The sequence below is a fragment of the Rothia sp. HMSC065G12 genome, from assembly GCF_001811455.1.
Lineage (GTDB): Bacteria > Actinomycetota > Actinomycetes > Actinomycetales > Micrococcaceae > Rothia > Rothia dentocariosa.
Window position 1 is genome coordinate 267,263 of the sequence record NZ_KV804815.1, and the last position, 57,671, is coordinate 324,933.

General features: G+C 50.7%; 41 protein-coding genes and 1 riboswitch (2 of these 42 running past the window's edge). Of the genes, 22 read left to right on the forward strand and 19 right to left on the reverse strand.

Annotated elements, in window-relative coordinates; all coding sequences use genetic code 11:
* Both HMPREF2804_RS10785 and HMPREF2804_RS06465 read left to right on the forward strand, forming a co-directional pair.
* On the forward strand, positions 1 to 614 hold the 3' portion of the coding sequence (locus HMPREF2804_RS10785; protein WP_246824199.1) for a transcriptional initiation protein Tat. Its footprint begins 31 nt before the window's first position; only the last 614 of its 645 coding nucleotides appear in the window; its start codon lies off the left edge, out of view; its stop codon occupies positions 612 to 614.
* Between the two features lie 154 nt (positions 615 to 768).
* Positions 769 to 1,464, forward strand: a complete 696-nt coding sequence (locus HMPREF2804_RS06465) for a hypothetical protein (protein WP_048752307.1) — start codon at positions 769 to 771, stop codon at positions 1,462 to 1,464.
* A gap of 21 nt (positions 1,465 to 1,485) precedes the next feature.
* Here the strand turns inward: HMPREF2804_RS06465 and HMPREF2804_RS06470 are convergent, their stop codons facing one another.
* A complete protein-coding gene (locus tag HMPREF2804_RS06470; RefSeq protein ID WP_048752271.1) occupies positions 1,486 to 1,884 on the reverse strand; it encodes a winged helix-turn-helix transcriptional regulator in 399 nt (132 codons plus the stop codon).
* Between the two features lie 155 nt (positions 1,885 to 2,039).
* On the opposite strand from HMPREF2804_RS06470, the gene HMPREF2804_RS06475 reads away from it, so the two are divergent.
* A complete protein-coding gene (locus tag HMPREF2804_RS06475; RefSeq protein ID WP_048752269.1) occupies positions 2,040 to 2,642 on the forward strand; it encodes an NAD(P)-dependent oxidoreductase in 603 nt (200 codons plus the stop codon).
* A 76-nt stretch (positions 2,643 to 2,718) separates the two neighbouring features.
* Here the strand turns inward: HMPREF2804_RS06475 and HMPREF2804_RS06480 are convergent, their stop codons facing one another.
* From HMPREF2804_RS06480 to HMPREF2804_RS06500, 5 genes are all read right to left on the reverse strand, one after another.
* On the reverse strand, positions 2,719 to 4,170 hold the full coding sequence (locus tag HMPREF2804_RS06480; RefSeq protein WP_048754323.1) for an alpha/beta fold hydrolase: 1,452 nt from the start codon (positions 4,168 to 4,170) through the stop codon (positions 2,719 to 2,721).
* 114 nt (positions 4,171 to 4,284) lie between these two features.
* Positions 4,285 to 5,601: a hypothetical protein gene (locus HMPREF2804_RS06485; RefSeq protein ID WP_070448653.1), complete on the reverse strand. Its 1,317-nt coding sequence runs from the start codon at positions 5,599 to 5,601 to the stop codon at positions 4,285 to 4,287.
* A 154-nt stretch (positions 5,602 to 5,755) separates the two neighbouring features.
* Positions 5,756 to 7,096, reverse strand: a complete 1,341-nt coding sequence (locus HMPREF2804_RS06490) for a hypothetical protein (protein WP_239661842.1) — start codon at positions 7,094 to 7,096, stop codon at positions 5,756 to 5,758.
* A 694-nt stretch (positions 7,097 to 7,790) separates the two neighbouring features.
* Positions 7,791 to 9,155, reverse strand: a complete 1,365-nt coding sequence (locus HMPREF2804_RS06495) for a hypothetical protein (protein ID WP_048754325.1) — start codon at positions 9,153 to 9,155, stop codon at positions 7,791 to 7,793.
* A gap of 685 nt (positions 9,156 to 9,840) precedes the next feature.
* Positions 9,841 to 12,447: a DEAD/DEAH box helicase gene (locus tag HMPREF2804_RS06500; protein ID WP_070448654.1), complete on the reverse strand. Its 2,607-nt coding sequence runs from the start codon at positions 12,445 to 12,447 to the stop codon at positions 9,841 to 9,843.
* A gap of 1,186 nt (positions 12,448 to 13,633) precedes the next feature.
* Between HMPREF2804_RS06500 and HMPREF2804_RS06505 the strand changes: the two genes are divergently transcribed.
* Positions 13,634 to 15,460, forward strand: coding sequence for an ABC transporter transmembrane domain-containing protein (locus HMPREF2804_RS06505; RefSeq protein ID WP_246822568.1), 1,827 nt, complete (start codon positions 13,634 to 13,636; stop codon positions 15,458 to 15,460).
* Positions 15,453 to 17,186, forward strand: coding sequence for an ABC transporter ATP-binding protein (locus HMPREF2804_RS06510; RefSeq protein WP_070448658.1), 1,734 nt, complete (start codon positions 15,453 to 15,455; stop codon positions 17,184 to 17,186). Before HMPREF2804_RS06505 ends, HMPREF2804_RS06510 begins: the two co-directional genes overlap by 8 nt.
* 112 nt (positions 17,187 to 17,298) lie before the next feature.
* Here the strand turns inward: HMPREF2804_RS06510 and HMPREF2804_RS06515 are convergent, their stop codons facing one another.
* On the reverse strand, positions 17,299 to 18,093 hold the full coding sequence (locus HMPREF2804_RS06515) for a hypothetical protein (protein ID WP_246824200.1): 795 nt from the start codon (positions 18,091 to 18,093) through the stop codon (positions 17,299 to 17,301).
* Between the two features lie 340 nt (positions 18,094 to 18,433).
* The gene (locus HMPREF2804_RS06520) at positions 18,434 to 19,198 is read right to left on the reverse strand and encodes a DUF6318 family protein (protein ID WP_070448660.1); all 765 of its coding nucleotides are present in this window, start codon (positions 19,196 to 19,198) and stop codon (positions 18,434 to 18,436) included.
* Between the two features lie 198 nt (positions 19,199 to 19,396).
* Positions 19,397 to 19,521: riboswitch (TPP riboswitch) on the forward strand.
* A gap of 100 nt (positions 19,522 to 19,621) precedes the next feature.
* On the opposite strand from HMPREF2804_RS06520, the gene HMPREF2804_RS06525 reads away from it, so the two are divergent.
* Positions 19,622 to 21,265 (forward strand): bifunctional hydroxymethylpyrimidine kinase/phosphomethylpyrimidine kinase, encoded by a 1,644-nt coding sequence (locus tag HMPREF2804_RS06525; RefSeq protein ID WP_070627783.1) that lies wholly within the window; start codon positions 19,622 to 19,624, stop codon positions 21,263 to 21,265.
* 113 nt (positions 21,266 to 21,378) lie between these two features.
* Here the strand turns inward: HMPREF2804_RS06525 and HMPREF2804_RS06530 are convergent, their stop codons facing one another.
* The 5 genes from HMPREF2804_RS06530 to HMPREF2804_RS06550 all read right to left on the reverse strand — a co-directional run bounded on the left by HMPREF2804_RS06530 (position 21,379) and on the right by HMPREF2804_RS06550 (position 27,106).
* On the reverse strand, positions 21,379 to 21,927 hold the full coding sequence (locus HMPREF2804_RS06530) for an NAD(P)H-dependent oxidoreductase (RefSeq protein WP_004004591.1): 549 nt from the start codon (positions 21,925 to 21,927) through the stop codon (positions 21,379 to 21,381).
* 253 nt (positions 21,928 to 22,180) lie between these two features.
* Complete coding sequence (locus tag HMPREF2804_RS06535) at positions 22,181 to 22,729, reverse strand: NAD(P)H-dependent oxidoreductase (protein WP_048754078.1); 549 nt, start codon at positions 22,727 to 22,729, stop codon at positions 22,181 to 22,183.
* 209 nt (positions 22,730 to 22,938) lie between these two features.
* Positions 22,939 to 23,721, reverse strand: a complete 783-nt coding sequence (locus tag HMPREF2804_RS06540) for a slipin family protein (RefSeq protein ID WP_041321775.1) — start codon at positions 23,719 to 23,721, stop codon at positions 22,939 to 22,941.
* 158 nt (positions 23,722 to 23,879) lie between these two features.
* Positions 23,880 to 24,689, reverse strand: a complete 810-nt coding sequence (locus HMPREF2804_RS06545; RefSeq protein ID WP_048754077.1) for a transposase — start codon at positions 24,687 to 24,689, stop codon at positions 23,880 to 23,882.
* 5 nt (positions 24,690 to 24,694) lie between these two features.
* Positions 24,695 to 27,106, reverse strand: coding sequence for a nitric-oxide reductase large subunit (locus HMPREF2804_RS06550; RefSeq protein WP_048754076.1), 2,412 nt, complete (start codon positions 27,104 to 27,106; stop codon positions 24,695 to 24,697).
* Positions 27,107 to 27,566: 460 nt separating this feature from the next.
* Between HMPREF2804_RS06550 and HMPREF2804_RS06555 the strand changes: the two genes are divergently transcribed.
* The 16 genes from HMPREF2804_RS06555 (at position 27,567) to HMPREF2804_RS06630 (ending at position 49,326) form a co-directional block, all read left to right on the forward strand.
* A complete protein-coding gene (locus HMPREF2804_RS06555; RefSeq protein ID WP_004004596.1) occupies positions 27,567 to 28,247 on the forward strand; it encodes a lysophospholipid acyltransferase family protein in 681 nt (226 codons plus the stop codon).
* 91 nt (positions 28,248 to 28,338) lie between these two features.
* Entirely contained in the window at positions 28,339 to 30,312 is a 1,974-nt protein-coding gene (gene uvrC / locus HMPREF2804_RS06560; protein ID WP_048754075.1) for an excinuclease ABC subunit UvrC, read from the forward strand.
* Positions 30,313 to 30,415: 103 nt separating this feature from the next.
* Complete coding sequence (gene rapZ, locus HMPREF2804_RS06565) at positions 30,416 to 31,306, forward strand: RNase adapter RapZ (protein WP_048754074.1); 891 nt, start codon at positions 30,416 to 30,418, stop codon at positions 31,304 to 31,306.
* The gene (gene yvcK / locus HMPREF2804_RS06570) at positions 31,306 to 32,376 is read left to right on the forward strand and encodes a gluconeogenesis factor YvcK family protein (RefSeq protein ID WP_048754073.1); all 1,071 of its coding nucleotides are present in this window, start codon (positions 31,306 to 31,308) and stop codon (positions 32,374 to 32,376) included. Before rapZ ends, yvcK begins: the two co-directional genes overlap by 1 nt.
* A gap of 136 nt (positions 32,377 to 32,512) precedes the next feature.
* Entirely contained in the window at positions 32,513 to 33,478 is a 966-nt protein-coding gene (gene whiA / locus HMPREF2804_RS06575) for a DNA-binding protein WhiA (protein WP_048752241.1), read from the forward strand.
* A 470-nt stretch (positions 33,479 to 33,948) separates the two neighbouring features.
* Entirely contained in the window at positions 33,949 to 34,953 is a 1,005-nt protein-coding gene (gene gap, locus HMPREF2804_RS06580) for a type I glyceraldehyde-3-phosphate dehydrogenase (RefSeq protein ID WP_048754072.1), read from the forward strand.
* Positions 34,954 to 35,224: 271 nt separating this feature from the next.
* Positions 35,225 to 36,451, forward strand: coding sequence for a phosphoglycerate kinase (gene pgk / locus HMPREF2804_RS06585; protein ID WP_070627785.1), 1,227 nt, complete (start codon positions 35,225 to 35,227; stop codon positions 36,449 to 36,451).
* 118 nt (positions 36,452 to 36,569) lie between these two features.
* Complete coding sequence (locus HMPREF2804_RS06590; protein ID WP_070627787.1) at positions 36,570 to 38,027, forward strand: hypothetical protein; 1,458 nt, start codon at positions 36,570 to 36,572, stop codon at positions 38,025 to 38,027.
* Positions 38,028 to 38,168: 141 nt separating this feature from the next.
* A complete protein-coding gene (gene tpiA / locus HMPREF2804_RS06595; RefSeq protein ID WP_048752234.1) occupies positions 38,169 to 38,945 on the forward strand; it encodes a triose-phosphate isomerase in 777 nt (258 codons plus the stop codon).
* Between the two features lie 128 nt (positions 38,946 to 39,073).
* The gene (locus HMPREF2804_RS06600) at positions 39,074 to 39,421 is read left to right on the forward strand and encodes a DUF6176 family protein (RefSeq protein WP_070448673.1); all 348 of its coding nucleotides are present in this window, start codon (positions 39,074 to 39,076) and stop codon (positions 39,419 to 39,421) included.
* Positions 39,422 to 39,710: 289 nt separating this feature from the next.
* On the forward strand, positions 39,711 to 41,336 hold the full coding sequence (locus tag HMPREF2804_RS06605) for a BCCT family transporter (protein ID WP_048752230.1): 1,626 nt from the start codon (positions 39,711 to 39,713) through the stop codon (positions 41,334 to 41,336).
* A 144-nt stretch (positions 41,337 to 41,480) separates the two neighbouring features.
* Positions 41,481 to 41,891 carry a hypothetical protein gene (locus HMPREF2804_RS06610; RefSeq protein WP_048752228.1) on the forward strand — a complete coding sequence of 137 codons (411 nt, stop codon included), beginning with the start codon at positions 41,481 to 41,483 and terminating at the stop codon, positions 41,889 to 41,891.
* A gap of 122 nt (positions 41,892 to 42,013) precedes the next feature.
* Positions 42,014 to 42,271 carry a preprotein translocase subunit SecG gene (secG, locus tag HMPREF2804_RS06615; protein ID WP_172461380.1) on the forward strand — a complete coding sequence of 86 codons (258 nt, stop codon included), beginning with the start codon at positions 42,014 to 42,016 and terminating at the stop codon, positions 42,269 to 42,271.
* Positions 42,272 to 42,518: 247 nt separating this feature from the next.
* Positions 42,519 to 43,898, forward strand: a complete 1,380-nt coding sequence (locus HMPREF2804_RS06620) for an SWIM zinc finger family protein (RefSeq protein WP_070627788.1) — start codon at positions 42,519 to 42,521, stop codon at positions 43,896 to 43,898.
* Positions 43,899 to 43,964: 66 nt separating this feature from the next.
* On the forward strand, positions 43,965 to 46,619 hold the full coding sequence (locus HMPREF2804_RS06625; RefSeq protein WP_048754066.1) for a DUF6493 family protein: 2,655 nt from the start codon (positions 43,965 to 43,967) through the stop codon (positions 46,617 to 46,619).
* Between the two features lie 22 nt (positions 46,620 to 46,641).
* On the forward strand, positions 46,642 to 49,326 hold the full coding sequence (locus HMPREF2804_RS06630) for a DUF6493 family protein (RefSeq protein ID WP_246824202.1): 2,685 nt from the start codon (positions 46,642 to 46,644) through the stop codon (positions 49,324 to 49,326).
* A gap of 54 nt (positions 49,327 to 49,380) precedes the next feature.
* On the opposite strand, the gene HMPREF2804_RS06635 is transcribed toward HMPREF2804_RS06630, so the two are convergent.
* The 6 genes from HMPREF2804_RS06635 to HMPREF2804_RS06660 all read right to left on the reverse strand — a co-directional run.
* Positions 49,381 to 50,346 (reverse strand): 6-phosphogluconolactonase, encoded by a 966-nt coding sequence (locus HMPREF2804_RS06635; RefSeq protein WP_070450178.1) that lies wholly within the window; start codon positions 50,344 to 50,346, stop codon positions 49,381 to 49,383.
* Positions 50,339 to 51,325, reverse strand: coding sequence for a glucose-6-phosphate dehydrogenase assembly protein OpcA (locus HMPREF2804_RS06640; RefSeq protein WP_070450181.1), 987 nt, complete (start codon positions 51,323 to 51,325; stop codon positions 50,339 to 50,341). The genes HMPREF2804_RS06635 and HMPREF2804_RS06640 overlap by 8 nt, the downstream gene beginning before the upstream one ends.
* Positions 51,322 to 52,869 carry a glucose-6-phosphate dehydrogenase gene (zwf, locus tag HMPREF2804_RS06645; protein ID WP_048752215.1) on the reverse strand — a complete coding sequence of 516 codons (1,548 nt, stop codon included), beginning with the start codon at positions 52,867 to 52,869 and terminating at the stop codon, positions 51,322 to 51,324. The genes HMPREF2804_RS06640 and zwf overlap by 4 nt, the downstream gene beginning before the upstream one ends.
* 211 nt (positions 52,870 to 53,080) lie before the next feature.
* Positions 53,081 to 54,187 carry a transaldolase gene (gene tal, locus HMPREF2804_RS06650; protein WP_070450184.1) on the reverse strand — a complete coding sequence of 369 codons (1,107 nt, stop codon included), beginning with the start codon at positions 54,185 to 54,187 and terminating at the stop codon, positions 53,081 to 53,083.
* A 109-nt stretch (positions 54,188 to 54,296) separates the two neighbouring features.
* Complete coding sequence (tkt, locus tag HMPREF2804_RS06655; RefSeq protein WP_083297370.1) at positions 54,297 to 56,438, reverse strand: transketolase; 2,142 nt, start codon at positions 56,436 to 56,438, stop codon at positions 54,297 to 54,299.
* Between the two features lie 324 nt (positions 56,439 to 56,762).
* Positions 56,763 to 57,671: the 3' portion of a heme o synthase gene (locus HMPREF2804_RS06660; RefSeq protein ID WP_048752300.1), read on the reverse strand. It continues 3 nt past the right edge of the window; only the last 909 of its 912 coding nucleotides appear in the window; its start codon lies off the right edge, out of view; its stop codon occupies positions 56,763 to 56,765.

Consider the following 57,671-nt stretch of genomic DNA (forward strand, 5'->3'; position numbering starts at 1 on the left):
TAGTGGTCGCTTCTACAGCGGTTCCCGCAGTTGCTGCATCCCGATGTGATCCTAAGAGCGCCCCTGGATTTCGCCAGGCGGGTTCGTGGGCCATTAAGAATCCAGACAGAGGAAAACTCAAGTCCGCTGGATCTAATCGTCCGAGCACGTTTCATGGAAAAGAATATTGGATTTCAAATACAACTGCTTTAGGCGAAGAACCCGCTACTATTAGGATTACTGCGGGGTTTGAATCAGGAACTGATGACAGCAGTATTTTAAATACTGAATGTGGTATGTATCGTGTACGTATCTATATGACGGCTATAGAAACACGAGCAGCTTCTGGAGAATACCGCGGTAATCCTAAAGTAACTATTACCCTGAGAGATCCTCGAGGAAAACTTATTAACGGAAAAACTCTTCGATATACCACTGACCCCGCTGGACAACCTGGGGGGTTTCTTTCAGTTCCCTTAGGTGAAGATATACAGGCACAAGAATGGACTCTCAAAGCAATTCCTGGAGTCTATAGGTTTGAGGCTGTCTTTGACGTTCCTGCCGAGGGCCTGGAGTCTCGTCGAGTCCAGAATCGTGGTCTTGGCTTTACTGTGCCAATTTTTGAGCCAATGTAAAGTAGATTATTTTGCATAACCTTGTACATGCACAGAAAGATAATAATGTCGTAGTGCATATGCATAGATTTACACGTATATCTACACTCCGGATGTGTTCTTGTTCCATAAGGGTTTAGGTGGTCATCAAAACTTGAAAGAAGGAACAATACCTGTGCGAACCGGTGCGTCGCAGAGCTGCGATTACAGGGCAAGTCGCCGCACTGTTACTAAAGGTATAGCCTGGGCGGTACCTGCAGTGCTGTCAGCAGCGACAGTACCAGCTTTTGCAGCTTCCGGCTGTGAAGATGTACCTGGGCCCAGTTTTGCCCAGCTGGAGCGGTGGTCTATCTCCAATCCTGCATCCGGGGAACTGATATCGCCTGCCTCGAATGGGATAAAAATTATTGGTGGGCAGGAATACTGGATGTCGGAAAGCACCGCAGTAGGCAATGAAAAAGCGAGTATTGTTTTGCGCACTGCATACCGTGCTGGCTACGATTCAGAAGCTCAGCTACGACCAGGATGTCGGTATTCTTTTAAATACTCTGTAGCGGCACATGATGCAGACCATGGTAGGCGTAAAGGCAAAGGTGACGTCAAGTTAGATGTTTACCTCTATGACCCTGATGGGGTCCAGGTGCGTAACAGTGGGCATACCTATACGACAAAGCCGAGGCAGAACACTAACAAATCAACCTCTGTTCCTCTTGGCGGGCAGGTGTCTGCGCATGAGGTTTATGTAACTGCTCAGGAAGGGCTTTACCGCCTCGAAACTGTTATTACTGTTGCCGCGGAAGAAAAACGGCGCGATAAAGTCGTAGCCCGAGCAATCGGAATTACCTCACCCTGCTTTGAATTTGCGGGGTAGATGCTTCCTGCCTAGGGAAAACTATGAGGCAACAACGTTCTGATCGTAACGTTCGCGGGCGGCGAGAACTGCATCCATATTAGTTTCTGCCCACTGGCGTAAAGCATTCATCGGGGCAATAAGTGTATTACCAAGTGGAGTTAATGAATAATCTACACGTGGTGGCATAGAAGCCGTGACCGCGCGGGTGAGCAGGCCATCGCGCTCCATGGAGCGCAAAGTCTGGGTAAGAACTTTGGGGGATAACCCTTCGATATGATCCTTAATCTCCCCAAAACGAGCACTTGGCTGATCGGCAAGAACAGCAACAATCATAGGAGTCCAGCGGTCCGTAAGATGTCGCAATACAGTACGTGAAGGACACGCGCTAGCCAGAATATTGGCGGGGGCTCCATTACGTGATGTTAGAGTTGCAGCCATAACTACTTTCCAGTCCAAAAATTGAGAAAGTTTCTATAGTTACCTTGAGGTATCTGGTTACTAAAGGATACTATTGTCTCGGAAGCCCGGCAAGCTGGGGGAGTACAAGACAAAAATCCGAGCTGGCGTGTTTGGAAACAGGAAAGGATATACAGATGAACATCGCGGTTATTGGGGCAACCGGTATGGTCGGGGAGCGCACTGTGGCAGAGGCAGTTGCGCGCGGGCATCAGGTCGATGCATACAGCCGTTCTGGTAACGCTGTACCCGGTGCAGAAAGCAAAATCGTTGATCTAGCTAACACCGACGAACTTGTCTCAATCGTTAACGGTCACGACGTTACCATTATTGCTGTTTCTGCCGGTCGCGGTACTTCTGCAGATCCGGTTATCAACGCTCATAAGGCGCTAATTGCAGCCAAGCCTGCTGGCCGTCTACTGATTGTAGGTGGTGCCGGTTCCCTCATGGACGAAAATGGCGTGCGTCTCGTTGATACCGCTGGGTTCCCCGAGGCATACAAAAATGAAGCCAAAGCTTTCTGCCAGATCCTTGAAGAATACCGAGCATCCGACGGGCTAGCTTGGACGTTGCTTTCCCCCGCACCTCTTATCCGTCCCGGTGAGCGCACCGGCAAATACAATGTATCGCTTGACACTCCTGCTGGTACTGAGATTAGTGCTGAAGATTTTGCTGTTGCTCTACTTGATGAAGCGGAAACCCCAAAACATCCCGGTGTTCGCTTTACCGTTGCTCACTAAAATATAGGGTTGGAAATACTAAAATCCGGTACAGCTTCTTACGAAGCTGTACCGGATTTTAGTGTTCACGAAGAATTTACTGATTATGAACCTCTGCTAGCATATTCTTCAAATGGCCCAAAATAGTAAGTGGATCGGAACCAAAACCATCATGATGATGAGTTTTCGAGGTCCATACCTGAGTATTACCAACCCAGCGGGCTGTCTCCATTGAGTTCTCAAAATCCACATAAATATCTGGGTTGTAAGCTGCAGCAACTACCGGAACCTCATTCCGATGCAACTGCTCATGATCGTAGAGTCGACCCCAATCTTTCTTCTCCGCAAGAATCTGCGCAACATCTGCCAGAGTGCGCAGGGCAGGATCTTCTTCGTAGTACCACGGGAAAATGTGCTCGCCCGTGAAGAAGAGAGTATCGGCTTCAGGCGAAAACTCGGGGCGCTGTGCCGCTACCCGTGCCGCTGCCCAATTAGTGGGGGCAGGCGAAGGTGAGAGCTCATAACCCGCAATGCCCGGCAAGGTACCGTCAGCGGGACCATCTGCATAGATAGTCTCATGCATAAGGGCATAGAGAGGATTTGCCAGGAAAGAAACTTCGCTGCTCATAGATGAGAGGAACTGATCTGAGAGGCGATCGTCTCCTTCAGCGAAAGCAGTTTCTAAGAAGTAGTGCAGACCGCGCTCGCGCCAGCGCCCACCTAAATAGTGACCAGCCATCTGAAAACGGTGGTCGGTCAGGCGCTCACCCGTGGGAAGGTACTCTTCGTGGGTGCGCAGATGCTCTGCGATGCGAGTAGCGAGAACTGCATCCTCGGGGAACCACTCATAGTATTCCTTGTTGCGCTCCGCCATACGATCGAAGGTATGCTGGTACACGTTGTCTACTGTGGTGCGAATTGGCGCCAAACCCGCAGTAATCCGCGAATCACGCAGTGATTGTGGGGCGAAGGACAGGTAAGACAGGGTCAAGAATCCGCCGAAGGACTGGCCGGTGGTTGACCACCGCTTGTCCTCACGGTCGGCGAGTAAGACCTCGCGTATAGCTTCCGCATCTGCGATGATGGAGTCTGCTCGAAAAAGCTCAACATATTCGGCCTGAATCTGGGGGGCACCCACCGCTGTAATGTTGCGTGCGGATAGGGGAGAAGACATACCGGTGCCACGCTGATCCAGCAGGATAACGCGGTGAGTTTTAGCCAACTCGGCTATCCACCCGCCAATGGAACCGGTCTTAGGAGAACCAAACCCAGGACCGCCCTGTAGATAGACGATATAGGGACGCTTCTCGACGGGAAGAGTCAGAGTCTCGCTTGTATTGATGACTTCACGAGCAAAAATTTTGATGCTTTGATCTGCAAAACGTGAAGATAGCGCGGCATCACGCCCTTTGGAAAAAATCAGGCCGTGAGTGAGCGGAACCTGAAACCAATGGTCGATAATTTCGTATCCATCATGTTTGATGACAGTGCCTTGGCGGTATTCAACTTGAGGAAGTGCAGAAATGGTCAACGGTGAACCTTCTTTCATACCTATAAACTTATCGTGTGTATAGTCTATCGCGCCCCACCTCTTAAGGCAGAGCGCGATAGTTTTATGGTAGTGCAAGAAGTCAGATTCGCTTACATGTGCGTACTTAATGCGTTAGGAAAGCTTGCACAGCGAAGACTCAGCGGTTCCATTAACACGACGACCTGGGGAACCCGGAGTCGTGCCTGAAGAAATATTAGAGTTATAGACTTGCGAGCTATCTACATATGAACCGCCTGCGCCGCCGCCGCCCGAAAAAGCAGAGGCACCCACAGGAGACCATGTACGGGTAGTCCACGGTCCATATGTTTCACGAGTCCAGCTCTGATCGGTGATGTAGCCGCCCGATGTAGTTACCGAACCTGAACCACCGCCTCCATAACCCCCACCACCGGTTGCGCCGTGGAGAATAGAACATTGGTTAACTTCTTCATCGGATGAATTCGTCGTGTTCACCATGCCGATACCGACTATACCGGAACCCCCAGTACCACCGTTGGAACCATTACCCGTTAGACGTGCATCGTCTCCCATGTTACCCGCAAGGTACTGGTTTATTGTGGAATGCTCGGCATTATTCTCATAGGAAACCGAAGTGATGTTCCGTGTATTAACGGTACCGCCAACAGCGCCGCCAGCACCTCCGCGCCCGTCACGGCCACCAAGTCCACCATTCATTTTGAGTCCGAGACCTGGAAAATAGTGGTATATTTCTTCATAACTACCGCCGTTCGTGTCGCCAGAGCCTCCTGTACCACCATTAGCGACGGTACCCGGAGTGAAATAAAGGGATTTAAAGTCTGCTGGGCGAGGTCCAAGGCTATCTTCTCGCCAGTCCGTATAAAGCGTCTGGCGACCGCCTCCTGCACCGCCACCGCCAGCGATAGCGATAACAGTACCGTTGAGAAGAACCGCAGATGCGCCTCCGCCCGTAGGCGCATAGAACTCCATCAATCCGCCTGGATGCTCCTGAAACCTTTGTACCTGACTATTAGTGCCAATATATGCACCAACATGGGAACCACCGTCTGCCCAACCGCGTCCCGGTGTAGAAGCAGTAGAACCATAAGGGCCGCCTCCACCGGCCACAATGAAGGTGATAACGTCACCTTCATTGACATTGACAGCACCAGAGACTGTGGCTCCCGCACCCCCGATGCCACCTTGGGCAGACCCCTGGTACGAGCCTCCAGAGCCACCGGTAATAGAAAATTTGAAGGCTTTAGTTTTCTTATCTACCGTTACAGTATATGTACGCGACGTACCGTCGGCTGAGGTATTTGCAAAGGCCTGTTCGTAGCCGCCATATTCACATTCCACCGATGATGCGTAAGCGGGAATGGTAGCGCTTGCTGTCACGAGGGGGACAGCCCACGCCGACCCCTGTACAAGAGTTCGACGAGATAAGAAGGGGGAGGAATTTGCTTTCATGGGATTAACTCCTTGAGAAGTTGAATAAAGATTTGCAAAGTGCAGTAAGGAGGACGGAACAATCAACGTATAAGGTGTAGATTCCTAGTTACACGTATTATAGGGAAAGAAATACGGTGCGAAATACGTACAAGTATTTCGCACCGTACTTTATTTACTTGGTCTTCTTGTCTGCTGTGAAATTACGGCATACAACAGCGGTTGCCGCGCCATTCACACGCATACCGGGCTTACCAATGTTGCTACCAATAGTTATATTGGAGTCATAGACGCGAGAGGTATCGACGTAGGACCCTCCACCGCCACCTGCGCCGGAGAACGCCGCTGAGCCAACTGGTGACCAGTATCCCCCCTCGATGTAGTTCCCATCAACCCAACCTGTGACAGAGGCGTAGGATTGATCCGCGCCATAACCGGCAGCAGTAGTCACTGACGCGCTACCGCCGCCGCCGTATCCACCGCCGCCGGTTGAGCCGTGGAGAATGGAACACTGGTTCAGATCACTTGTGCGGTACCAGGTAATAGCCATACCGATACCAACCACGCCTGCACCGCCTTGACCTCCATTATTTCCTTGGGAATTTTTTGTGAGGGTAGCATCGGCACCTGCGTTACCGGCAACGTTTTGGCTGAATAAGTAGCGCTCTTGTGAACCCTCAAAGGAAATAGCACTGTTGCTCTTCGGATCAGACAAAGAACCTGCAGGTGCACCTGCTCCGCCCTGCCCATTACCGCCGCCAAGACCACCGTTCATGTTGAGGGCAGGTCCTGGGAAGAACAAGTAGGTTTCTTGGTAGCTGCCGCCGCGTTCACCCACACGTCCGCCAGAACCGCCGTTTGCCATATCGCCTGTATTAAATTTGAGACCTTTAAAGCTTTCGGGCTGCGGACCGTAAAACTCCTTATTCCAAGAAGTACGCGAAATCTGGCGAGCCCCTGCACCGCCGCCGCCGCCAGCAATAGCAATAGGAGTACCATTCAAGAGGATTGCTGATGCACCGCCGCCAGTAGGACCATATAGCTCGTTTATTAGGCTCTTGCTAGAATGCTCCTTGTACCGCTTCGTGTACTCATTTTCATCCATGATCGCTTCACTATGAGAGCCACCGTCAGCCCAGCCTTTACCCGGTGTAGACGGGGTATTATTATATGGGCCTCCGCCGCCAGCAATGATGAAGGTTACCTCATCGGTTGGGTTAAGATCGAGGGTTCCGGTAACAAGAGCACCAGAACCACCGTGGCCATCGCGGGCATTGCCTTGATAAGTACCACCAGCTCCACCCAAAAGGGTGAAGGTCATGACTTCAATATTGCCAGCGGTGAAGGTGTGGGTTACAGAATCACCGTTTGTCGTAGTGTTAGTGGGTACATCCAGGGTAATACCTGGGGTGCATAGTGATGATGCGAAAGCTGGTACAGAAGCGCTTGCTACGACCATAGGAGTAGCCCACGCAGCACCTTTCACAACGTTGCGGCGAGATATGGAATGCTTCATTGTATCCTTCCAGTGTTTGATATGTGAGTGATATGAAAATCTTAGCGCTATTTTTGACGCACTATCGAATGATGGCATTATCACCACTGTCATTAGTAGGCGATAGGTGTCATTATCCTTGGTATCTCTGCAGATTTATCAGCCAGAGCTGTTAAACCTCTGATATGAAACTGCTCTGCGGAGATGAGAAAGTCCTAAGTTATTTTGTGTAGCGGTGTCTTTCGAGGATAGATATAGTACGATCATTTGAAGCGCATGGATTATTTAAGGATTATAGAGTATTTTCTCTGTGAAATGTATTTCCAAAGTTGAGAATATTATAAAATTCACTATTTTACGTCAATATTGATGTGATATTTACAAATCTCTCAACCTCTTACGGAATGATATCGAGTAAAAATATTAAGAATGTGTCATGTAGTGAATGAGGGAGCATGATGAAATGCATGAGAAGAGATTTTGATATAGGGAGCATCTAGAAATGATTTATTAGTAAAGTTATTTTTGATAAAATTTATGGCTTGCGATACACGCATGAAGTCAGATTCGAAATAGTATTGATGTAAAGTTTTACTTATTTGGGGTATATGAGATAAGGCTTTGCATGGTCAAAATTCTACACATGCAAAGCCTTATCTCTAGAGAGCACCGTAACGCGTAAGCATCATCATATGCTATTCGGCGTTGTCTTTACTTACTCACCTTTATTGTCTTTATTATCCGAGTTTTCTTTCTTGGGGTCCTCGTTGTTGGGGAGGCGGCACCAAGAAAGTTCTGCTACTGCGTTAATACGGCTCAAAGCAGTAGCCGGACGGGTGGCCAGATCCGGTAGGATCTGCCCTTCAAGGAGAGCATCGTCATGGGTTAGGTATGAACCGCCCGCACCCGCGCCGCCAGACACAGCGGCAGCACCAACAGGAGCCCAGCCGCCTCGGTCGTATTTAACCCAGCGCTGATCAGAAGCATAAGCACCTGCGGTTGTTACGGAGCCAGAGCCGCCCCCGCCGTAACCCCCGCCACCGGTTGAGGAGTGCACAAGCGCGCCCTGGTGCAGATATTTGTGGGTAAACTGACGGTTATCGACAAAGGCGCGACCAACTACGCTGCCACCACCTGTGCCGCCGTTATTGCCGAGGCTATTTCTGTCAAGGGTAGCGTCTTCACCCGATTTGCCAGCTACATCCTCGTAAAATACGTCGTTTTCATCGTTAGTTGCAAAAACAATGGAAGCATTGGAATCCATATTGCGCAGACCACCTGTTGCTGCGCCAGCACCACCCTTACCATTCTCTCCCGCAAAACCACCGTTTGCTCTTATGCTGGGACCAGGGAAGAACTTGTAGATCTCAGAGAATGAGCTGCCATTTGCGCCGTTTCCAGCGCCGCCGCTGCCGCCTTGGGCAGCTTCGGTTGTTTCAAGAACGAGAGGGAGAAACTCTTTGGGCTGGGGGCCGGACTGCATATCGTTCCATACGGTGTAGGAGTAGAACCTAGTTCCCGCTCCGCCACCTCCACCGGCGACGGCAATGAGTTTGTCATTGAGGAATACCGCAGATGCGCCACCGCCCGTAGGGCCGTAGTATTCCTCGGCAGTGTTGGGGCCTTCAAAGAATTTAACGGTGCGTGCGTCGGTCGTTTTGTAGGATGGTCCGTGTGAACCGCCGTTAGCCCAGCCCTTACCTGGTTCCGTTGGCTTATCGCGGTTATAGGCGCCGCCCCCAGCAAGAACAAACTTGAGAACGTCATTCTCCTTGACCGCAAGAGTCCCAGTAATGAGTGCGCCTCGGCCGCCGGAACCATGCATTGCAAGACCGCGGTAAGAGCCGCCCACACCGCCAGTAATGCGGAAAGTAACGGTTTCAACACCAGCAGGAATGGTGAAAGCTTCTAGGGTAGATGACCCATCATTAGTGAGGTTCTGGTTAACCGGGACAGAAATGTCGGGAACGCATTTTTCGCGGGATGATGCGTATACAGGAACGGCGGAGCTGGCGATAACAATGGGGGTTGCCCATGTGGTGCCCTGAATAACACGACGTCTAGAAATTGAGCTTGCCACGTATGATAATCCTAAATGTCTGAGATGTAGTGATACTGTCTTTCCCTGTTTGCCTATCAGAGCAAATTCCGGGATGCGTTACTGAGCACAACAGACGCAAAGAATTACATAGGCGAACCTTAATCTGTAATCAACAATATATGTCAGGTATAAGTATATACTTGGCAGAATATATGCTGATATTAAGGTTAGATTCTTGTTATCTGTGTGTTTTGAATCGTAACTGTATCTATAGTTTACGTGGTTGAAGATTGTAGTGGTCGGAAATGCAGAGAGATTTTGGTAGTGCACTTCCATAAAATTTGTTTCAGATCACAAAAAATTTAAGATTTATAGAAGTTTTTGTGATGTAAGATACTAAATATTCTAGAAATTTAGGCACTTTGGCGGAAATTTGTGATTTGTGACATATTTTTCTAAGTAAAGAAACTATTCTTCATATTTGGAAAATGAGCGTGTTCGATAAACGCGGTATGTGGACTATAAGTACATCAAACTACGCAAGCTATTTGCAATGTATGACGGCGCAAAATGATGTGGAAGAGGATAATTTTATAGACGCGGGGGGGCAATCCTACTCTCGATAGTTTAAGGCTATGCGAACTCTATTAGCACTGGAATCGTTTTATTGGATTATGAAATGTTTAAACAATGCATTGAAAGTACGCAGCTGATCGCACATATTTTAGAATTCACCCACACTTAGGATCTTCAGAACTGGGTAACCAGCATCATCGGAGGCAGCAAGAGTTACCTCCGCCCGAATACCCCAGTCGAAGTTGTCCTCAGGATCAGCAAAGGTCTGCTGTACTTTCCATACGCCAGGATGTTCCCGCACATCATCGTCAATTTGAACGAGCTTAGGGGAGCGAGCCTCAGCATCCGTATAGATATCGTCGTAGGCATCAAAATAGTCATCCATCGCATCCGCCCAAGCGTCAGCATCCCATCCTGAGGCCTCATCTAGTTCCCCAAGTATGTTCTCTCGCTCATCGGCGAAAAGCTCCACACGGCGGAAGAGAGCATTGCGTACCATCACCCGGAACGCGCGTACATTCTTCGTGACGGCTGGGGGAGTATCATCCTTAATCTCGGCGGCGGCACGATCGGCTGCCAAGGATGCAGTGTCCTCGCCAGCGGCAAGTTTCTCCCACTCGTCCACCAGCGATGAGTCGGTTTGGCGCACTAGTTCACCCAGCCACTCGATAATCTCCGCAAGATCATCGTTGACGGCCGACTCGGGTACCGTTTGCCGCAGCGCCTTATACGCATCTGAAAGGTAACGTAACAGCACGCCCTCACCACGTTCTAACGCATAGTACTGCACAAAGTCGTTGAAGCCCATAGCGCGCTCGTACATATCACGCACCACAGATTTTGGATGCGGCTCAAAGCGTGCCACCCAGGGTGCCGACTGCTGATACGTAGTGTATGCCTGCTCGATTAACTCAGTGAGAGGCTGAGGGTAGGTTACCTGATCGAGCTCATACATACGCTCGTTATACTCCACACCGTCTGCCTTCAGCTGCGCTGAAAGCTCGTTCTTAACCTTACGCTCCTGTGCATATAGCACCAGGTGAGGCGGTTCCAAAGTTGCCTCAATCAGCGAAAGAACATCTAAAGCATAGTTGGGAGAATCAGGATCCAAAAGTTCAATGGCTGCCACCGCGAATGCCGAAAGTGGCTGATTTAAAGCAAAGTTATCCTGTAAATCTTCGGTAAGCCGCAGGTATGAGCCATGCTCATCTGGGGTATCTGTGCGCTCAATAACCCTGCCGGTCAGTAGTTCCTTATAGATACTGACGGCTTTACGCAAAAGTTCCCGGCGACGCTGCGGAGGCTCGTGATTCTCCTGAAGAATGCGATAGGCTGCGACCACCGGGTTCTGAGGGCGCTGCATCAGGTTCAAAAGCATTGAGTGGGTAATATCGAACGAAGAGGTCAACGGCTCAGGCTCTGCCGCGACCAGCTGATCGAAGGTCTTCTCTGACCAACCCACAAAACCTTCCGGCGCTTTCTTGCGTTTAGACGACAGTGACTGATTAATCTTCTTTGTATCGTCACCGAACTTCGCCTGTGCTTTGGCCAATAGGCGCGCATTTTCTATATCGTGTTCGGGCGCCTGCACCACTACGGTACCAGCGGTATCAAAACCAGCTCGACCGGCACGTCCCGCGATTTGGTGAAATTCACGTGCGCGCAGGCGACGGTTCTTCGACCCATCAAACTTCGACAAGGCCGTGATAAGTACAGTGCGAATAGGCACGTTAATGCCTACGCCCAAGGTATCGGTACCGCAAATAACCTTTAACAACCCAGCCTGCGCAAGCCTCTCCACAAGACGACGATATTTAGGGAGCATTCCCGCATGGTGAATACCGATACCAGCCCGCACCAGTTTATTCAGCGCCTTGCCGAAACCCGGGCCAAACCTGAACTTCGCAATAAGCTGCGCGATCTGCTCTTTCTCCTCCTTTGAAGCAATAGCTACCGACAGCAGCGCGTTTGCCTGTTCCAGGGCGGCCTTCTGCGAAAAATGAACAATGTAGACGGGGGCTTGCTTAGTCTGCACAAGCTCCTGAACCGCTTCCTGAATGGGGTCGGTTGAGTAGTAGAAATGAAGCGGAATTGGACGTTCACTACTGGCAACCAGCACGCTTTCGCGGCCGGTGAGCGTCGTCATCTCTTCCTGGAAGCGCGTGGTGTCGCCTAGGGTCGCGCTCATGAGCAAGAATTGCGCCTGTGGAAGCTCTAAAAGCGGCAGCTGCCATGCCCAGCCGCGTTGTGGGTCAGAGTAGAAATGGAACTCATCCATAATGACTTGGCAGACATCCGCAGACTTACCCTCGCGCAGAGTAATATTCGCCAGGATCTCGGCGGTACAACAGATAATGGGGGCATCCGCGTTAATAGCCGAATCCCCGGTAATCATACCGACATTTTCGGCACCAAAAATCTCGATAAGATCAAAGAACTTCTCGGAAACAAGCGCTTTGATGGGTGCGGTGTAGTAGGAACGCTGCCCAGTCGCCAAACCGGTAAAATGCGCCGCCACCGCCACTGTAGATTTACCCGATCCTGTAGGGGTAGCCAGCACCACGTTATTCCCCGCCGCAATTTCCAAGACAGCTTCATCTTGAGCTGGGTAAAGTGTCATGCCTCGGCTGGAGATCCACCCGATGAACGCCTCATAGATTTCATCCGGGGTGAGCGGATTGCCAGTATAGTCGCGCCGGTTGTAACCGCCGGGATTCTCCGCGAGTTTGAGGGAAAGGTATTCAAGAATGCTCATGGTGCTTCAAGTTTACCGAGTCTAGGGGCAGAGAATTAGCAGAACCCGTCAAAATCAGCGATGCGCACAATATTGGGTAACTATTGCGTTGCGCAAGATATACACGCCGCAGGAAACTTAGGTTATGGTCATTTTTTACGCTAGCAGAAACCCCTCTGACTGTTAGACTTGCGTATAGCGAAGTGCGGTTAGTTTCCCTTCTGATAAGGAGTACGCAATATAGCATGAGAATATCCTTAAAGGACACACAAATAGCGGGATACTGGGCGACCGCAAGGAAAAATACTCTTGATGATTGTGTGTCAGAACTTCACCATTTTATGACCTCGTTTGAGTCATTGTACCCGGGTGGACACTAGCGTATCATGCGTGAAGCTCCTCAGCGGCTAGGGGCCAATGTTGAAAATTCTACTCCCGGACTGACTGATCTGCTACTGGGCCAGCTAGAGGGCGCAAAAACTCCAGACGCAGACGCCTCATTTGGGTACTACTTTAACCTGGAATATCTAGGGCCGCTCCCAATAATTGTCCAAGGATGCGTAGGAATACAAAACGACAATAAGAATTTTAAAAACTATGTCCTTATCAAATTTTGGCGGAGCCCCGAAGTGCCAGAATCTTCAAAGGGAGAACTCACTCTTGAAGCCGGCCACCAACTGCTAGAAACAATTATTCGTTGTTGGTCACCGCACTTAGCCACATGGACGACAACCACTTGGTTACGTGCTGTACCGAAAAGAGAAGCGTATACACCATCTCTAGGATAGAAAACCTATTTCAGCGAACCAGCAGTATGCGAACTAATCAGCGACTTAGGAAAACCCCTGTATCAGGGAATACTTCTTGAAACCTCATCGGATATTCACGATGTCACCCCGGAGAAAATTGTGGCGCTTGCGCAAGAACTATCGAACCGTGGAGTAGAGAATGTACTCTACCGCGGCACATGAACGTATTGAATCAGCATCTTGAGTCTTCGCGCCAAAAATTACTGCGTGACATCCCATGCTGTGTATGTTTCATCTAGATTGTCTACAAAACTATCGTAGCTAGTTTTCTGTAGGCCCTCGTGAAAATAAGCGGTACAGTAGAAAACTATAAAATCTGCAATGCAACATGTCACATATATAAGGTAAATGTGTTAGCCTCAATATTTAATGAAATAGAGGGTATAAGCGAGGCACATATGGCGAACGTGGATGAGCAGCATCACCAAAGAAGTACAGAAGAAGCTCCCACTAGTACAAAGACGACACAGCACCAGCAGAAAAATCCTACACAGTCCTCACAAACTCCCAAGGTAGGTATTTCTGACGATGACCTAAAAAATCGGGTATCTTTACGTGTGAGTGCCCCCGGTTATACATATCCCTGGTACCGTTGGGTTATCCCCATGCTTGGCGAAACTACTGCGGGTATAGGCGCTATCGGCATTCCCGTTGTCGTGGGCACTTTTATCAACCGCCAAATCGCAGGACACACGGCTGATGCCTGGCTGCTGTTTTGGGTCGTTGTCGTCTCCATCGGGTTTATCGCGCTCAACGAATACTTTGGGTGGGGCGCATCCATGAAATTTGGTGCCGAGCTAGACCGCGACTGGCGCACCTATATTAACGCCCTGCTCAACCGCGCAGCGCATAAGAACAATGCGGGTGAGATGGTTACCGTTATGAGCAAAGACGTGCGCCGTATCAGCGCAGTATTCTTCTCAATCCCTCTCTTCACCAACGCCATGATTATCGCAACTTTAGGCGCTATACAGTTGTGGCTCATTAGTCCGCTCACTGCTGCGGTGACTCTTACCGGAACAGCCTTAGTGATATGGGTTCTGGCGAAATACTCCACCTTCATGGAAAGTAAAGTGGGCGTATACCGCGCGAAAGATGGTGAAAATTCTTCGCGTGCCTCAGATATAGCAACGGGACTACGCACCATCACGGGACTGGGCGCTGAACAGCAAATGCGCGAGCGCTATCACCAGGGAGCAGATGATGTTTTCGATGCTCTCATGGAATATGAGAAAACTCATCGCTGGATGTTCCTTATCCGCGTATTCCTCAGCGGAACAGTCACCCTGCTTGGTATTGGTTTCGCGCTGACGGGACATGTTGAGAACGGACGCTGGGTACCTGATGTTCCAGCTGCTTCCCTAGTAACGGTTGCTTCTATTATCGCCATGATGGGTGGGCCCGTCTGGATTTCACAAAACTTTCTCACCGAATGGCGTTACGCCAAGGTGGGGCTGGCTAAAGTTGCTCGGCTTGAAGGGTACGCCGGGGTACGTCAAGGTGTGCTCAAAGAACCGCGAACAGATACCGAACTTGAAGCATATGTGAGCCATGAGAAAGAACACGATATGCCGGTCGTCGATATCCCGCAGGTTCCCGCAAAGGCAAGCAACACGCGCATCGTATACATCAATCCTCGGCATTGGCAGCTGACTGCTCAAGAGTATGCAGAATCGCTTGTCGAACATGTGCGTGCGCTCGCTGCCGAAAAACTGCCGGATAAACAGCGAATTCTACTAAGTGAGCCTAACCCTATGATTTTCGCCGGAACTCTGCGGAATCACCTACGTCTGGGCACCGTACCGCCCGAAGATACTGTGGCTGCGCAAGCGAAAGATGAAGCTCTCCTTCAGATAACAGACTCTAGCGAAATTGCTTACCGTTTGGGTGGGCGAAATCCAGATGAATATTTTGAAGCGCTGATCACTAGCGAAGGGGCTAACCTGTCGGGCGGACAACGCCAACGTTTAGCTCTCGCACGTGCGCTCGCTCAGGACACCCAAATACTCATTTTGACTGAGCCCCTTAATTCTGTGGACGAGCCAAGCCAGAAATATATTTACGACAGACTTGAGGAATGCGTGGGCACGCCTACAGCGCCAGAGCTCTATCCTGGGCTGCTTGCGAGTTTTGAGACTATTTACGTTATTTCGACAACTGCAGAAGTATCTCGGCGTATTGCGCGAGATAACAATATCGAAACCCAGAGGGTAAATCATGTCTAAGTTACCAACCGAACCATCCCGTGTGGTTGTGCAGAAAATGGGTTCCTATATTGTGCGTTATAGAGGGCGTGCGTTCTTCACTTTTATGGTTTATGTGTTGAGCAGCGTCATGGGCGCGGTAGTGCCTCTGCAGATTGGTGCAACTGTTGACGACGTTGTGGCTGGTAAGTATGCGCAATTTCCGTGGAAACCTGTATTGATCATTCTTGCCGCTACTGTTGCTCAAGCCATCGTGATGCTTTTGGCTATGTACAGCGCCGCCCGTCTTGGCGCCCTCGTAACACGCCAAGCAAGTATAGATACCATCGATGCAACTCTAGATCTTGATGCGCGAACCGTCGAGGAATCCGGCAGCGGTGACCTGCTCACACGAGTGACTGATGACCTGTCTTCAGCCTCGAACGCCGTCAGCTTTGACCTGCTCGAAATTCTTTTTGTGATTCTGTATTTCGTAGTTTCTATGGTTTCACTTGCCGCACTCAGCGTACCTCTGAGCGTTATCTTCTTGCCTATGATTATCGGCTTGGGCGTGTTGATGGGATATTTTCTGCCGCGTCTTGCCCGTGAAAATCAGAGCGTGCAGGAGATTACGAGCGAGCTTAATAGCGTGCTGACCGAGAACGTCCGGGGCGCATCCACCATTCGTGAACTTGGGGTGCATGATGCTCGCAACGAAACATTCGAGGCTGATAACGATCGGCGTTATCGGGCTACACTCAAGATGGTGCGTATACGCCAGAATTATTACACGCTTGATGCTCTGAATGCGTGGTTCCCTACCGTTATCTGCTTGCTCTGGGGGTCCTTCTGCGTCATGCAAGGGTGGGCAACCTGGGGTGCCTTGGCGACTGCATCCATTATGGTTTTCAGCTTGAGAACTATGGCGGATATTTTGGGGCATCACGTGGGCAATATACGCATAATGCTGGTTAATATGGGGCGCGTGTTCGGGATTATTAATCTGGCGCAAGTGCAGCGTGCTCGGCGCAAAGATATTCGTAGAGCACAACATCATGAAACTTTGGGGAATACCACACATGTAATCGAGTGCTCCCATGTGTCGTACGGTTATTCTTCAGATGCGCTTGTACTGACTGATATTAATCTAAAGATTGCGCCTGGGGAGTGCTTAGCGTTAGTTGGGCGTTCTGGCTCTGGAAAAACCACGCTTGCAAGGCTCATCGGCGGTTCCTTGAGTGCGCTTGACGGTACAATCCGTGTGCTGGGAAAACCAGTTGGCAATGGGGAATTTCCAACTGACAAGTACGAAGATGGTAGGCCGCGACTACTGGTTTGTACCCAAGAAGCACATATTTTCTTTGGTACCGTTATTGATAATTTCACCGCTGTAGTACCAGAAGCCACCGAGAAACAGATCGGTGAAGCTCTGGATGCTGTTAGCGCTCGTTGGTGGCGTGAGCTTCCCCAAGGGTTGAAGACGCGTATCGGTACGGGAGAGCACGAACTCACCCGTGACCAGATTCAGCAGCTTGCTTTAGCGCGCATCGTCGCGGCAAACCCTCACGCGGTGATTCTTGATGAATCGACCACCCAGCTTGAGCTTGTGGACGCGACCGAATCATTACAGGCCGTGCTCGCGAATCGTGCTGTGTTGATTATCTCGCACGATGCGCGTATCGCATCCCTGGCAGACCGCGCCGTTTTGCTTCAGGAAGGCATGATTACCGCTGAGGGCACGCCCGCTGAGATTTTCGCTCTGACCTAGAAGATGATAGTCAAGAACCGTACACTCTCTGTCCTTCTCGTAGATGGGCACAACGGCACGATAGAGAAGAAAAGTGTACGACGCTCGGACAGGTTATAGAATTGGTTGGGATTTATTTTTTCTTATGGAGCCGCCATTCGGTATCGCCTGCTCCCGAGTCATCGCGATGCCAATGCTGCCCTGTCACCGGGTCAGGCTGCGTTAACTTTGGATTCGGATTATTCCGATCGGGCTCATCCGGATGTGCTGGGCATCCTCGAGCACCAGGGTCTTCGTGGCAGGTTTTACCTACAGAATGCACCTCGGTATCCCACACGCGTACTAGAGTGGGATCACTGCGAACCGTAAGCGAACCAACAATATTCCAGTCCCCACCTTTGAGACGGTACCGACCCTGATAGGTGACAGTAACGTAAGCATGATAGTTGCCGGATTCTTTGAAAGCATAGCTGGTGTCGGTGGGTTTAAAGTTACGTTTGCTCTTGTCCCAGACAGAGCCTTGCGCGGTTCCTGAATCCCGCGTTGTGTACACAGGGTCGCCGGCACCGTACTCATAGGTATAGGCAACGGGAACAGCTTCTATCGTGACTTCTTCATCGAGGATAGTAGTATCACGTGCTTCGGTTTTAACACCGGTCACATAGAAGTTTGTGTTGATCCCGGTATTGACGTGGGGCTCATGCCCGTCGAAATGTAGTGCGGGTTTTGTGGTGGTAAGTTCGGCGAGTTGCTCCCGAACCTGGTGCTCTATCTTTTGGGTGCGAACTTGGGCGTTATCGGCAGTAGGTTCGTTTTCAGGTGTGTTTTGGTCTGCAGGATCGTTGGGAACGCACGCTATACCGCCGTTTCCTGACTGAACGACACCGTATTGTTTATAGTTGCCTGAATCGTCAATGGGTAGGGGCACACGGGCTACTTTACCGGGTTTCCCTTGGTAGATACAGGGCGCATCTTTAGAAGCATTGCCATTGTAGACATCGAAGGTATTTCCTACACTACTCACGGTTGCGGGAGCGTTAGAGCCTGTATCAGGTGTAACTATGGGTGCTTCTTGGCTCTGATATCTGTTAAATTCAGATTGCTCATATTCATTAGGTCCTTGCTGGTCAGGTTTATTGGATGAAGAAGACCGCCCAATGACTGTTATTTTTCCTCCTTTAGCATCGCCAGAATAATCAGTAGCGAAGGCAGACATAGATAGTGTTGGACAGAGAAAGAGCAACGTTGTGACGCAGAAGATGTATTTCTTATTTGACATTGACATCAAGTTTCTCTGTACCAGCAAATGACCAATGGCCATTACTTGTCTGGAATACAACACCAAACTCAAGAATATTGTCGTTTTCTTGAGAAGCGGGGAATGAGAACGTTTTGTACTGCTCGTTATCTAAGATAACGTAATCATTCGAAATTATTCTGCCAACAATGAGGTACACATGATCGCTGGGCGAACGTAAAGTTGAGGGATCGGCGACAATCTTGCGAGTGCCTCCTACGACCCAGCCTCCCTTATCGTACAGACGCTGCATATGGTTACAGAATTTTTCAACTTCTTTGTACCCTGCGGCAGTGTAATCTGCGTAAGTTTGTACATCTCCGGTTTGGGTAGCGTAGTTTCCTAAAGCATTCCAATAATCGATGAAGTGCATAAGCGCCTCCGGTGTCTCAATCCCAATATCTTCGGGCTTTTTGGGCTTGGGGACGTTCTGCGCGGGTCCTTTTTCGTCTGCAGGACGGTACTCACCTTTGGGCGCTTCAGAGCCACCAGAATAACCCTTAGTGAAGGTCGGATGCGCCTGTGCCTCAGGTGAGGCAGATTCGGTACCATGTGGGCTGGAGCGACCGTCTGTAGTGTTGGATGCTTCGGCACGAGCAGGTGCCGTCTCATGTGCTTGCTCTCCGCAAGCGGTCAGGAACTCAGTAACGCAGATCCCCGATGCGAAGGCTATCAAGGCACGACGGTTGAGGACTTTTTGAGGCACACTATTGTGCCTAAGGGCAGGAATGCTCATCAGTGAACTTTCGTGGTTGGGTGAATATACAGCAGGCCGCAGGGGAGCGCGACCCTTTTCAACAGTACTGTTACATGTCAAGAATAAGAAATATTACTTTATAAGAGTTTGAAAATTACCAAAACTTAGAGATATGTGCACGGCAATGACACATAAAGTCCGTGAACCTATTGAGCCCAACAGCATATGCTACAGTGAAAACGCGATATGGGGTGCTCCATTTTGTAACGGATACACAGCACGGCGCTGTTGTCTGGAGCTGAGATATACCCATTGAACCTGCTCTAGTTAGAACTAGCGAAGGGATATCGAACCGTGGCAGAGCAGCCTTAACCTTCTTTCTGAAACACCCGATTCATCATTATCTAGATAGCGTGGTGCGTTTGCAGCGATGCCACGCCCATCCCAAGGAGACTTATAGCTATGACGCTATTAAACACATCTACGCCTCGTGTGCTTTCCATTGCCGGAACCGACCCTACAGGCGGTGCTGGAATCCAGGCTGATCTCAAGTCTATTGCCGCAAGCGGTGGTTACGGTATGTGCGCCACAACCGCGCTTGTCGCACAGAATACACAAGGGGTTCGCAGCATTTTTGCTCCACCTACCGAGTTTTTACAGGAACAGCTTGCGGCAGTTTTCGACGATGTGACTGTGGATGCCGTTAAAATTGGTATGCTCGGCGATGTTGAAACTATCACCACCGTCAAGACCTGGCTTGCAGAACATCCGGTACCAGTGGTGGTACTTGATCCGGTGATGGTTGCCTCCAGCGGCGATCGCCTGATTAGTCAAGACGCTGAGCAGGCACTGCGCGAATTGGTGGCGCAGGCAGATGTTATCACTCCGAATATCGCCGAACTCGCGGTGCTTTGTGAGAGCAACCCTGCCCAGACTTTGAAGGAGGCGCATCACCAGGCGGCTCAGCTCGCGGGGAGCACTGGCACGACCGTGATTGTTAAGGGCGGTCACCTGACGGGGGAGGACGCTGGAAACTCGGCTGTTTTCCCTAATGGAACTCATACACATGTAGCTGTCACCCGCATCCAGACAAAGAATACCCACGGTACCGGGTGCTCGCTCTCATCAAGTCTTGCTACCCGCCTTGGACTTGCTCTTGTGAATGGCAATAATGAGCTGAGTGTACGAGTACTCACGAACGCGCTGGCATGGAGCACCCGGTGGCTCAACGAGGCTATTATCGCGGGTGAGGAACTGCACGTGGGCAGCGGGCAGGGTCACGGACCGGTCGATCATCAGGCACGTGCTCGCCGTTTGGAACATGCAGCCGATACGAAACCGTGGGAGCACTTATACGCTGATAAAAATCTTACGGGCGAGAGCCCCAAGAATTTGGTGAAACCTGCGCAGCGGAAATCCCCAGAGTCGAAGGTAGCCCCGGCGGGTCCGTGGACTGCCGCCCTGTGGCAAGCTACCGGTGATATTTGGTGTGACATTCTCGATTTGCCCTTTATTCGCGGGCTGGGCGACGGCACGCTTGACGAGGATTTATTCGGCTTCTATTTAGACCAAGATGCGCAGTACCTTGCCCAGTATTCTCGCGCCTTAGCTACTCTTTCGGCACGTGCTACCTCACCGCAAGGTCAGGTGCATTGGGCTGCGGGTGCCCAGGCGGCAATTGTTGAGGAATCGCTTTTGCACGATGAATGGTTGGCGGCGCATCCCGCTATTCCTGCGGAGCAGGGGGGTATTCGGCGTGGTGCACCTTCGGCAGTGACAATGGGGTACACGAACTTTTTACGTGCTACTGCTGCTGGCGAGGATTATGTGGTGGGCGCAGCTGCGGCGCTTCCATGCTACTGGCTGTACCTTGAGATCGGTTACCGGCTCTTGGAGAAAACCCACGAGGAACATCCGTATAATGCTTGGATTTCGGTGTATGGCGGCGAAGAGTTCGCTGCAGATGTGCGCCGCTGCGTGGCGGTTGTTGAGGAAGCATTTGAGCAGGCTTCCCCCAGTCAGCGTGTTGCCGCCGCGCAGGCATATATGAGCGCATGCCTATATGAACGTGACTTCTTCGACCAGGCTCATAGAGCGTTGCGGTAAACTCACACCGTCCGGACCCCCACGCGAAAAAGTAAAAAAGGCTCTTTATCCAAATAAAGCGTATTTTTCACCGCTTGATTCGGATAAAGAGCCTTTTTAGCACGTAGAAGGGACTATGCCCCCAGAGCCTCCAGACGCTCAATCAGGCGCTTGCCGTGATCCTCACCGATGGCGCGAGCAACAGCGGGGTTATCGGGGTCGCCGGTTGTGCCGTAGCTGTATAGTGGCTCCTCAAGAGGCATACCGGTAAACGCTGCGGTGTTCTCAAACTCGGTCAACGTGGCAGATACGTCGCGTGGCAGCATGGTGCGGTAGACATCTTCAATAGCGCCAGCGGTTGCGGAGATCAGAAGCTTCTTACCCTGCAAAGCGGTGCCGTTTTCTCCATACGCGAAGCCGTACTCGAAAACGTCGTCAATCCACTGCTTCAGCAGAGAAGAAATTGAATACCACATCACCGGGAACTGCAGAACGATGACGTCTGCTTCCACAAGTGCCTTCTGCTCAGCAGGTACGTCAAACTTACCGTTTACACGCAGCTTGTCGAGCTCACGAATCTTGACGTTATCGCCGAACCGTGCCCGCACGGCATCAAGAATAGCCTTGTTAGCGTTAGAAGTCGTAAGGTCAGGGTGCCCCGAAATAATCAGGATATTAGACATAGTCATCCAATCTAGTAAACATCAGAATCATGAGCTTGTGAGTGCTGATTCAAGTATAAGCTCAAGTTTGCCACCTTCGTATATTAGCACGCTATTCTCTATGTCTGCCTGTGAACATTATGCCGAATCTAATACATACTGCTAACAAGCTTTTAGTTTTCCAGAAGGTGTACGATGCACAACATTACCCATAAAATGCATGATAAATACCTAATGCGATGGAGCCGAAAAAGAAAATAGCAACCGCAATATACTAAGCCCGCAAGGATTCTAACCTAGCGATGAGCTTGGTGCCATGATTCTCACCAATAGCCCGTACCGCTGCGGTATTCCCCGGATCGCTTGATGCGCCATAGCTGAAAATAGGTTCTTCTAACTCCATACCCGTGAAAGCGGCAGTATTCCCAAAATCGGCGTATGTGGTTGTGAGCTCATACGGCAAAGCATCACGGTACATATTCTCGGGAGCTCCCGCAGTCGCAGAAATCAAGAGCTTCTTACCGCGCAGCGCCGTGCCTTGCGAACCGTATACGAAGCCGTACTCGAAAACGTCATCAATCCACTGTTTCAGCAAGCCCGGCACCGAATACCAGTACACAGGGAACTGAAGCACCACGATATCTGCTTCCGCGAGTGCCTTCTGCTCGGCTGAGACATCGAATTTACCATTCACGTACAGTTTGTCGAGTTCACGCATGTTTATCGCATCGCCAAAATGGTTTTTTACGGCATCAAGAACCGTCTTATTTGCGGTGGACTCTGGCAGGTTCGGGTGACCTGAAATAACAAGAATCTTTGACATGATAAATCCAATCTGTGTGCGATAAACAGGAAAGTTAGGAATCCAATATATCGACCCTCAAGTAGAGCTGCTAGGTTCCTTGCTTATTTTCACGATTTCTACGCCCTGAGGTGAATAGGTTAAAGAAATATCCGGAACAAGCTATATTCCCCGAGTCTGTAGGAAAGAACTGTTCCGGATAATTCTGTGATATTTATCGAAGGCTGCTGTTACTTTTCTTCGTGAGAAGCACCCTTCAAAGCCCCCATAAGCGGTCCCACAATATCCAGCGGAAGCGGGAAAACAACCGTCGAATTCTGATCAGCGCCCAACTCCAAGAGAGTCTGCAAATACCGCAACTGTAACGAAGCTGGTGAATCACTGAGAATGTCAGAAGCCTCCTTAAGTTGAGATGAAGCCTCAAGCTCACCACGTGCCGAAATGATCTTGGCGCGGCGTTCACGCTCAGCCTCAGCCTCACGAGCCATTGCGCGCTGCATGGCCTCAGGAATCTCAATATCCTTGATCTCAACCAGCTCGACTTTAATACCCCACGGGCGGGTGCGTGAATCAATAATGCTCTGCAAATCCGCATTCAAATCATCACGATGCGCCAGCAAAGTATCAAGATCCACACGCCCCAGCAGTGAACGTAGTGTAGTCTGAGCGATCTGAGAAGTAGCGATCGGGTAGTTTTCGACCTCAAGTACGGCGTCTTTTGCACTAATCACACGGAAAAGTACTACCGCGTTCACGCGCGCAGGAACGTTATCTTTTGTGATAACTTCCTGCGGGGGAATGGTCAGCGTAATCACACGCATGTCCACGCGCTGCAGAGAATCGATGAGCGGAACCACCAGGTTAATGCCAGGTTTCAGCTCGGAACGTAGATGACCGAAGCGGAAAGAAATACCGCGCTGATATTCAGGGATGACCCGAAGGGTACGAATAATCAGAAAAGCGACGATTACAAGAATCGGAATAACAATCGAAAGAATGGTAAGAGAATCCATCATGTCCTCTAAAGATACGTTGGTAACGGTCAGTGGGAATGACCTGTGTAGATGCGTGCTGAGAAAAAATCTAGATGCGGTGACAATACGCACCCCGATCTCTAGGTTACCAATTCATCAACGACGGTACCTTAGAAACCGGGGCGCGCATCCTCACACTAACGAGAGACTTCTTCGAGATTCTGCTCCTGAATAACCTCTGCGGTAGTTTTATGCAGACGTGGGGTAGAAGTCCCCTCGCCGCTCCACGCCGGACGATCAGGATCAATCTGCGAAGAACGCACAGGCAAAGTTGCAGTAGAGATTATCTGCTTACGAGCATCGTCGGTGCGGCGCTTACGCTCATTGCCAATACCGCCCCACTTGGCGGCAAACCTATCCATCTTAACCGCCACCGATTCATCCGCAGTAGACCCAGGAATATGTTTAGGATCTGCCACAAAGTTCTCAGGCGATTTGATGAGCTTGATGGCTAGGGGATAGGTGAGTGACAAGCAAGCCACAATAACGGCGGCTTCCACCAGCAGCTCCAAGGGAGCATGCCAGGCCAGAGCCGTAGCACCCACGATAATAGGACCGAAAAGCGCAACCGTCACGGCAAGACCGCGATGGAACTTACCCGACTCCGAGTAAGGCCACTCATCAACTTCACGCGTAAGTTCACGCCCATTAGACGAGACGGTGCAAGTGTCCTTAATAGGACAGGTATTGCACACGCTCGGCTTGGCGCGGTAGCGCATCACACGATTATCCGTATCAAACGCTACCGGCCATAGCCACTGATCCTCGGGGCAGAGCCACGCATCGTTACTCTCGTGGTAGGTGAACCCGAAAGTCCGGGATGCCACGAAACGTTGGCTTGTGCGCTTAGCAAGAATATCGAAGCCCCACCCGACGGCGACTAGCCCCAGCGCATAAACGCTGGATAGCCACACCATCAGGGATACTCCGGCAATTTGCTCAGGCATGATAGTCAGCCTCGACGATCGCTACGGTACGGACTGGTCTGTTCGGGAAGCTCGTCAGCAGCCTTAGCACCCGCAAACTCGGCAATACGCTCGTCATCCACCAACTCGTATAGCGGCGGCTCGGGGAGCTCCAGAACAGTTTCTTTGTTCTTCTGTGAGAAGTACGAAGTTATACCCAACCATGCGAGTTTGATCAGCGGGATGATACCAGCCAAGAAGATCACGTCGCCCGGTAAGCGCAGCCAATCCATAATCACAGTTGAACCATCGTGAATAAACGCGAAGGAACGGGCCTCGTAGTAGCCTTCACCCACGGACTTATACAACTGAGCGACACCCAGCGGCAGAAGCGAAATGAAGACCATCCAGATCAGCCCGATGTTCAAGGCCCAGAATGAGAACTTTAGCCCCTTCTCAGGCCATTTATTCTCAGGAATCAGGTAACGCAACGCAAACACCGCGAAGGCCAGTGCCAACATACCGTACACACCCATCATAGAGCCGTGCGCGTGGTTTGCGGTGAGTGCGGTGCCGATTTCGTAGTACGAAACAACCGGCAGGTTGATCAGGAATCCGAAGACACCTGCACCCAAGAAGTTCCAGAAGCCTACAGCAATAAGGAACATCACAGCCCAACGATGCGGGAACGGCTTGGTGCGATTGGAGTACTGGCGAGCCCCCAACTGCATGAAGCCCCACGCCTCAACAGTCAGGAAGGTCAACGGAATAACCTCTGCTGCCGAGAAGAACGCACCGAATGCCATCTGTTCCGAAGGAGTACCAGCGAAGTAGGTGTGGTGCATAGTACCAACCACACCACCGGCGGAGTAGAGCACTGCATCCATCATGATAATGGAGATAGCGATGCGCTCGCGCACCACACCCAAGAGTACGAAGACGTAGGCGACCATCACAGTGGTGAAGAGTTCGAGGAAGTCTTCAACCCACAGGTGTACCACCCAGAAGCGCCAGAACTCGGCGACTGAGAAATGGGTGCGCTGACCAGCGAGCATACCTACGGCGTAGAACATCGGAATTGCTAGACCTGAGAAGAGGAACAACCAAGGCATGGAGGTTTTCTTCCCGCTCTTGAGGCGTGAGCTAAGGGTACGCCAAACAATGACAATCCAGATGAACATACCAGCGGTGAGCAGAATCTGGAAGAAACGCGGCAGATCAAGGTACTCCCACTGCTGCGCAAAGATAGTGTTCTCGGGTATCCAGCCCTTTTGCGAGAACCATTCGTTGAGAAGCGAACCGAGCACCACAATAACCACGGCCACGAAGAGGACGACGGTGAGTAGACCTTGCTTCTTCGGCTCTTTGCGGGTAATAAGCGGGGCAATGAAGATACCACCAGCTAGGAACGCTGCAGCCGTCCAGAAGAGGGAGAGCTGTACGTGCCACGTTCGAGACACGGTGTAGGGCAGTAGCTCACCCATATTGATACCGAAGAACCCGTCTATTTCAACGCGATAGTGCTCGGTGAGAGCGCCCACCAAGGCTTGCAGGAGGAATAGAACAATAATCGTGATGAAGAAGAGTCCAGCTGCCTTCTGGGAGGGGGTGAGCTTAACTTCATCCGGCTGGCGGAAGTCAAGGACTGGGGCTTCTTCGCCATGCCAACCGATGGTGCGCGACCAACGACCATATATGGCAAACAACAAGCCGGTACCGCCAATGAGGGCGATGAGCGATAGAGCCGACCAAACCATGAGGTCTGCAGTAGGTTTATTATCAACGTTTGGTTCTGCGGGCCAGTTATTGGTGTAGGTGTAATCCTGGTTAGGACGCTCGGCGGCCGACGCCCATGCCGTCCACCCAAAGAATGCCGTCAAATCGTGCAGTTCTTCGTCGCTCTTAATAGCGTTAGGGAAAAGACCTAAGGAAGTATCACCACGGGTAAGGGTGTCCTTGTAGTGGTCTGTCATCAAGCTGAAACCCTTGGTCTGTCCTTCGGTCCAGGTAAGGGTTTTGCTGGATTCGTCGTATTTATTCTCGTGACGCCACTCGTTTTTAACGATTTCGCGCGGTTCTTGCTTGCCTTCTGAGCGGTATTTATCAACGGCGGCATCGGTGGTCTTGCGCAGGTACTCTGCGGTGAAATCCGGACCGATGTACGCACCGTGACCCAGAACGGAGCCGTACTGCTGCAAACCGCGGCTCTGATAGAGCTCCTGACCATGCTGAATCTGCTCAGCAGTTGCGATAACTTTACCGTCATTGCCGACGATCTTATCTGGGAGCGGCATAGAGAGCGCGTAGGTGCGCATCGCCAAGACGGCCATGATGGTAAAGCCCAAGAGCATCACAAACGCTACAGCCTGTACCCAGCCTTTTCCAGCGTAGGCACCGACTGCATCCGTGCGGCGGGTGATCTTGGCGATCTCCCCGCGCGTTACGGTTTTCTTAGCCATTTTGATGTGTCTCCAGTGTGCGTGGATTGATTTTTGTTAGTGCTCGCGGTAAGCATCTCCCATAATTAGGAAGCTCACAGAGGCACTTAGTTTTATTCTTGCATTACGAATACGAATTTAGAAAGTTTACAGACACGGTGTCATCATTATGAAAGAAATTACACAGGCAAAGTAAGAATAGTTCTCATATTGTGTATCGTTTGATATAATTTGATATATTAGCTGTGTATTTAGGTGAGCCTTATCTAAGAAATAAGCAAGGGTTTTGTGCTCTAATTCTGGTGGGGTACCGTAAGAATATGCATCTGCTTGAAATAATAAGAAAGTAAAGAAAACACTCCATAGGTTTTCATAATATCTTTGCTGATCCCGAGAAAGTTACTACAAGCGTCAAGCCTATAAAATCCGTATGGAATAATAAAGAACGGAGAAAACCACCAGAACCATAAGGAGTCCGGACATGCTGGCGTACAAGGCAGGGCAAAAAGTAGTAACGGGGCTACTGCGCACTGTATTCAGGGCACGGGTGACCGGGCTTGAGCATTTCCCAAAGAAGGGGCCCGTAATTGTGGCATCTAACCATCTATCCTTCCTCGACTCCATTATTATCTCCGCTATGATGCCCCGCCGAGTAGCATTCCTCGCGAAGGCGGAGTACGTAAATACACCGGGTATTCGAGGCAAGGCCATGAAGGCTTTTTTTGAGGCCGTAGACATTATCCCCGTGAACCGCTCCGACCGTTCGGAATCCCTTAAAGCACTCGATCTAGCTCTTGAAAAACTTGAAGAGGGTAAAGTCTTCGGTATCTACCCTGAAGGTACACGATCTCGTGACGGGTTTTTATACCGCGGCAAAATTGGTGTAGCCTGGCTAGCCCATATGACTGGAGCACCAGTAGTTCCTGTGGGTCTTATCGGAACCGAACGTCTGCAGAAGCCCGGCTCAAATATGATTTACCCTCACCGGTTTACCATCCGCGTGGGGGAACCCATGCATTTTGAGAAGACCGGCGAGAAAATGACCGGTAAACAGCGCCGTCAGACCACCGACCACATCATGGATGCTATCGCTCAGCTCTCGGGCCAAGCCCGGAAGGACGAATACAACGTTTCGCCCTCCGCCGAGCGTGACGCAGGGTAGCGCCTGCCCGTCTAAAAACGAGTACACTTAACCGCGCATCCTGATTATGGATGCGTGGTTATTTTTCAGTACTACACCGTGAGGAGCGTTCGTGGCAGACCCCCAAAGCTATCGCCCAGCCTCCGGCGATATTCCAACGCATCCCGGTGTATACCGTTTTCGTGATTCCCACGGCAGAGTTATATACGTAGGTAAAGCGAAAAACCTGCGCAACCGACTGAACAGCTACTTTGTAGCCCCGGAACGCCTGAGCCCGAAAACCTACGCTATGGTGCATACTGCCGCCAGCGTGGAGTGGACGGTAGTCGGCAGCGAACTTGAATCTCTGCAGCTTGAATATACCTGGATCAAGGAATATAAACCCCGCTTTAACATAGCGTTCCGCGACGATAAATCTTATCCCTACCTTGCAGTCACAATGCGTGATAAATTCCCGCGAGCGCAGGTCATGCGCGGTGATCGTAAAAAAGGTGTGCGGTACTTTGGTCCTTACTCACAGGTATGGGCTATTCGCGAAACTTTGGATGCGCTTCTGCGCGTATTCCCGGTGCGTACCTGCTCGGCGGGAGTCTTTAAACGTGCCGAGGCTTCGGGACGCCCGTGTCTTTTAGGGTATATCGACAAATGCGCAGCACCGTGTGTAGGGCGTGTGAGTCCCGAAGAACACCGTGAACTAGCGGATGGGTTGTGCCGTTTCATGGCAGGGGGTGCCGAAAAATTTATTACCCAGCTTACCCGACGTATGAAAGAAGCTGCAGCCGATATGGACTTCGAACGTGCAGCTGTATTACGTGACGATATTACCGCGTTAACAAAGGCATTTGAACGTAACGCCGTGGTTTTATCGGACTCTGTTGATGCTGATCTTTTCGCCTTTGCTCAGGACGAGCTAGAGGCATCGGTGCAGGTGTTTTTCGTGCGCGGTGGGCGTATTCGCGGACAACGTGGCTGGATTGTTGAGAAGGTTAACGATGGTGGCGAAACCGAGCTGATAGAGCAGCTTCTCGTTCAGGTTTATGGTGAAATGGCGGCAAATATTGCTAGCGCTGCAGCTTTCGACGAAGATTCCGGGTTAGACGCTACACAACATGAGATCCCTCGACAGATTTTAGTTCCTACTATGCCGGAGAATACCCAGCAGCTTCAGGAATGGCTCTCAGGTGTGCGTGGTGCCAAAGTCGATATTGCAGTACCGCAGCGCGGCGATAAAGCGGCACTGATGAAAACGGTCGCCGAGAACGCCCAACATTCCCTGACCCTGCACAAGAGCCGTCGTGCTGGGGATATTACCACCCGTTCAGCGTCGCTCGTGGAACTCCAAGAAGCCTTAGAGCTTCCGGATCCGCTTATGCGCATTGAATGCTACGATATTTCCCACGTGCAAGGTACTAATGTGGTGGCCTCTATGGTGGTCTTTGAAGACGGCATGCCCAGCAAAAGTGCCTACCGTAAATTCTCGATCACAGGGGGTGCTGCTCGCGACGACACCGCCAGTATGTATGACGTCATCACCAGGCGATTTAAACGTTATCTCACCGAGCAGCAGCAACGTGCGGAAACACCTTTGCCCTCGGGAGAAGTTACGGCTGATGAGTCGGTACAAGAACCAGCTAAATTTGCGTATCCGCCGAATCTGGTCTTAGTTGATGGCGGCCCACCTCAAGTTGCAGCCGCTCAGTCCGCCTTGAGTGACCTCGGTATTGAGGATATCTACGTGGTAGGTATCGCAAAGCGCCTCGAAGAGCTGTGGTTACCCGACGATGATTTCCCAGTGATTCTGCCCCGTACCTCTGAAGCGCTATACCTTGTGCAGCGTATTCGCGATGAGGCACACCGTTTTGCTATTACGTTCCACCGCGCAAAACGAGGTAAAGCTATGGTGGCTTCTGCTTTGGACTCTGTGCCCGGATTAGGCAGTGTCAAGCGTGCAGCGCTTATTAAACATTTTGGGTCGGTTGCTAAAGTACGGAATGCCTCGATTAAAGAACTCCAACAGGTTTCAGGCGTGGGGCCTGCGCTCGCACAAAAAGTGCATGACCACCTCAACCAAAAGGAAACTGCCTGAAGTAGCACCCCGGGTATTTATGCACAGATAGCCGTCCGCCATAAGGGGTTGTCTAGTATGATGGAGAACTAGAGACAATTCGTATCAAAGGAGAAACTACATAATGAGTGGCGAATTGCTAAATAAATCGCAAAAACCCCAGATATTGGTAATTACCGGTATTTCAGGCGCAGGTCGTAGCACTGTTGCTAATGTCCTTGAGGATGAGGGCTGGTATGTGATTGATAATATTCCGCCACAAATGCTGGAATCGATCGCGGAACTCGTTACGCAGGATGGTGCCAAAGTTCCGAAGGTTGCACTGGGGATTGACGTACGAGCCCGCGCGGTTTTCGACGACTTACCAGCGGCTATTGAAACTCTTCGCAAATCCGACGTTGATTTCTCGATGCTTTTTCTAGACGCCAAAGATGAAACTATCGTGGCTCGCTATGAGGCACAGCGTCGCCCCCATCCGCTTCAAGGAGAAGGTCGCGTACTTGACGGTATACGTGCCGAACGTTCCCTCTTCGAGGGGCTTCGACTCGCCTCTGATCGCACGATTGATACCACGGGCATGAATGTGCATGAGCTTGCACGCACAGTACGCGAGATGTTTGCTGACGGACCGGATAAAAAACTCAACCTTACTGTCATGAGCTTTGGATTCAAATACGGATCACCCACAGATGCGAACTTCATGGCAGATATGCGCTTTATTCCAAACCCGCACTGGATTCCTGAATTGCGTCCGCTCACCGGACAGGATGCCCCAGTACGTGACTACGTGCTCAGTAACTCTGGGACTGAGGAATTTATCAGCAACTACCTGGAAGCTCTGCGTCCGGTTCTGGAAGGGTACCGTCGCGAAGGAAAATACTACGCCACCATTGCTATAGGATGCACCGGCGGGAAGCATCGCTCGGTCGCTGTCACGGAAGAAATCGCTCGGCGCCTGAGCGCATTTCCCGAAGTTAATGTGCACGTGTTGCATCGTGATAAGGGGCGTGAGTAATGGCACGCATCGGTCATTCACCTGACCTGCCTGTCGGCTCTGATACTCAGGGAATCCCGAAGCTGCCCGCGTTACCAACTCAGGCTTTACGGCTTCTTAAAAGTACTCACCGCGTTACCAAAGTAACAGCTTTGGGGGGCGGGCATGGACTTTACGGTTCGCTGTCCGCGCTTCGGCATGTCACAACAGATCTAACGGCTATAGTAACGGTTGCCGATGACGGGGGTTCATCGGGTCGCTTACGTAAAGAGATGGGCGTACTCCCTCCAGGAGATTTGCGTATGGCTCTCTCGGCCCTTTGCGATGATACCGATTGGGGGCGAACGTGGCGAGACGTTATGCAGCATCGTTTTAGCGCGCCTGAGGGGTATACTGACGAGTTTCCTCTTGAATATCACGCCCTTGGAAACCTGCTTATTACGACGCTCTGGCAGCTTCTTGAAGACCCCGTTGCTGGGCTTGACTGGGCGGGAGCTCTGCTCAACGCTCGTGGTCGGGTGCTTCCTATGGCATTGGATCCTATGGTTATTTATGGTACGGTGCTACGGGAACATGCTGGCGGTGGCATCGAACGGGTGCGTATTAGCGGGCAAGTTAACCTCTCAAAAGAAAAGCAAGTGCACGATATTGGGCTTACTCCCAAAGACGCGCGCCCATGTCCGGAAGCGCTAACCGCTATTGAGGAATCCGATTGGGTAATCTTAGGCCCCGGGTCGTGGCGCACCTCCGTTCTGCCGCACTTGTTGTTAGAAGCACAGCGCGATGTTATCTGTCGTACAGAAGCTATGCGCTGTGTAGTTATGAATCTTTCGGATGACGAAGAAACCGCTGGATTCACTCCAGCCGCACATTTAGCACTCTTGAAACGATACGCCCCGAATCTTCGATTGGACGCGGTCATTGCTGATGACGAAACACCCAAGTCTGTACGTAGCGAACTGGAACGAGAATCAGAATCTATGGGAGCGCGTGTGATGTGGGCACCCGTACGAGCATCAGCTGAAAACAATGTACATAATCCTCTGAAACTTGCAGCGGCGTATCACGAACTATTTTCGTTCAAGTTTTAGAGGTAAGGAGCGTGGAATTTATTTTCTATTTATGCCACCTCACGATACATCGTTTCTCTAAGTAAAGCGTGTAGCATAGCTGAGTGCATTATCAGCACATCACACCATACGAACCTCACGGTGGGAAGGAACAACAATGGCTCTTACCGCGCTCGTTAAGGATGAGCTGGCCAGATACGAAACGAGCAAAGCATCAGTACGTAAGGCGGAAATTTCGACTATTCTGCGCTTTACTGGTGGGTTGCACATTGTTTCTGGGCGGATTGTTGTTGAGGCAGAAGTTGATTCCGAACAGACCGCGTTACGCATGCAGCAGACTATTGCTGAAATATACGGACATGAGGCTGAGATAACGAGCGTCAGCGGTGGTGGTCTGCGCCGCGGCGGGCGTTATATAGTCCGTGTTGATGCCGGGGGAGAAGCACTTGCTCGACAAACCGGTCTTTTAGATTTGCGCGGGCGCCCGGTGCGTGGGTTGCCGCCTGCTGTTGTCAACGGCTCCATTCAGGATGCCGAAGCGGTCATGCGTGGTGCTTTCTTGGCACATGGATCGCTCACAGAACCTGGTCGCTCATCAGCAATCGAATTTACATGCCCGGGGCCGGAAGCAGCGCTTGCTCTTGTGGGAGCGGCCCGGCGTTTGGAAATTATTGCTAAAGCGCGTGAGGTTCGTGGAGTGGATCGTGTTGTGGTCCGCGATGGCGAGACTATAGCCCGGCTTTTGGAGCGTATGGGGGCTCAGGACGCCCTCAAAGCGTGGCGCGAGCAGCGTACCCGTAAGGAAGTTCGGGCGACCGCGAACCGTCTGGCAAACTTTGATGATGCAAATCTGCGTCGTTCTGCTCAGGCAGCTGTGGCTGCGGGTGCCCGTGTAGAACGTGCTTTGGAGATCCTAGGAGACGATGTTCCAGATCATCTGCGTTATGCGGGCGAGCTGCGTGCCATGAATAAGCAAGCCTCTTTGGACGAGCTGGGACGTATGGCAGATCCTCCTCTGACGAAGGATGCGATCGCTGGACGTATTCGTCGTTTGCTAGTCATGGCCGATAAACGTGCAAAAGAACTGGGGATTCCTGGAACTGAACTCCCGAAGTCTTCATAAGTAATTGTCGTGTCAAGGGAGGGTTATCTGGACTCTCTACAGATAACCCGCCCCTTCTGTTGCGCAAAAAATTTTTATAGGCAAGCTAATACTACTGTGATGCGGTGGCGCGTGGGGTCGTGCGCTCTTTTCATAGAAGAGAAGGATCTAACTATAAAGTCTTTAGTATATTTTGTCTTAGTTTGACATCAGTTGCGTTTGAGTAGCTACAACCATATCCCAACATACAGAGCCGCTGAATTCAACGTAAAACAACAGAAAACAAAGGGTTTTTGGTCAATTTCGTAATGTAAATCATAAAAATACCCGATAAAAACACACCCAAACGCACATAAACTAAGGTACGATTATAACAACACCGGCGGACACGCAACCAGCGTGAGACGAAAGACTCTAGAGACTCTTGCATGAGACCCATGAACAATGGCTCTAGTCCGTCAAACTCAATGCACTGACAAGGAGATACTCCAGTGACTGTACGCGTAGCTATCAACGGTTTTGGTCGCATCGGCCGCACTTTCTTCCGCGCCGCGCGCGCTGAGGCTGAGGGCTTTGAGATCGTAGCAATCAACGATCTTACCGACCCGAAGACTCTTGCCAACTTACTTAAGTATGACTCCATTATGGGTCGCCTGGGGGTCGACGTAGAGGTCAAGGATGATGTACTGGTTGTCGACGGCAAGGAAATTAAGATCCTTGCTGAGCGCAATCCCGCAGATCTTCCTTGGAAGGACCTCGGCGTAGATGTTGTGCTTGAGTCCACCGGTTTCTTCACCGAAGGTTCAAAAGCACAGGCGCACATTGATGCCGGCGCTAAGAAGGTTATTATTTCTGCACCCGGTAAGAATATTGACGGTACCTTCGTGATGGGCGTGAACGACGAGCAGTACGATCCGCAGAACCACCACATTGTCTCCAATGCATCCTGCACTACCAACTGCCTGGCTCCTTTGGCAAAGGTTCTCAACGATTCCTTCGGTATTGAAAAGGGCCTGATGACTACTATCCACGCATACACTGCTGACCAGCGTCTGCAGGATGCCCCTCACTCCGACCTGCGTCGTGCACGTGCAGCAGCTGTCAACATGGTTCCCACCTCCACCGGTGCGGCAGCAGCAGTTGGCCTCGTGCTTCCCGAGCTCAAGGGTAAACTGGACGGTTTCGCAGTTCGCGTTCCCACCATTACCGGCTCCATCACCGACCTTACTTTCACCGCATCCCGCGAGGTTACTAAGGAAGAAGTTAATGCGGCTCTGAAGGCTGCAGCTGAGGGTTCGATGAAGGGCATCATCAAGTACAGCGAGGATCCCATCGTTTCGAAGGACATTGAGGGCGAAGGAATCTCCACTATCTTTGATGCGCCGCTGACCAAGGTTATTGGCGACCAGGTGAAGGTTATCGCTTGGTACGACAATGAGTATGGTTATGTATCCCGCTTGGTAATGTTCACCAACAAGGTCGTGGCTTCTCTCTAAGCCTATCTGCGCAAGGATAGCTACTTTACGAGCTGACGAGGAGAACCCCAATTCTACAGCATGTTTTTACCGTAGAGTTGGGGTTTTCTTGTACCACGAAGTAAAGAACAAGGCGTGTATGTCTGGGATATCGGTAGAACTTGCCTAAACCACCATCCGCGCCGCACCAGGCTAAAACTTGGTCATTTCAGCAGACTTACGGCTGTGTGACCACCAGACTTCTGTATTATTGAAAATACACACATCCCCACTAATGTAGGAGGAATTTCCCATGGCTAAGGCACTTGCAGAGCTGCTTGATGAAGGCGTAACGGGGCGTTACGTGCTGGTTCGTTCCGATCTTAACGTTCCCCTAAAAGACGGTGTGGTAACCGATGACGGTCGTGTGCGTGCATCCCTGCCTGTTATTGAAAAATTGGCTAAAGCTGGTGCTCGCGTTATTGTAACCGCGCATCTTGGGCGCCCCAAGGGTCAGGTAGATCCCCAGTATTCGATTGCTCCCGCAGCTGCACGCCTTGCCGAGCTTGCATCCGTTCCTGTAAAGGTAGCGACAGATCTTGTGGGCGAGGACGCAAAGGCGAAGGCTGCGGATCTCAAAGACGGTGAAGTCCTTGTTCTTGAGAACGTGCGTTACGATGCTCGTGAAACTTCTAAGGACGATGCAGAGCGTGGTGCATTTGCAGATGAGCTCGTTGCTCTCACCGGCGGTAAAAATGGCGCATATGTGGATGACGCATTCGGTGCTGTTCACCGCAAGCATGCGTCAGTCTACGATGTGGCAAAGCGTCTTCCTGCCTACCTTGGCGACCTTGTTAAGAAGGAAGTCGATGTTCTCTCAAAGGCTCTTAATAATCCTGAGCGCCCCTTCGTCGTTGTCATGGGCGGTGCGAAGGTCTCTGATAAGCTCGCCGTGATCGACAACCTGATTGGCAAGGCAGACTCCATTCTTATTGGTGGCGGCATGGGATATACTTTCGCCTATGCGCAGGGTTACGAAGTCGGTAATTCCCTGCTTGAAAAAGACCAGGTTGAGACTGTAAAGCGTTATCTAGAAGAAGCTCCCAAGAAGGGAACTGAAATCGTGACCGCTGTTGATGTCGTCTGGGCTGATGACTTCTCGGCAGAGGCTAACACTGAGATTCGACCCGTCGAAGATCTCACCGGCGGTAAGCTTGGTGCTGAAGCAGAAGGTCTGGATATCGGGCCGAAGACTCGTGAGCTTTTCGCAGAAAAAATTAAAAATGCGAAGACTATTTTCTGGAACGGCCCGGTAGGCGTTTTTGAACTTGTTCCCTTTGCAGGTGGTACGAAGGCCGTTGCGGAGGCAATTGTTGAGTCTGATGCATTCTCCATTATCGGTGGTGGCGACTCTGCATCGGCTGTGCGCAACCTTGGCTTTGCTGACGAACAGTTCGGACACATCTCTACGGGTGGCGGTGCATCGCTCGAATACATTGAGGGTAAGACCTTGCCCGGTTTGGACGCTCTAGGCGCATAACTCTTATCGCGCTGCCGCTAGGAAAACGCACCCGGCTCTCAACCTCAAGGACGTGCCGGGTGCGTTCCTATATGCTCATAGATAGATAGCCATAACCCACATCGCAAGGATGCATTCCATGGGATTTTTCTCTAAATACTTTGGTTCCCGCGAAGCTACAACAGTCGCAGACTATGAACGTGAAGTGCGGCAAGAAAGACAGGCATCAGTCCAAAATCTGAAAGAGCCTCGGAAGATGGGCGAAGCTAAAGTCGTATCAGCTTCAGAACATCCGGATTATTCGTATGGTGTCTCTGCTGATAACCCGTCAGAATTTTGGGAGAACTCGGCAGCTGATCGGGACCACAAACTGACTATCACCATGCTGCAAGCACAAAAATCTAGAGATCTTATTCAGACACTAGCAACTGACCTTGAAGATCAGCTGGATGAGCTTCCTAGCCATCTAGAGAAAACCGTGACGGAGCTTCATCAGAAAACCACTCAAGCGCTCCTGAGCTACTACACTTATAACGCTGCATGGGAGATAGACCCACAGAACCCAGAACTTGCTGAATATTATTTTCCGGGGTATCACGCGGCATGCGATACTGTGAAAGTTGCTTACCGGTGTCTGCAGAATAATATCTGGAATACAACTAATATCTTGAGGCAAAAACACAAGATGATACGTATTTTATTTGAACGTGTGCAAGATACGGCGCAGATTATCTCAGAGATCATGCCAGCAGTTATAGATTCCCCGGTAGTTATGGCTCCATCAGACGCATTTCTTATTTCTGTAGAAGAACGCCAGAGCATTCTGGAGACAGGACAGCGTGTCGCCCAAGAAGCGATAGTACGCGCCCAGCACCTTGCACAAAAGGCTGAGTCACAATCTGAAACGGGTCTCTATAACCTAGCACTCGCGTATGAATCAGGTGCTTCAGATCTTGTACTTGCCCTTGAAAACTATGCAGACTGTGCGCGGAAGAGCCAACTGCTGCATGTTGATTTTGTTACTGCATTTCGTCAAGTGGTGAGAATTTTGCGGGAGACATCTGGCGATGAACAGTACGTTCATATACTCGAATATCTAGCGAGATTAGAGTCTATATCGATAAGAGCATTGGAAGATTACTCTCTTGCTGACGACGCTGATACTGTGCTCTACCTTCTGGATCTTGTGCAATCGGATGTTCCCGAACAGGTCTTTACAGAAATTTTGCGCTGTTTGCTTGAACCGTACCGACGCTACCTCACAATGCTGCTGACTCAGTGGGATATCTACGCTCTAGGAAATTTTGCTCCACTTATGATGGCAACCTATGCGATATACACCAATGCGCGTATATGTTATGAGGAAGCCCTGGATGAAGACGGAAGTACCCCACAGGCCTGGAGCCTCGCCCACAGCGCTCATGAAGCGATCGTGATGGCGCATCGTTATGCGTACACTGACTACCGTGAAATGTTTCAAGATTACGATGAAGAAGAACTTGATGCTCTAATATTGCAGAACATGTCGGAAAATACTCGGGAATTCTTCATACAGGAGACAGAACAAATGGCAAACGCCTGGAAACTTGATCTGTAGCTTTTCGGAGTAGGTCTGACTAGCCTAAAAATCCAGATAAAACCTAGAGTATTTAGTGTTTTTGAGTGATCAAACCATTAAAATGGAAGATAGAAATTTCCGAATCTATACCCTGATTTTTCGGGGGATTGGAGCGAAAATATGTCGCGCAAACCGCTGATCGCCGGTAACTGGAAGATGAATCTTAACCATGCTGAAGCCGTTACGCTGGTCCAGAAGCTAGCATGGACTCTTGATGATTCGAATTTTGATTTTACAAAGACTGAAGTAGCGGTATTCCCTCCCTTTACCGATATTCGCTCCGTACAGACCCTCGTTGAAGGCGACAAACTGAGCATTGAATATGGTGGTCAGGATATTTCTGTACATGAATCCGGTGCATACACCGGAGAGATCTCTGGTGCGTTTTTGCAGAAACTTGGTGCGAAATACGTTCTCGTAGGACACTCTGAGCGTCGCACTTACCATCACGAAAGTGATGAACTATGCGCTGCTAAGGTGCAGGCTGCTTACACCTATGATTTGACCCCGGTACTGTGCGTTGGTGAAGCTCTGGAAGTTCGTGAGGCTGGCACTCATGTGGACTTTACCCTTGAGCAGCTTCGCGGTTCTATTGTAGGCTTGAGCGCCAAGCAAGCAGAAACTCTTGTGGTTGCGTATGAACCTGTATGGGCAATTGGCACTGGTAAGGTCGCAACTGCCGATGATGCGCAGGAAATGTCTGCGGCTATACGTGCTGAATTTGAAAAGCTCTACTCTACAGACGTTGCTCAGAAGGTTCGTATTCTCTACGGCGGATCGGTTAAGTCTTCTTCGGCGCCCTCTATTATGGGGAAGGAAGATGTGGATGGTGTGCTGGTAGGTGGCGCTTCCCTTCAGGCTGAAGAGTTTGCAGCAATTGCGCGTTTTGACGCATAGCTAAGCAGCAATTCGTATTAAAGGCGTCTAGCATACGTGTATTCGTGCGCTAGGCGCCTACCATTTTGTGTGATGTTACGAACATGAACAGAAATATTCTCATTCCATATTTAGAAAGGCTGATATTGATGCAGGTTGAGCTCACCAGATTTCGGGTGCGAAAAGGTCAAGAAGAGCGAGCTGTAGAATGGATGCATTTTCTTCGCCAGAATATGGATGCCGTTGAGCAGACTTTAGCGCCCGAGAAAATGTATGTTGAAACGATCTTTTCGGAGGTTCGTGATGGGCATATGTACTTGTACTGGTACAGCGTACAGGGGCAGGGAGCACAACCTGTAGAAGAATCAGAGCACCGGGTGGATAAGGAGCATTTAAGGTTCTGGCGCGAGGTTATTGACCCTACATTTCCGGGAGAAGATCTAACGATGGAGGTTCTGATGATGCTACCAGATGTGCATAAAGTTGTCTTAGGGTAAGAGAACGCAGCCTCGGGGCAAAATATGTGGTACCTAAAATTTTTCTGTAAAAATGTGGAAAGTTAGCGATTTTCGGTATAGATCTACGGCTAATATTATTATAATAATATCTAAAATATAACAAAATGATTAAGGATTTTGAGTTATTTTGATGCAGTTAGCTGTGCTTTATTTAAATTTAATTTAATTAAATATAATTCAAATGGTTTTTGTGTGTTTAAAATGTGTGGTTTTGTGGAGTCTTCGAGATTTGTTACACTTATGCCTAAGCGTTTTAGGAGGGTGAGATATGAAATCACGCAAGTATACGTCTGTTTTTATTGGTTCATTAATTATTTCATTAATATTAGTGGCTCTGGGTTTTGTTCCGGGTTACGAGGCAGTTTCTAAAAACTGGAGGGCGCTGATCGGAACTGACTTCGGTTGGTTTTACCTCCTGCTTGTAACTCTTATAGTATTGGTCTGCGGGTTTTTTGTTTTAAGCCCCATGGGGCAAATTAAGCTTGGAGAGCCTGACTCAAAGCCCGAGTATTCCACTGGTTCGTGGATTGCCATGCTTTTCTCGGCTGGTATGGGTATCGGTCTAGTTTTCTATGGTGCTGCCGAGCCGCTTTCACACTTTGCTAACAAAACTCCGCATGCTGCACCGGAGTCACAGCAAGCAATGGCGGATTCCTTCCAATTTACGTTCTTCCACTGGGGTATACACGCCTGGGCTGTGTACGGTATTGTGGCTATGGCTCTAGCATATTTCGGTTTCCGTAAGGAAGAGAAATATCTTCTTTCTGTCACACTTAAGCCGCTTTTCGGTAAAAAAACCGATGGCTGGCTGGGATATATTATAGATATTGTTACTGTGGTGGCAACCGTTATTGGTGTGGCAACCACGCTTGGCTTCGGTGCTATTCAGATTAATGGTGGGCTGAGCTACCTCACTGATAATGCCATTCCTAATAGCATGGAGGTACGCACTGTTATTATCGTAATAACCACTGCTCTCTTTGTGCTCTCAGCTCTTTCGGGGCTGGGTAAAGGTATTAAAATCCTTTCAAATCTTAATATGATTCTGGCTATCGCACTTCTGGCGATTGCTATTGCGGTTGGCCCTACCGTCAAGATTTTTGACAATATGTCGGAATCCATCGGTCTATACATGCAGAACTTTTTCGAGATGAGTTTCCGAACCGCCGCATTTAATGGTGACGAACGCGCCTGGATTGATACCTGGACCATTTTCTACTGGGCATGGTGGATCTCTTGGTCGCCCTTCGTTGGCCTCTTCATCGCCCGCATCTCCAAAGGCCGTTCAATACGTGAGTTTATTACTGTAGTACTTCTGATACCTACCGTCGTAAGCTTCATCTGGTTCTCCACTTTCGGTACGATGGCTAATACGGTACAGCAGAACGGTCTAGAGAATCTGACGAAACTAGAGGATGAACAACTGCTGTTCGGCACGTTCAAACACTACCCGCTGGGTATGTTAATGTCGATCATCGCAATCATCCTGATCTTTACCTTCTTCATTACCTCCGCAGACTCAGCAACTTATGTGCTCTCAATGCTTTCTGAAGATGGGCGTCTTATCCCCACTAACGGAAAGAAAGTTGTGTGGGGTGTTATCGTCGCGGGTATTGCAACCGTGCTGCTGTATGCTGGCGGGCTAGACGCTCTGCGGAATACGCTGATTATTATTGCGTTACCCTTCGCTGTTGTGATTGCGTTAATCGTGGTGGCGCTAATAGTTGAGGTGTATCACGAGAAGGTTCAGATGGGTCTGTCAATCTCGCCTAAACGGTATCCTGAAAAGGGACAGCCCTTCAAATCTTATGAACCTTACGAGGTTGAAGACTCTGAAAACGATCAGATATCAGAAGAAAAGTCTGAAGCAAAAGTGGTTCAAAAAGAATCATAAATTTTTAGCATCGTAAAATAAAAGACCTTCCCAGGTGTCGGTTATCACTCCTGGGAAGGTCTTTTATTTGTGGAGTAGCAAACTGTAGCTACCCTATAAGCTAAGTTCCTGCATCCCGGAAACTCAACCCGTTAGACTTTAACTATGTTTGCAATTATATCCCTTGTCGTTGCAGGTCTTTTGGCGGTCATAGTGGTCCTCATTATTCGAGGCCGACGAGTCTCTGCGCCTACTGCTGAGACTCCGCAGATCGTGTATTTTGAAAATAAACGTGATAGTTTCCTGGACTGGCTGTACCATCGTACAAGTTCCCCAGAAGTGCCCGTTCAGGTAAAACTACGCGATTGGGTAGACTTGGGATTCTATGCCGAAGGCGGCAACTACTGGGGTGTAGCCCAACAATTTACGTACTATCTTGTTCAGGGCGGTTATGTTTACGCCTACGATACTGAGGGAAATCCACTTGATGCGGGGCGAGCACTGCGAGACCGTCCGGATGCATTTCAGCTTACCCCCAGCGAATATCAGCGGCGTGTCACTCAGTTTAGGCAGTAATTTAGCCCTTCGCTCTACGCGTTATTACGTGTTAGAGAATGACCACAGAGTCTCTATACCGTATAGTTATTAAGGTCTGCCATGGGACAGGCTTTATCATCTACCTATTAGGAAGGCCCGCTGTGGACATCATTATGAATGTGCTTTTGGTAGTCATCGTGATTACCAGCATTATCACCGTGCTTCTGGTGCTCTTGAACCGCGGTCAGGGTGGTGGCTTGTCCGATATGTTTGGTGGCGGTATGACCAGCTCACTGAATTCTTCAGGTATGGCTTCTAAGAACCTAATCCGTCTGACCATTACAGTTACCGTTATTTGGGTTATTGCCGTGGTGCTTTACGGCCTAGCACTACGTTTTAACGGACAGTTCGTCATATAGACTTTATATATTTCAAGAAGCCCCGGCAGGTACATCTGCCGGGGCTTCTTATATGTCCTACTGTAGTAATTATGGAGATTGTCGGTGCATAAGATGACGGAGGATCAAGTCATGACGAGTGTCTGATATAGAGACAAGTAGATAATATTTTCCCTGGGATGACGGAAAAGAGGCCAAAACTTTCGGGGTTCAGGCATAGTAGTGATAAGGCGAAAACTTAGCATATCCAACCACTGAAGGGATCGCCATGGCACAGACTCTAACCTATACATATCTAAACCCTTCTTTACTGCATGAACAAGACGGCAGTCTTGGACTTGCTTTAGCAACTAGCGGTGGCAGCACACCGGAAGGCGCGGCGGCACACCCTTACTTCTTCTCAGGATTCATGGAGCCCCCTGATGTAATCGCGGCGTCGCTATTGGTGGTTGCGCGCGTGGCCCGCACCCGCTACTACACCCCACCCGGCATGGTCGCCGCCATTTTGCGGGCTGCCGACCCGGTAGTGACCAGCACCAGCGAGGGACTCCGGTTTGAATCCTTTAGCGCCTGCTGTGGTGTCTACGCCCGACTTGACGTAGACTCCTCCGCCCTAGATGCCACCTACAGTGCTGTGGGCGTGACAAATGTGGACGTGAATCCGCCGCTTCGCACTGCTTTAGCTTCTCTCCGGGCTGGCGAACCTCTCCACATGGATGTGGGGAATGATGGGGTGCTGACCACCACCCTAGACGGTGAAGTGAAGGAAGATAAAGTGCCCCTGCCAGTACGCTGGCTCAAAGGGTTCGCCGAAACACAGATGCTCTCGTCCCTGATGAAGCCCACTCATTCTCTGGACGGGGCAGCAGCTCGCATGTTCATCCAGGGGCTGCCGCGCCGATCCGCCACGAAAAGCGTCATGTGGGCAACCCGTGCGGTGCGTTCACTGAGGCTGGCTACCCGAGCCACCGTTGGGTCGGTGTGTGTGGCCGGACCGGAGCGGCTGCGGGTGCTTGAGCCGCTCATCCGCTTCATGACCCGTCTGGAAGCATACAGCGAACCGGTCATCTCAGGTAACACCCCGGTGTCAAGCGTGTGGGTGGCCCACTTGCCAGGCGCGCGCCTGAGCATTGGGCTGAGTCCCGAAAAATCACGCGGATTCTCAGGAGAAGGTTCTGTGTTGCAGGCGCTCTCCAATCCGTCAGTTGCTGAAAACGCGGATATGCTTAGTGTGCTTCTCTCCTTTGAGCCGCGTATTGAGGTGCCCGTCATGTCTGCACGTAGCGGGCTGAACGATACTCAAGTACGCGACGCCCTCGCGTTACTGGCATCCTCCGGACAGGTCGGTTTTGATGTGCAGGCAGGGGAGTACTTCCACCGGCCGCTGCCCGTGCAGGCGGATGCTCTGCAGGCTATGCATCCGCGGCTTGTGAGTGCCCAGAAACTTATTGACTCCGGTGCGGTGCGGGATTACGGAGACGGCACCTATCGCGTACAGTCGCGGGACACGTTCTACACGGTAACCCCCGCCGAGAAAATCGAAGAATACCGGTGCACCTGCCCGTGGTGGGTGAAATACCGGGGCACCCGAGGCCCCTGTAAACATGTACTGGCGGTAAGCATTAAACGTCGCGGCGGACTGAATTAGCCTGATACCGGGTTGCATCCGCAAAGAAGCATATTTTCCGTACACACCCAAATATACAAACAGGTAATGATGGACGAGAAGAACTATTCGCAGCACACGAGCCTTGGAGAGCGTCGAGCCCGCCTGCGGGAGCTCATGAAACGTGACGACGCAACCGTTGAGGATTATCACGCGGTGATTAGCGGGGCGGCAGAGGAAGAACGCGCGTCGTTGGCAAGGACGCTATCGCCCACGAAACTTGCGAAAGCCCGAGGGGAGAAAGCAGCTTTGGCCGCATATGCAGTAGGGGCTTTAACCTCTTCGGCTCCGCGTGCGGTAAGGATCATAAGTGAACTTTTTCATCCTCTTCGAGATAAGAATTTTAATATTATTCCTGAGCCGCCTATGCCTGCTACTGAGCAGCTCTGGGAATTCTTAACTCAAGGGGTAATAGAACGATCCGATGAGTGGGTTCTGCATTTTGTTGAAGAATGTTCAGACGATTGGTCCATACGTTCCTGGACACACCTCAATAAACTTATACGTGAACATTCGCTGACGAGCTTATCGCCAGGGTATCTTTGCATGATGATGAATGCCGTCCCACACGTGAGAGAAAAGTCTGCGGAAGAGTATCAGAATATAGAGCAGTTCTTCCGTCACGATCCTGTGCTGCTGGAACGAGAATTTTGGGATGCTTTCACAGCTGAAGGGGTACTCGCACAGTCTAGGTGGGATCCCACCTTGCAGCCGGAATATCGAAGTTCGTCGTCATTTTCGGCTCTTGCTCAGGTCATGTGCGAAACTTTTCCAGATATTCGTCCCAGGTTCTTGGATGAAACGCTCAAAGGGCTCCTGCGCGACTACTCGGCCCACCACGTGCGGCATTTTTATCGGTCCCATGCTGCTCTGCAGCCAATACCTCAAGAAATTAAGGAGCGTTTTGCGCTCTACCTTTCGGTGCTGGGGACGGCGTATAGCCCAGCTATTGCCATGGCGCAAGATCTGCTGGAGCAGGCAGTTTACGAGCTTTCCGACGCGCAAGCACGTGAGTTCATTGAGGTTTCAGTAACAGTGCTGACGCGCACCGAAAAGAAAATTCTGCGCGCTCAGATACGGCTTCTTTCTCTACTGCTTAAAGTCCACCCCGAATGTACTGAACAAGTAAGCCAGACAGTACAGGATGCTTTCAAATCTATGCCCTTGGACCTTCAAGACAAGGCCCAGAAGCTCATCAATGATCCGGTGCGAGAAACACCCACGCACCAGGACGCAGCGGGGAGCATCACGGTACCGGACATCACTCCGAAGGATCGTGAACCGCAGGGGTGCTTGACGCCTCGACCGCCTATTACTACGGATCGGGAACTCATGGAATGCTTGGCAACAACCTTCCAGGGAGGCGATGGCACCGATATTCCGCGTATCCTGGAGTACTTGGAACATGCCGACACTCTAGAAATAAACGATGCAGAGCGGCAGCTTCTCTGGGAAGCTCGTGAACTTCTCATAGAAGAATCATTCGGTATTTATACCCTCTCCAGTCCCAATATCCCGTACCTTGCCATTGCGGCACTCATCAAAAGCGGGCAGATACAACACGCTGATATTGCTAAGATACCGATCATCCCCACCTGGTATACAGAACGTCTCTACCTCAGCGATGAGCACGGGGACCCGGTGATAGTAGATGAACAGACGGCTAAGAAGTATCACCCTCGTCCCTTTAACATAAAAGTTACAGGGACAGAACTTCGTCTCAATGAGCGCGGGCCTCACATGCTGCTGATGGAGCAGTTGTTCGCCCTGATTTTTGCGGGTCAAGACGCAGAAACCAGCGTAGTGGCTGCGCCTTTTGCCCCCCAGCGTGTAGCCCTTGAACGCACTACGGGTACAGTCCTCACCCAGTATTGGGAATCGCTATATCTTGCTCGGGAGCACAGCTTCCCTCTGCAATTCCCGCTGTGGGTTGGAACAGATACGCCCGATGCTGCCGCGCTCTCCGTCGAAGCTGCTGCGTATAACACCAACAGCACGCAAATCGAGTACGTGCACCGTATGGTGGAATCAAAATACTATCCTTCGTACCGCACGGTCATGGGGTGGTACGGCTGGCTGATGCAGAATAACCCAGATATTTTCAGCGCACAGACCATGCCTATTCTTGTGGCAGCTATCCATGCCCATAATGCTTATGGCGCCGATATCATCATGCGCATCCTAGGTGATATGCACCGAGCACTGGGTGCCGCCTCCTACAGCGCACTCGGGCTTGGTGCTAGCGCTAAAACTACCGAGGTGCGCGCCAATGCTGCGGAGGCGCTCGCCTCCCTGGTCGATCGGGGTATGTTCGATACTACTTTATTCGCCAAAGAACTGTATTGGTTGTTAGACCAGCACCACGTGTTGGCTCAACGAATTGAGCAGACATTTAGGGATGCTGCGTCGATTAGCCTCTTGGCGGGCTGGCGGATTATGCAGGTACTAGAAGGCATACTGCCTGCCGTGGGCGAGGTTAACCGGGGCGGTACGCTGGTGCAGCTCTTGGTGCAATTAGCGGGGGAGTACGGGGCGAGTATCGAGATTCCTGAGGCGCTGCAGCCGAAGATGAAAGGCTCAACCGTGCTGGCGAAAAGTCTGCGGGCGCTTGAAAAGCTGCAGCCTCATCCAACCGAGCTTGCGGAGCAGGCCCGAGACCAAGCCCAAGAACTGCTGGACCAACACCGCTGCGCACAACCATAAGTGTAGAAACTGAGAGACTGCTATGACCCCAAAAATACCGCAACCCAGTCTTACGGAACGTCGCGCCCGCCTGCGGGAGCTACTGAAACGTGATGACGCCACCTTCTGGCAGTACCATGAAGTTCTCACCGGCGCCACCGAGGACGAACGCAAGAGCCTTGCACGCACACTCTCCATTAAAAAGCTCATAGACCGCTACAGCCGTGAAGGAACGACCGAGCAGCGGCTTATATGCGTCTACACGGCAGCTGCGCTGGGCGGAATCTTCAACAAACATATGGGTGTTGAGCTCTTAAACCTCATCGACAGGGGATTACCCGGTGAGGCGAACTGGAAGTTTTCAACCGCTGAATCGGAACAATACCTTAGCCAACGCACAGAAGCCATGATGCTTGGACTCAGCGAACGTGATAACACCTGGATAACCAGGTTCGTTAACGAGCGTGGCTATGGCAGGTTTGGTTACGACTTGCCCACGCTCTGGGTGCAGATACATCAGCTTCTTCACGAACGCGGACTTACCAATACCACGCGCTCCTACCTCTGGGGGTTCGTGACGGCCGTTCCTGACATGTACATTGGCTCATCCGAGAATCGGGAAGAGGTTATCTCTTTCTTCAAAAACAACCCTCAGACGTTAGAACACGAAATGTGGGCGTGTTTCACAGATGAAGGGCTTCTTCGGAAAGAGTGGTCAGGGCGTGAAAACGCGGACACGCTCGCTCTCTTCCACATGCTGCAGGAGAATTTTGACGGATTCCGTGACCGCCTGCTTACTGAATGTCTGAAAGCGATGCTCCGCGACTTTTCCGCTAAGAACACCAGTATCTTCCACTACATCTATCGGGGGATGAACCCCACCCCAGACGAGAACCTTGGTAACATCACCCTGCTCACCTCAGTGCTCACCACCGTTCCCTCAACCTCCGTGGGATTGGCTCAAGAAATGTTGATGTCATGCGTCGAAAAGCTGACCGAACCCCAGATTCATGACTTACTTAATGTCTCTCGCACCGTGATGCTTCGCACCGAGAAGAAAATACTCCGGGCGCAGATCGCACTCCTTGGCGCTATTGCTAGAACGCACCCCGAGTATACTCAAGATGTGGACGGCTTGATGAGGGAAACCGCAGAATCTCTACCGCCTGATCTGCAGCCCGCTGCGCAAACACTCATGTCTCCTGCTGAAGCCGCGGCGGATAAAACTAGCGCACCGTCTCACGCGGAGCAAGTAATGGGCAGCGTCATGATTCCCGAGAATCTGCCGCAACTTTTAGAGCAGCACGTTTCAACCCCACAGGTGCATATTTATACTAGTGATGCTGAGTTTATGGATGGTCTTATTCCCTGTCTCCAAGGCACAGGTGACGGTTCGCAGCTCCCGCAACTCATTGATTATTTAGCGCATAATCCTCGCATTACTCTTGATACGGCCCAGCAGGACTTTCTGGCTGAACGATGCGTGAATTCCGGTATCCGCTCGGGTACTCATGCGTTAGGCAACTATCTGACGTACCGGGTAATTGCCCCGCACCGAAAACTTTTTAAAAAACTGCCGCAAGGTTTTACCGGGTACCGGCATGAATTCCATACCGACCCCCAGACTGGCGAAACCATCCAGCCCTACCAGGTTGAGCACACTGGATCTCTGGGGCGTCAAAAACCCCGTATAGAGAAAACGACCACAAATTATCGTGGACCGGCGGGGCTCTGTCAAGAGCAGATTAACTGTTTAGAACATCCAGAAAACCTTGTATTTGCGCCTATACCTCACGCAGAAGAGAGCACCTGGACACGCCATGTTGAACCTCTCACTTACCGCCCGCGTCCTCACAATATGTACGACCAAGCCTATGCTGAGGCTCCCAACGGCAGCCTGATGATGTGGCTTATTGAAGATCACGAACTACCGACCGCACAGATGCCTTTCGCACAGGCGGCTCTGAACACGGCAGGCATTCCGGAAGAGTTTATGCACCGTGCTGTTCAGGCAATCGACGATTTTCACTGTACCCTTATGCAATGGTATGCGTGGCTTCTGCGGAATAACCCCAATACATTGGCAGCGCAGAGCATGCCGTTCGTCACTACAACAGGATTCCAGAAACACGTCAAGGGGCTTGACGCCCTACTGGATACCATCACCCACACACATCAGGTTCTGCAAGACCCCGCCTATTCCGTGTTGGGCTGGCTAACTGGTGCAGCAGCAGCTGAGCACAGGGCTCTCACCGCCGAATCTATTGCCGTTCTTGCGGGTCGTGGAATGCTCAATACTTCTTTACTTGCGGATGAACTGGCCTACCTGCTCCGAGAGGGATGGGTTAAACCGGCCCGGGCAGCCAGCTGTTTACAGGACGCTGCCTCTGTTAGCCCGTTGGCGGGGTGGCGTATTGTGCAGGTGCTAGAGAACATGTTGCCAGCTGTAAGCGATATTAATCGTGGTGGTTCCTTCGTGCAGCTCTTGGTGCAATTAGCGGGGGAGTACGGCGTGAGTGTCGAGGTTCCCGAGGTTTTGCGGCCAAAAATGAAAGGTTCAACCGTGCTAGCCAAAAGCCTGCGGGCGCTTGAAAAGCTGCGACCGCATCCGACCGAGCTCACTGAAAAGCTGCGACCGCATCCGACCGAGCTCGCTGAAAAGGCGCGGCAAGAATCAAGTAACCTCAATACTTTCAATAGGGTGAATGAGACTAGGGACGCGAAATAAAAGTGGGAGTTATAATTCTAAGATTGTAACCCCCACTAGAAAAATTTGTGGGTCCTAAGCTAGCGATTCTTCCGTCGCAAAAATCAGGGTCTGTTTCTGCCCACGAGCCCCGATTGCTGGAGTTTCTAGGAGCATATCGGCAGTAATGTCCTCAGCAGGAACTTGTGCACCCTTGAGAAGACGGGTTGTCGCATCCTGTTTATCACCGCCGGTAATCAAAAAGAAAATATGGCGCGAATTATTGATAACCGGTAGCGTGACAGATACACGTTCGCTAGGTGGCTTAGGGGAATCCTTGACCATTACCGTCACAGCTTTAGCGCCGTCCACAGGATCCTCTGGTAAACCCGTGCCCAGAAGGACTTGCTGCCGATTGGGAAACAGCGAAGCGATGTGACCATCAGGCCCCATCCCTAGGAGCGTAACATCAAAAATGGGGACAGGCCATATATCCGAGCCGCCGCCGCATCCACAACCACCGCATCCGCAGCTGCCTCCAGATTGCTGAGAAGCAGATTCCCCGTGCCCTCCCGCTAATGGAAGCTCGGATGCCCCCTCAGGCATCTCAACACGCACGGGTTCAGCAGAACCCGCAAAATTGCGCATTTCGTAGGCATAGTGCTCGGCAGCAGCTTCAACATCAATCATGACATCGGAAGGACCCATACGATGCGCGTTTTCAACCGGAAAACCAAGATCTACTAAATCTGTGAGAAGCGCCTCGATTGCTTGTCCATCGTTCCGATCCGGATCACGCTCGGGAACAAAGCGTTCATCCGAGAACCAGAAATGAACGCGCGACCAGTCAATATCCTTAACACGTGGAGACTGAGCCCATGCACGAAGAGTAGCAATGCCCATCGTGCCACCTGTAAGAGAGACATGAGCCACGGTACGTTCGGTGAGTACATGCTCAATAACATCTAAGATACGCGTAGTGGCATCAGAGGCAAGCGCCTCCCGAGAAGGATGCGCTATTAAAGTTGGAGTACTCTCACCAATATTGTTGGTCTTAGGCATCAAAAACCTCGGGAAATTCAGAAGTATTAAGGAAAGGTTCAGCATCGCACTGAGCAGGATGCATTTCCAGAGTAGGGAATGCCGACTTTAAAACTTCCCCATACATAGTGTCAGGGTCAAGTCGGCGTAACTCCTCAGAAATACAATCCGCTAGAGTACGAACTGGTAGTGGAATCTGCTGATCAGGTGTATACGGAGTCTCAATAATAGCGATGTTTTTGCCAGGACGGAACATTATCGTTTGTCCATCTTCACGCTCAATAGCTACACGGTAAAGACCCCGTTCTGCTGCGCCGATAGTTGCAAGATGAACCTCAGCCTCGAGTTTCCAGCCAAGCCAAGCGCCAAGGAGCACAACCGAAGGAGACTTCTCAGACCCCCAAACCACTACACGCTTAACAGGGGAGTCAGGCATCTGCTCCAAAAGAGCTGCCAGTTGGGTACGCCACAGCGTCAAACGTGTCCAGGCAAGATCGCTATCTCCAGCCTGATAAACCTTAGAAAGATGCGTAAGAACAGCCATCGGATCATATGCGCGTGCCGAATCTGTGATACGGCGCTGTGCAATCCTACCAATTGAATCCTCACCCGGATTCTCAGGGACGGAATGCGGCCACCACACAACAATAGGAGAATCCGGCAAAAGCAGGCCAGAAATCAACGATTCTGTCGGCGTTGATGCACTACCCCAGCCGCGCAGAATAATAAGCTCAGAAGCGCCGGCCTCTCCACCCACATGAATCTCGGCATCCAGTTGATCGGGCGCACCACTATTATGCGCAATATGCACAATGATCCGGCTCGGATGCTCGTGCGAAGCCCGGATAGCCGCATTAATAGCCTCGCGAGAATGTCCTTTTTCTGCTAGTACCACCAAGGTAAGTACACGGCTGCTGCTAAGACTGCCGTTTGAAGCCAGAAGATCAGAAAGTTCCTTTGAAATAGCAGAAACATTCGTGTGTTGCAGATGCGAAATCACGGGCGCCTCCAGGCACGGTTATCACGCTCAAGCATCTTCTGAGCCGAACGTGGACCCCATGAACCGGATTCATAGGGCTCGGGTTTAATCTTGTTCTCTTCCCAATATTTCTCAAATGGATCCAAGATCTTCCACGAAAGTTCAACCTCCTCGTGGCGAGGGAACAGCGGCGGTTCACCTAAGAGCACATCCAGAATCAAACGTTCATATGCCTCAGGAGATGCTTCGGTGAAGGCGTGTCCATACCCAAAATCCATATTGACGTCGCGGATCTCCATCTGAGTACCGGGAACTTTAGCTGCAAGACGGATCGTCATACCTTCATCAGGCTGCACACGGATCACGATAGCATTCTGTCCTGCAGGAACCTCACTCTCCTTACCAAAGAGACGGTCAGAAGATTTCTTGAAGAGAAGCGCAATCTCAGTTACTCGGCGACCCAGCCGTTTACCCGCACGCAGATAGAACGGAGTTCCTGCCCAGCGGCGGTTGTCAATATTGACTTTAAGAGCCGCAAAAGTTTCTGTGCGTGAGTCCGCAGGAATATCTTTCTCATCAAAGAAACCATTTACATGTTCACCGCCTTGATAACCGGGAGCATACTGGCCGAGCGCGAAAGAATTTTCCAGATCATCAATACGTACCGCTTCCAGTACCTTAGCCTTTTCAGCGCGAAGATGCTTAGAATCAAGGCTAAGGGGTTCCTCCATGGCGGTTAGAGCCAACAGCTGAAGCAGATGGTTTTGAATCACATCGCGTGCAGCGCCCACACCATCATAATAGCCAGCACGAGAACCAATGCCGATATCCTCAGCCATCGTAATCTGCACGTGGTCCACATAATTTGCGTTCCAAACCGGTTCAAACATCTGGTTTGAGAAACGCATCGCTAGAATATTCTGAACGGTCTCTTTACCCAGATAATGGTCAATACGGAACACTGAATCCGGGGGGAATACACGTTCCACAATTCCATTAAGTTCACGCGCTGACTCTAAGTTGTGACCAAACGGCTTCTCAATAACGACACGACGCCACCCGTTCCTGGGATTATTGTTCGCGTTATCGCGTGAGGCTAAACCGTGCTCGGCAAGCTTCGACAGCACCTGTTCGAAAGCCTTCGGCGGAATAGAGAGGTAGAACGCATGGTTCCCTTGGGCGCCAAGTTCATCGAGCTCAGCAAGAGTATTTTTGAGACGTTCAAATGCGGCATCATCATCAAAATTACCGCGAACAAACCGCATACCCTTCTGAAATTGGTTCCAGACATCTTCACGGAATGGGGTACGCGCATTTTCTTCCACAGACTTACGCACATAGTTACGAAAATCATCGTTATCCCACTCGCGGCGCCCATACCCAACAAGACCAAAACTTGGGGGCAACAAACCACGATTCATTAGGTCATAGACCGCAGGGAGCAGTTTCTTGCGGGCAAGATCGCCCGTGACGCCGAAGAACACAAGTGCGGAAGGACCCGCAATACGAGTGAGACGTCGATCGCGCGAATCTCGTAGCGGATTCGACTCATGACCGGTATGCAAGATAGATTCCTTTGATTGCTGATAATGTGCATATTCACCCTGCGATACTTTATGTACCTCTGGGGCACGTATCCCTGCATCTTACCGTTTCAATGGCAAACGAGAGATATCTGACAGCGAGCGCCGGAGCTAATTTTGTGCTATTTATAGCGACAGCGCTCGCCTTATGAACTTTAGAGAACGGGTATAACGAAAAGTTATTCACTAGTCACTAACGTGACTCACTAAGTGCTTTCCGTACGGTCTCCAGAAGCTCTTCCCACGAAACGTCAAACTTTGCAAGACCCTCGGTTTCGAGCTTATCCACAACCTCTACATATGAGATACCCAGACGCTCGATATCGTCCAGAATCTTGTTGGAGTTCGTATACTCACCAGTAACAGTATCTCCCGTAATTTCACCATGGTCAGCAACAGCATTCAGAGTTGCTTCAGGCATGGTATTGACAGTGTGTTTAGCGACCAGACCGCTAACGTAGAGAGTATCTGGAAGCGCCGGATCTTTGACTCCAGTAGATGCCCAGAGCGGGCGCTGAACGTTGGCACCATGAGACGCCAAACGTGCCCAGCGTTCAGAAGAAAACATCTCTTCAAAAACTTCATATGCCAGACGAGCATTTGCCAGACCGGCCTTACCCTTAAGCGCTAAGGCCTCTTCAGTACCGATTTCATTCAGACGGGTATCTACCTCGCTATCTACGCGGGATACGAAGAATGATGCGACCGAATGGATCTTAGAGAGATCCTTACCATTTTTGAGGGCTTCTTCAAGGCCGAGCATGTAAGCGTTAATGACTTCACGATAACGTGTTAGTGAGAAAATGAGAGTCACATTAACGCTGATTCCTGCTGCAAGAGTCATAGCAATAGGCTCCAGACCTTCGACGGTTGCGGGAATCTTGATCATGACATTCTCACGGCCTACACGCTCGTAGAGTTCTCGTGCCATTTTCTGGGTTCCCTCGGCATCGCGGGCAAGGCGGGGATCCACCTCAATAGAAACCCTGCCATCATAGCCCTTGGAAGCAGAATATATGGGCTCGAAGACGACACAAGCGGCGCGTACATCGTCAGTAGTCGTTGCGAAGACAGCTTCTTCAACGTCTGCACCGGATTCGGCAAGCTGACGCATCTGCTCAGCGTAAGCAGCACCTTTTGAAAGCGCACCGGCAAAGATAGTGGGGTTGGTAGTGACACCCACGACGTTCTTAGCGCTGATGAGCTCTGCAAGACTGCCACTGGTAAGACGGTCGCGGGAAAGATCATCAAGCCAAATGGAGACACCAGCGTCAGAGAGCTTTCGAGTTGAAACACTCATGAAATAAAACCTTCAATCTAAATTAGTTAATATGGACGGGTGAGCATTAATGAGCTATGCAAGATGCAACGCATCAGGACTCACCGAAAAACTTTAACTTGCCGACTGACTATTTGACCGCAGCGATAGATTCTTCAGCAGCAGTCACTACGGCTTCAGGGGTAATACCAAACTCACGGTACAAAGTCTTAGCATCAGCAGAAGCCCCAAAGTGCTCAATTGAGACAGCACGTCCTGCAGAACCGAGCAAATCATACCAGCTCACGCCCAAACCGGCTTCAACTGAGACGCGTGCTGCAACCGAGGAAGGCAGAACTGATTCTTGGTATTCGTTTGACTGCTCGTTGAACCATTCGCGGGAAGGCATTGAAACAACTCGAGCTGCAATGCCTTTTTCTGAGAGCTTGTGGCGAGCTTCGAGGGCAATTTCAACTTCGGACCCAGTTGCGATCAGGATGACATCTGGAGTTCCCTCGGTGTCAGCCATAACATAACCTCCGCAGGCAGTACCTTCTGCGGAAGCAAATTTTTCGACTTCAGTATCTGAATGAATATCCTCACGAGCCCAAACCGGTAGGTTCTGGCGAGAAAGTACTAGACCGGCAGGGCGGTCTTTCTTCTCAAGAATGGTGCGCCAAGCAACTGCAGTTTCGTTCGCATCCGCAGGGCGTACAACGTCGAATCCAGGAATTGCGCGCATTGAGCTGAGATGCTCGATCGGCTGGTGGGTAGGCCCGTCTTCGCCGACACCAATGGAGTCGTGAGTCCAGATATACAGCGCTGGTACACCCATGAGAGCTGAAAGTCGGACTGCAGGACGCTGGTAATCCGAGAATACGAAGAACGTCCCAGAGAAAGCACGGGTTGGCGAAGATAGCACGATACCGTTCACAATTGCTGCCGCCCCCTGCTCGCGAATACCGAAATGCAACACACGACCGTAGGGGCTACCTGTCCAATCCTCCGTACTGTGCGAAACCGGGTTGAATGATTCAGCGTTGTTGATAGTGGTGAGGTTAGAACCTGCTAGATCGGCAGATCCACCCCAAAGCTCAGGGAAAGTATCAGCAATAGCATTAATGACTTTGCCGGATGCTGCGCGGGTTGCTAGTGAAGTACCCGGCTCAAAGACAGGGAAAGCAGCCTTATAATCAACTGGCATTTCGCCTGACACCAGGCGGTTGTACAGCTTTGCCCGCTCGGGGTTAGCCTGAGCCCATGCCTCAAATTTTTCATTCCAGACCTTATGCGCAGCAGCCCCGCGTTCACGAAGTTCACGAGTATGCGCCAGAACCTCATCCTCAATGAAGAAGCTCTTTTCGGGGTCAAATCCTAGAACTTTCTTGGTTTCAACGATTTCTTCGGCCCCCAGCTTTGAGCCGTGAACGGACCCAGTATTTTGCTTGTTGGGTGCTGGGTAACCAATGATAGTACGCACCTCAATGAATGAAGGCTTATCCGTGACCGTTTTCGCGCGCTCAATAGCGTTGTAGAGTTCCTGCACATCTTCAACGTAGTTTCCGGTCTTGATCCAGTCCACGCGCTGAACATCCCAGCCGTAGGCCCGGTAACGAGCTGGCACGTCTTCGGTGAATGCAACGTCAGTGTCTTCTTCAATAGAAATATGGTTGCGATCCCAGAGTACGATGAGATTACCCAATTCTTGGTGCCCAGCAAGCGCACTGGCTTCTGCCGTTACGCCTTCCTGAACATCGCCTTCGGAGGCGATACAGTACACATAATGGTCAAAGGGAGAAGCACCAACCGGGGATTCGGGGTCGAAAAGACCACGCATATAACGTTGAGCATATGCAAAACCAACGGCAGAAGCGAGCCCCTGACCCAATGGACCAGTCGTAATTTCTACGCCCTTGGTGTGCTTATATTCGGGATGTCCAGGAGTGAGCGCATCCCATGTGCGAAGAGATTCTAGATCCTCCATCTCAAGACCATACCCACCCATAAATAATTGGGTGTAGAGAGTTAGCGATGTGTGACCGGGGGAGAGGATGAAACGATCGCGACCTTCCCAACGGTCATCGTTGGGGTCTTGGTTCATGACCTTTTGGAAGAGCAGATAGGCAACAGGAGCAAGGCTCATGGCGGTGCCGGGGTGACCTGACCCTACTTTCTCAACCGCATCGGCTGCCAATAAGCGAGCAGTATCAACCGCACGCTGGTCTACCTCAGTCCATTCGAACTTTTTGTTAGGGTTAGTCACGTATTGTCCCTTCGCTTGGTGGTACGTCATGCATGAAGTACACAAACAATAGTAGTCTGTGAACGCTGACTGCAGCAGATATAACTCAAAAGATAGGGTGCGTATTCCATGAGCACTCTCAACGAGTAATCATGTACATAGCATCTATAAATCTATCGTGAAATTCTACCTTCTTAAGGATAGTTCACCATCCTAGCGTTTATAGTATGTTCGCATGGTATTTAGACGACTTATGCCTCACGCTGAACTTACATACATAGGATGCTGTAGCCTAAGCTCCACGTAGATAAGTTTCAAAATAGACCACCCGTATCTTGAGATAGCTGCTTTACTCGCCTCAAGATACGGATGCTCTTAGAAAATAAAAGATTCTAATATAGGCTGCCCAACAAAAGGATCGATTGCCAATGCAATGAAAAGAATCGTTAGGTATGTGATGGACCCGAAAAATACCACCATAGCGGTACGGCTTGTCGCTACCTGCTGGAGAGCTAAATAATGGAGCTTGTGGCAGTGGTAGAGGAACCATGCACCAGCGATAGCCGCGCTAACGCCGTACACCCAGCCCGCGCCTCCAATAGGGATCAGTAGAAGCGAACAGATAACCATAGCCCAGCCGTAGAGTACGACCTGTACAGACACTGTTTGAGCGGGAGCGATAGCACCCAGCATAGGAACACCGGCTGCTTTATAATCCTCCGCGTATTTCATAGAGAGTGGCCAATAGTGCGGAGGAGTCCAGAGGAAAATTACTGTAAAGAGAATTAAAGCTGGCCATTCAATGGTATTGCGAACAGCTGCCCATGCAATTAGAACAGGCATACACCCGGCAATCCCACCCCACACAATATTCTGAGTAGTGCGCTTCTTTAAATACATGGAGTAGAAGACTACATAGAGCAAAATAGCGGCAAGCCCTAAAAGCCCAGAGAGGGGATTTACCATAGTCCACAGATATACGACGGAGATAACAGCAAGTGCCCATGCGAAGACGAGTGCTTCTCGGTCTGTTAGCTCTCCGGTAACTAGGGGGCGTTTTTCGGTTCGCTTCATTTTTCGGTCAATATCACGATCGATATAACAGTTGAAAGCGCAGGAAGCGCCAGCCGCCATGGCTCCGCCAAGAAGCGTATTTATGACTAACCAGAAACTGGGCATGCCGTGTGCCGCAAACATCATTGTAGGGGCGGTTGTTACTAGAAGAAGCTCAATAATTTGGGGCTTTGTCAGGTGAATATACGCTTTTATTTTGCGCCCCAAGGT

What these genes read in the sequence shown, in the direction of transcription:
- yvcK (WP_048754073.1), top strand. Translation starts at nt 31,306, where the DNA reads ATGGCACGCATCGGTCATTCACCTGACCTGCCTGTCGGCTCTGATACT.
- HMPREF2804_RS06475 (WP_048752269.1), top strand. Translation starts at nt 2,040, where the DNA reads ATGAACATCGCGGTTATTGGGGCAACCGGTATGGTCGGGGAGCGCACT.
- HMPREF2804_RS06500 (WP_070448654.1), bottom strand. Translation starts at nt 12,447, where the DNA reads ATGAGCATTCTTGAATACCTTTCCCTCAAACTCGCGGAGAATCCCGGC.
- HMPREF2804_RS06555 (WP_004004596.1), top strand. Translation starts at nt 27,567, where the DNA reads ATGCTGGCGTACAAGGCAGGGCAAAAAGTAGTAACGGGGCTACTGCGC.
- HMPREF2804_RS06490 (WP_239661842.1), bottom strand. Translation starts at nt 7,096, where the DNA reads ATGAAGCATTCCATATCTCGCCGCAACGTTGTGAAAGGTGCTGCGTGG.
- whiA (WP_048752241.1), top strand. Translation starts at nt 32,513, where the DNA reads ATGGCTCTTACCGCGCTCGTTAAGGATGAGCTGGCCAGATACGAAACG.
- rapZ (WP_048754074.1), top strand. Translation starts at nt 30,416, where the DNA reads ATGAGTGGCGAATTGCTAAATAAATCGCAAAAACCCCAGATATTGGTA.
- HMPREF2804_RS06525 (WP_070627783.1), top strand. Translation starts at nt 19,622, where the DNA reads ATGACGCTATTAAACACATCTACGCCTCGTGTGCTTTCCATTGCCGGA.
- tkt (WP_083297370.1), bottom strand. Translation starts at nt 56,438, where the DNA reads ATGACGTACCACCAAGCGAAGGGACAATACGTGACTAACCCTAACAAA.
- HMPREF2804_RS06520 (WP_070448660.1), bottom strand. Translation starts at nt 19,198, where the DNA reads ATGAGCATTCCTGCCCTTAGGCACAATAGTGTGCCTCAAAAAGTCCTC.
- HMPREF2804_RS06545 (WP_048754077.1), bottom strand. Translation starts at nt 24,689, where the DNA reads ATGCCTGAGCAAATTGCCGGAGTATCCCTGATGGTGTGGCTATCCAGC.
- HMPREF2804_RS06620 (WP_070627788.1), top strand. Translation starts at nt 42,519, where the DNA reads ATGGCACAGACTCTAACCTATACATATCTAAACCCTTCTTTACTGCAT.
- HMPREF2804_RS06625 (WP_048754066.1), top strand. Translation starts at nt 43,965, where the DNA reads ATGATGGACGAGAAGAACTATTCGCAGCACACGAGCCTTGGAGAGCGT.
- HMPREF2804_RS06635 (WP_070450178.1), bottom strand. Translation starts at nt 50,346, where the DNA reads ATGCCTAAGACCAACAATATTGGTGAGAGTACTCCAACTTTAATAGCG.
- tpiA (WP_048752234.1), top strand. Translation starts at nt 38,169, where the DNA reads ATGTCGCGCAAACCGCTGATCGCCGGTAACTGGAAGATGAATCTTAAC.
- HMPREF2804_RS06630 (WP_246824202.1), top strand. Translation starts at nt 46,642, where the DNA reads ATGACCCCAAAAATACCGCAACCCAGTCTTACGGAACGTCGCGCCCGC.
- pgk (WP_070627785.1), top strand. Translation starts at nt 35,225, where the DNA reads ATGGCTAAGGCACTTGCAGAGCTGCTTGATGAAGGCGTAACGGGGCGT.
- HMPREF2804_RS06505 (WP_246822568.1), top strand. Translation starts at nt 13,634, where the DNA reads ATGGCGAACGTGGATGAGCAGCATCACCAAAGAAGTACAGAAGAAGCT.
- HMPREF2804_RS06550 (WP_048754076.1), bottom strand. Translation starts at nt 27,106, where the DNA reads ATGGCTAAGAAAACCGTAACGCGCGGGGAGATCGCCAAGATCACCCGC.
- HMPREF2804_RS06540 (WP_041321775.1), bottom strand. Translation starts at nt 23,721, where the DNA reads ATGGATTCTCTTACCATTCTTTCGATTGTTATTCCGATTCTTGTAATC.
- HMPREF2804_RS06600 (WP_070448673.1), top strand. Translation starts at nt 39,074, where the DNA reads ATGCAGGTTGAGCTCACCAGATTTCGGGTGCGAAAAGGTCAAGAAGAG.
- HMPREF2804_RS06590 (WP_070627787.1), top strand. Translation starts at nt 36,570, where the DNA reads ATGGGATTTTTCTCTAAATACTTTGGTTCCCGCGAAGCTACAACAGTC.
- HMPREF2804_RS06535 (WP_048754078.1), bottom strand. Translation starts at nt 22,729, where the DNA reads ATGTCAAAGATTCTTGTTATTTCAGGTCACCCGAACCTGCCAGAGTCC.
- HMPREF2804_RS06510 (WP_070448658.1), top strand. Translation starts at nt 15,453, where the DNA reads ATGTCTAAGTTACCAACCGAACCATCCCGTGTGGTTGTGCAGAAAATG.
- HMPREF2804_RS06530 (WP_004004591.1), bottom strand. Translation starts at nt 21,927, where the DNA reads ATGTCTAATATCCTGATTATTTCGGGGCACCCTGACCTTACGACTTCT.
- HMPREF2804_RS06485 (WP_070448653.1), bottom strand. Translation starts at nt 5,601, where the DNA reads ATGAAAGCAAATTCCTCCCCCTTCTTATCTCGTCGAACTCTTGTACAG.
- HMPREF2804_RS06480 (WP_048754323.1), bottom strand. Translation starts at nt 4,170, where the DNA reads ATGAAAGAAGGTTCACCGTTGACCATTTCTGCACTTCCTCAAGTTGAA.
- HMPREF2804_RS06610 (WP_048752228.1), top strand. Translation starts at nt 41,481, where the DNA reads ATGTTTGCAATTATATCCCTTGTCGTTGCAGGTCTTTTGGCGGTCATA.
- tal (WP_070450184.1), bottom strand. Translation starts at nt 54,187, where the DNA reads ATGAGTGTTTCAACTCGAAAGCTCTCTGACGCTGGTGTCTCCATTTGG.
- HMPREF2804_RS06605 (WP_048752230.1), top strand. Translation starts at nt 39,711, where the DNA reads ATGAAATCACGCAAGTATACGTCTGTTTTTATTGGTTCATTAATTATT.
- HMPREF2804_RS06470 (WP_048752271.1), bottom strand. Translation starts at nt 1,884, where the DNA reads ATGGCTGCAACTCTAACATCACGTAATGGAGCCCCCGCCAATATTCTG.